21 protein-coding genes and 2 pseudogenes are annotated in these 42,444 nt (G+C 37.6%); 20 read left to right on the top strand and 3 right to left on the bottom strand.

The genetic code is table 11. The features are described 5' to 3' along the window. Positions 1-367 precede the first annotated feature (367 nt). The 14 genes and pseudogenes from NW213_RS06690 to NW213_RS06625 all read left to right on the top strand — a co-directional run bounded on the left by NW213_RS06690 (position 368) and on the right by NW213_RS06625 (position 25,048). Positions 368-3,556 carry a TonB-dependent receptor gene (locus tag NW213_RS06690; protein WP_258322237.1) on the top strand — a complete coding sequence of 1,063 codons (3,189 nt, stop codon included), beginning with the start codon at positions 368-370 and terminating at the stop codon, positions 3,554-3,556. A gap of 15 nt (positions 3,557-3,571) precedes the next feature. Next, positions 3,572-5,224, top strand: coding sequence for a RagB/SusD family nutrient uptake outer membrane protein (locus NW213_RS06685; protein ID WP_258322236.1), 1,653 nt, complete (start codon positions 3,572-3,574; stop codon positions 5,222-5,224). A gap of 145 nt (positions 5,225-5,369) precedes the next feature. Continuing rightward, a complete protein-coding gene (locus tag NW213_RS06680) occupies positions 5,370-6,503 on the top strand; it encodes an aldose epimerase family protein (protein WP_258322235.1) in 1,134 nt (377 codons plus the stop codon). Positions 6,504-6,820: 317 nt separating this feature from the next. Then, a complete protein-coding gene (locus NW213_RS06675; RefSeq protein WP_258322234.1) occupies positions 6,821-10,021 on the top strand; it encodes a TonB-dependent receptor in 3,201 nt (1,066 codons plus the stop codon). A gap of 18 nt (positions 10,022-10,039) precedes the next feature. Further along, positions 10,040-11,719: a RagB/SusD family nutrient uptake outer membrane protein gene (locus tag NW213_RS06670; RefSeq protein ID WP_258322233.1), complete on the top strand. Its 1,680-nt coding sequence runs from the start codon at positions 10,040-10,042 to the stop codon at positions 11,717-11,719. 126 nt (positions 11,720-11,845) lie between these two features. Next, positions 11,846-13,846 (top strand): heparin-sulfate lyase HepC, encoded by a 2,001-nt coding sequence (gene hepC, locus NW213_RS06665; protein WP_258322232.1) that lies wholly within the window; start codon positions 11,846-11,848, stop codon positions 13,844-13,846. An 8-nt stretch (positions 13,847-13,854) separates the two neighbouring features. Next, on the top strand, positions 13,855-15,234 hold the full coding sequence (locus NW213_RS06660) for a sulfatase (RefSeq protein ID WP_375338117.1): 1,380 nt from the start codon (positions 13,855-13,857) through the stop codon (positions 15,232-15,234). A 217-nt stretch (positions 15,235-15,451) separates the two neighbouring features. After that, complete coding sequence (locus NW213_RS06655; protein ID WP_258322231.1) at positions 15,452-16,750, top strand: DUF4995 domain-containing protein; 1,299 nt, start codon at positions 15,452-15,454, stop codon at positions 16,748-16,750. Positions 16,751-16,978: 228 nt separating this feature from the next. Then, a pseudogene (locus tag NW213_RS06650) lies at positions 16,979-18,511 on the top strand (sulfatase); the annotation flags it as partial. 66 nt (positions 18,512-18,577) lie between these two features. Beyond that, positions 18,578-20,206: a Tat pathway signal sequence gene (locus NW213_RS06645; protein WP_258322229.1), complete on the top strand. Its 1,629-nt coding sequence runs from the start codon at positions 18,578-18,580 to the stop codon at positions 20,204-20,206. An 11-nt stretch (positions 20,207-20,217) separates the two neighbouring features. Then, positions 20,218-21,177, top strand: coding sequence for an ROK family protein (locus tag NW213_RS06640; protein WP_258322228.1), 960 nt, complete (start codon positions 20,218-20,220; stop codon positions 21,175-21,177). A 157-nt stretch (positions 21,178-21,334) separates the two neighbouring features. Continuing rightward, entirely contained in the window at positions 21,335-22,606 is a 1,272-nt protein-coding gene (locus tag NW213_RS06635; RefSeq protein WP_258322227.1) for a sugar MFS transporter, read from the top strand. A gap of 66 nt (positions 22,607-22,672) precedes the next feature. Next, positions 22,673-23,887 (top strand): annotated as a pseudogene (locus tag NW213_RS06630) (DUF4962 domain-containing protein); the annotation flags it as partial. Beyond that, complete coding sequence (locus NW213_RS06625; protein ID WP_309148287.1) at positions 23,870-25,048, top strand: heparinase II/III family protein; 1,179 nt, start codon at positions 23,870-23,872, stop codon at positions 25,046-25,048. The pseudogene NW213_RS06630 and the gene NW213_RS06625, both read left to right, overlap by 18 nt. A gap of 62 nt (positions 25,049-25,110) precedes the next feature. On the opposite strand, the gene hepB is transcribed toward NW213_RS06625, so the two are convergent. Further along, the gene (gene hepB / locus NW213_RS06620; RefSeq protein WP_258322226.1) at positions 25,111-27,453 is read right to left on the bottom strand and encodes a heparin/heparin-sulfate lyase HepB; all 2,343 of its coding nucleotides are present in this window, start codon (positions 27,451-27,453) and stop codon (positions 25,111-25,113) included. 361 nt (positions 27,454-27,814) lie between these two features. Here hepB and NW213_RS06615 point away from each other — a divergent pair, with 361 nt between their 5' ends. From NW213_RS06615 to NW213_RS06605, 3 genes are read left to right on the top strand one after another with little or no spacing between them, the layout of a single operon-like run. After that, entirely contained in the window at positions 27,815-29,674 is a 1,860-nt protein-coding gene (locus NW213_RS06615) for a hypothetical protein (protein ID WP_258322225.1), read from the top strand. Between the two features lie 30 nt (positions 29,675-29,704). After that, positions 29,705-31,897, top strand: coding sequence for a hypothetical protein (locus tag NW213_RS06610; RefSeq protein WP_258322224.1), 2,193 nt, complete (start codon positions 29,705-29,707; stop codon positions 31,895-31,897). A gap of 23 nt (positions 31,898-31,920) precedes the next feature. After that, positions 31,921-34,152: a hypothetical protein gene (locus NW213_RS06605; RefSeq protein WP_258322223.1), complete on the top strand. Its 2,232-nt coding sequence runs from the start codon at positions 31,921-31,923 to the stop codon at positions 34,150-34,152. Positions 34,153-34,319: 167 nt separating this feature from the next. Here NW213_RS06605 and mnmA read toward each other — a convergent pair whose 3' ends face one another. Continuing rightward, on the bottom strand, positions 34,320-35,372 hold the full coding sequence (mnmA, locus tag NW213_RS06600) for a tRNA 2-thiouridine(34) synthase MnmA (protein WP_258322222.1): 1,053 nt from the start codon (positions 35,370-35,372) through the stop codon (positions 34,320-34,322). A 206-nt stretch (positions 35,373-35,578) separates the two neighbouring features. After that, entirely contained in the window at positions 35,579-36,412 is an 834-nt protein-coding gene (locus tag NW213_RS06595) for an AraC family transcriptional regulator (RefSeq protein WP_204390979.1), read from the bottom strand. Between the two features lie 258 nt (positions 36,413-36,670). Between NW213_RS06595 and NW213_RS06590 the strand changes: the two genes are divergently transcribed. The 3 genes from NW213_RS06590 to NW213_RS06580 are packed head-to-tail and all read left to right on the top strand — an operon-like array spanning position 36,671 to position 42,399. After that, a complete protein-coding gene (locus NW213_RS06590; RefSeq protein WP_258322221.1) occupies positions 36,671-37,777 on the top strand; it encodes an efflux RND transporter periplasmic adaptor subunit in 1,107 nt (368 codons plus the stop codon). 41 nt (positions 37,778-37,818) lie between these two features. Beyond that, positions 37,819-41,016: an efflux RND transporter permease subunit gene (locus tag NW213_RS06585; protein ID WP_258322220.1), complete on the top strand. Its 3,198-nt coding sequence runs from the start codon at positions 37,819-37,821 to the stop codon at positions 41,014-41,016. A gap of 18 nt (positions 41,017-41,034) precedes the next feature. Beyond that, positions 41,035-42,399, top strand: a complete 1,365-nt coding sequence (locus NW213_RS06580) for a TolC family protein (protein WP_258322219.1) — start codon at positions 41,035-41,037, stop codon at positions 42,397-42,399. The last annotated feature ends 45 nt before the right edge of the window (positions 42,400-42,444 follow it).

The raw sequence follows: 42,444 nt of genomic DNA, 5'->3' as shown, positions 1-42,444 counted from the left end.
TATTGATTGAAACAGACATCGCTGAATTGTTTTTTCTATTTATCGATTAATACTTAAACTGTCTTGGCGTTGCATTAAAAGAGAAGTCTTTTGATGAAAGCGGCGAGGCAGTTTTTATTTTACAAGTTGCTCAAATTTTATCCTTTCCCAAGAAAAAAGAATTTTTCGTACTATATATGTAAACACTTTGTGTTGTATGGCATATAATAAACAACGATGATGTTTTTTTGCACAAAAGTTAAATTACGTATTGTCCTTAATGCATTTGTTAGCACAATATTGGTGTGTTTCTTGTGTTTTAATATTTAATTTTGAAAATGAGAAACCAATCAATATAATTACTAATAACCTTAAAATTATTTTTATTATGAGTAGTTTTAAAAGAAAATGTTTGTTTTTTATTATGGTAGCTTTGAGTGTATCTGCATATGCACAAGTTACTGTTACAGGAAAAGTTACTGATGCTGACGGATATGAAGTAATAGGAGGTAGTATTGTACTTAAAGGCTCACCTACTATTGGTACTATTACTGATATGTCAGGTCATTATTCCATTACAATTAATGATGCCTCTAAGGCTATATTGATTTTCTCGTATGTAGGAATGGAAACCCAAGAAGTTAAGGTAAATGGTAGGGAAAGAGTTGATGTTCAATTAAAATCTGATGCTGTAATGCTTGATGAAGTTGTAACTATAGGTTATGCAACAGTAAAGAAAAAGGATTTAACAGGTGCTGTGTCTTCTGTTAATTCGAAAGAGTTGGCTGCGGTACCTATTTCTGATGTCACACAAGCATTAAGTGGAAAGGTTGCAGGTGTGCAAATAATACGTTCACAAGGCTCGCCTGATGCTGATATTTCAATAAAAGTACGTGGAGGAACATCTATAACACAAAGTAATGAGCCTCTTTATATTATTGATGGTTTCCCTAGTGAAGATGGTTTGAAAAGTATAGAAGCAAGTGATATTGCATCAATAGATATTCTTAAAGATGCTTCTTCTACTGCTATATATGGATCTAGGGGAGCTAATGGAGTGGTTTTGGTAACAACTAAGGGTGGAACTTCTGACAAATTTAATATTAGTTACGATATGTTCTTTGGATTTAAAAAGGTTAATAAGTATTACGATGTTCTTAATGTAGAGGATTTTGTAAAACTAGAATTTGAACGCAGTATAAATGAACCGGATAAAATGGAAGATTTTGTTATCCCTATATATGGTAATTATAATGAATATGATGATTTATATGGCAATAGAGTGGGTATTGATTGGCAAAAAGAAGTTTTTGACCGAAGGACTGCTATAACTCAACAACATAAAGTTTCAATCAGTGGAGGTAATAAATCTACTAAATATTTGTTGACATATACTAGAAATAATGATGAAGGTGTTTGGTACGGAAGTGGATTAAAGAGGGATAACTTTCGTGTTAAATTAAATCAAGATGCTACATCTTGGCTCAAATTCTCAACAAATCTTAGTTATATTGATGAAAAGACAGAAGGATTGGGTACGCTTCAAGAAGGTGGGGCTTCCAGCAGAATGCAGCATGTAATTCAGTATAGACCAACAATTGGAAAAGAAGGTAATGATGAACAGTTGCTGATTGATGATGATGATCCTGCGTTATTATTAGAAGGAGCAAGTCAAATGCAAAGTCCAATAGCTTCTATAGAAAGTGAGTTACGAAATAAAAGGAATCAAATATTATCGATGAATGGAGATTTGGAAATAAAGTTATGGAAGGGATTATCTTATAGAGGTACTATCGGAATTCGTAAAAGGACAATTAAAACTGATATTTTTTATTCTGAAAAATCTAAACAAGCGAAAAATGCGGGAGCTCCTTATGGTTGGAAAGAGATAGAAGAACAGCAAAGTTTTATGTATAATAATGTATTGACTTGGGATAAAACATTTACGCCTGAACATCATCTGACAATTGTGGGAGGACAAGAGTATATACGATATAATACAGATTATTTAAGAGCTGGAGCAAGGCAATTTGAGAAGATTAATTTTGGCTTGGCGGATATGTCTTTAGGAGCTAGTCCTGATAAAGTTATAACAAAATTGGAGAGTGAAAATATGCTTTCGTATTTTATGAGAGGAAATTATAATTTTAAAGATAAGTATTTATTTGCCTTTTCTTTGCGTACAGATGGTTCAAGTAAATTTGGTGATAACCATAAATGGGGAGTATTCCCAGCTGCTTCATTTGCTTGGAGAATGTCTGAAGAAGATTTTATAAAAAAACTTGATTTATTCTCTAATTTAAAGGTTAGGTTAAGTTATGGAACTGCAGGTAATAATAAGATCGATAATTATCTTAGCTTGTCTAAAATGGGATCAGTATGGATTCCATATAATGGCAATAGTACAGCCTCTGGTTTTGTCAGTAAGCAATTATATAATCCGAATCTTCAATGGGAAACAAATGTTACCTCAAATTTAGGTTTAGATTTTGGATTTTTAAATCAAAAACTACAATTAACGGTTGATTTGTATAATGTAGATACTAAAAATTTATTATTGGATGCACCAGTTCCTTTACTTTCTGGATACAGGTCTATGATGATAAATGCTGGAAAAACCAATAATAAAGGTGTAGAAGTCGCTATAACAAGTTATAATATTAATACTAAAGATTTTTCTTGGAGTACAAGCTTAAATTTATCTCATAACAAAAATGTTGTTAAGGAACTTTATAATTCGAATTATATGGAAATAGTGTCAGGTTGGGCGCAAACATCAGAATTTAATAAAAGTGATTATATCATTCGAGTAGGGGAACCTCTAGGACAGATGTATGGATATAAATTAAAAGGAATATATAGTGTTGATGATTTTAATTATGATCCAACTACGCAAAAATATATTATAAAAGATAATATACCATACGATAAGAATTTTTATCCTAAACCTGGGTTTTGGAAGTTTGAGGATATAGATGGAGATAATGAAATTACAGAGTCGGATAAAACTGTTATAGGTAATGCAAATCCAAAACTCTATGGCGGTTTTACTAATAATTTTACTTGGAAAGGGTTTGATTTAAGTATTTTCCTTAATTTTTCAATTGGAAATAAAATTTATGGCGCAAATAAGATGTATTATACAAAATTTAACAATCGTTGGAGAAATACATTGAAAAATGAAGCATTGAATCGTTTTACTATTATTAATGATAAAGGAGAAAATGTATTTAACGATCCTGCTCAATTAGCTGATATAAATAAAAATCATAACTATGTTTCAGTTGAAGGAAGTTCAAATTTATTTTTTCATTCAGGTTATGTTGAAGATGGTTCATTCTTAAAAATAAATAATATTTCTTTAGGATATACTTTCCCTAAAGGACTTATAAACAAAGTAAAACTATCTAATGTCCGTTTGTATGCTACAGGATATAATATATATACTTTGACTAAGTATTCAGGATATGATCCAGAAGTAAATACATTCTCTAATGGTGGATTAACACCAGGAATTGATTGGGGCGCTTACCCCTCATCTATTTCTATGGTATTTGGTGCGAATATAACATTTTGATAAATTATGAATATTATGAAGACATTATATTTAAATTTTATTGCAATAATTATTGTATTGTTCGGGAATATTCTATTGTTAAATTCTTGTGATGATTTGTTGAAAGAAAAAACTTATGATTTCTATGATGAGGAAGATTTTTATAACAATGTTTCTGAACTTGAATTAGCTGTAAATGGAGCTTTTGAAGTTTTAAGTCAAAAAATGACATATGGACATTTTATGTTGGTGACAGATTGTGATACGGATTTGAGTCATGTTAAGGGATCAGGCACAGGACATACAGCAAGAGATTTGGGACATTATAACATATATACAGCTCATACTTGGATAGAAGAGGCTTGGGGATATTATTATTCAGGAATTGATAGGGTAAATAGGATAATGAAAAATGCTGATAAAGTTGAATTGCCTGATGATGATGCTAAAAAAACATTTAATAGATTGATTGCAGAGGCCAAGTTTTTAAGAGGAATTTGTTATTTTGATTTGGTTCGTATGTGGGGGGATGTTCCATTTAAACTATCTGCGTCTGACAATACAGAAGATTTTGCTATAGAAAAGAGTAATAGAGAGCTTGTATATGATCAGATTGTTAAAGATTTCAATGAGGCGGCAAATGATTTACCATGGCATGATGAAGTTACTACATACGAAGGAAGACCTACAAAAGGTGCAGCTTTAGGTCTTTTGGCTAGAACATATCTTTACAGAGGTGGATATTCATTACAACAAAATGGGAAAATGGAACGTCCAAATAATTATTTGGATTATTATAATAAGGTAAAGGAAGTTTGTTTGGAAATAATCAGTTCAAATCATCATAAATTGAATGTAAGTTATGAACGTGTGTTTAAGAATGTCTGTGAGAATATCCTAGAACCCAATGAAGTCATGTATGAAGTGCAATTCTTTAATCCATCTGGTGAAGATGAGCATAGTAGTAAAATCGGTTCATATAATTCGCCTGAAATAGATCGTAATTCATCTTATGGTTTAGGAAATTCTTTTATTAAAACTACCCATTTCTTTTATGATTTTTATGACTCTGAAGATATACGTAGAGAAACGGCTGTAGCAACCTTTAAAATTGACGCTCAAGATAAAGTAATAGAAATACCAAGAAATCAAAGTTATACTTGGGCTCCGGGAAAATGGAGACGTAATTGGATTCCAGGTCCTCCAAAAGATTTAGAGAATATGGATATAAATTTTATACTTTTGCGTTATTCGGATATTTTATTGATGTATGCTGAGGCCGTTGGGGTAGTTGATGGTAAATTGGATAATATTGCTCTTGAGTGTCTTAATCAAGTAAGAAGAAGAGCTTATGGATATGCTCCGACTGTTGCTAATAGTGTTATAGATTTAAGATTAAATGATTTTAATTCCTCTGAAGATATTCTTGATTATATAATGTTGGAAAGGGCAAGAGAATTATGTTTTGAAGGATTTCGTAGATTTGACCTTATAAGATGGAATAAATTGGGAGTTGTATTGGATGACTTTGCTGAAAAATTCAATACTGCTGTACAAACAGGTGAATTAAAAAATTATGTATGGGCAGCAGGAAATTATTTTCAATCTGGGAAACATGAATTGTATCCAATACCAGAGTATGAGATACGAGAGACAAAAGGAAAATTAAAACAAAATCCTAATTATTAGTTTTAAATCTTATTATATTTTATAAGAGCAGATTATTATATAATAGTTGTAAAATTTATAAGTTTCTAGGTTCTGCTTGTGAATAATATTATTATAGGATAAAGGCTACTATTATGAATAGCAGAACCTAGATATATTATAAGAAATGAAAATAAAAAATAATGTTCTTACCTTATTAATATTATTCTTTTTCTTTTTAGTAAGTATAGAATGTATAAATACTAGTAAGATGAATAATGTTACTGTTTCCTGTATAGATACAGTTTTAATTGATAATGATACATTATTCCAGTATGAAATGATAAATTCATCTGGAATGGTTATCAGGCTTACAAATTATGCAGCGGCTCTTACAGATATTTCTGTACCAGACAGGAATGGTAAAATAGAATCTGTGGTTTTGGGCTTTGATTCTATTTCAGAATATACCAAGCCTAATCCTAAGTATGGAAGTACAGTGGGACGTTATGCTAACAGAATAAAAAATGCTGAGTTTAAGTTAGATGGAAAGCATTATATATTGGAGAGGAATAATAAAGGAATACATTCTATACATGGCGGAAGCAAAGGCTTCAATCTAAGAGTATTTGATGTTAGTGAGATTTCTTGTGATTCAAATAAAGCTACGATTGTTTTTACTTATAGAAGCCCTCATTTGGATGGAGGATTTCCAGGTAATTTGGATTTTTCAATATCATATACTTTGACTGAAAAAAATGAAATAATCCTGAACTATGAAGCACATACAGATGCGCCTACTGTAGTAAATTTTACGAACCATAGTTATTTTAATTTATCTGGATGTAATGAAAATGTATTAAGTCATAATTTTTATATAAAGGCAGATTCGATGTTAGTCACTGACAGTGATGGTATTCCAACAGGTGAGATTGTCACTGTAAAAAAAACAGATTATGATTTTATGCATTATCGTAAAATATCTTTTCCGTTGTCAGATGGTGAATATAAATACGACACTTCGTATAAGTTAAGCAAGATAGATGGAGAATTATCGCTTGCGGCTATAATAGAGCATAAGAAAAGTGGACGACGTTTAAAGGCTTATACTACTGAACCTGGAATGCAGTTCTATATTTCAAATTCTGATATGAAACGTTGGGTAGGTCATGGGAACAAAAGATATATGCAATATGCAGGAGTCTGTTTGGAAATGCAGCATTTCCCTGATTCTCCGAATCATTTAAATTTTCCTTCAACAGCTCTTTATCCTAATGATGTATATAGGCAGACTACAATCTATAAATTTGAAACATTTTAGATGTCAATCTTTAAGCATGGGCATCTAAAATGTTTTTATTTATCTTAAAACAATATGTAATATCAAGCCTGAAAGCATCTTTTTGTCATGATAAAATGTTTAGTCATTTGAAATAAAATACTTCGTTGTTTTATCGGAACAAGATTATATAATTGCAATCTGGATAATTTTAATATTTTATTCAACAAAAATAATATTATAAATTGTTCTTGCTATGTCAATTAGAACAATATTAGAGAATTTTTAGTATGGCTGTATGTAATTTTGCATGTGACAAAATCAAGATAATTAATCAAAACCTTAAAATTGTTATTATTATGAGTTGTTTTAAAAGATTCATTTTATTATTTTTTATGGTAACATTGGGCATTTCTTTATATGCACAAGTTACGGTCACTGGAAAGGTAACGGATTCTGAGGGCTACGAAGTGATTGGTGGTAGTGTAGTTCTTCAAGGGGTACCGACCGTAGGAACTGTCACAGATATGGCAGGTAACTATTCTTTGACTATTGATAATCCATCAAAAGCAGTGTTAGTATTTTCTTATGTAGGTATGCAGACTCAGGAAGTTAAGGTTAATGGCAGAACAGTCATTGATGTTCAACTTAAAGCTGATGCTGTTCTTCTTGATGAAGTTGTTGCTATTGGTTATGCTACTGTAAAGAGAAAAGATTTGACTGGTTCTGTCGCTTCAGTTAATAGTAAGGAACTTTTAAAGGTTCCTACAAGTGATGTGACTCAAGCTCTTGCGGGACGTATGGCCGGAGTTCAAGTGATGCAAAGTGAAGGTACACCAGGTGCCTCTATTTCAATTCGTGTACGTGGTGGTATATCAATAACACAAAGTAATGAACCGCTTTATATTATTGATGGTTTTCCTAGTGAGGATGGTATGTCAACTCTTGATCCGGCTGAGATTGAATCAATTGATATCTTGAAGGATGCTTCTGCAACTGCTATTTATGGAGCTCGTGGTGCAAATGGTGTTGTTGTCATAACTACTAAATCAGGTGCTAAAGCAGGAGGTAAAGTTACTGTTACATTTGACACCTATGTAGGTTTTAAGAAAATTGCTAAGAAACTAGATGTCCTTTCTCCTTATGAATTCGTTAAGCTGGATTATGAACGTAAAGTTTACGATCAAAGGGGAACGGAGGAATCTTGGCAAAGTGCGGTTGAGAGTTTTGAAAAAATATATGGAAAATATAGCGATATAGAAACTAACTATTTAAATCGTAAGGGTATTGACTGGCAAGATCAGACGTTGGGACGAACTGCTTTAACTCAAAACTATCGCGTTGGCGTTTCTGGTGGTAGTGATAAATTGAACTATAGTATGGCTTATTCTTATTATGATGAAGAAGGTGCTATGGTATATAGTGGTAGCACTAAGCATAATATTTCTTTCAATCTGAATAGTAAAGTTAACGACCGTTTGTCTGTAAATGCTCGTATGAGTTTTGACCAAATGCGTATTGAGGGAATGGGCACATCTGAAGGAGGTGATCGCTTTAATAAAATGCAGCACATACTACAATACCGTCCTACTATTGGCATAAATGGGAATGATATAGATTTGTTAGGAGATGAGGATCCGATTTTTGTGGATGATACTGGTAATGTAATGCAGAATCCTTTATTGTCTGCTGCAGAAGAAACAAAAGATCGTGAGTATAGAACATTCCAAGCAAACGGAGGATTTACATATAAAATTATAAAAGGACTGTCGTTCCGTAATACTACAGGTATGCGTTATCAGAATCGTAGGAATGATATTTTCTATGGAGATAAGTCTGTTACCGGAAAACGTTCAAGTATAAACGGAAGTATTGAGAATATTGAAAATGGAAGTTTCCAAACTTCAAATGTTCTTACATACAATTGGAAAGGTAAAGGTCATGATCTCACAGTTATGGCAGGACAAGAATATGTTAATAAATGGACACGTAGTTTTAAAGCAGTTGCTACAAACTTCCCAAATGATGAAATTGGACTTGCAGATTTATCATTAGGTTTGCCGAGTACGGCTCAGTCTTCTGTTAATTATGATGACAAATTACTGTCTTTCTTTGGTCGTGTGAATTATGGCTATAAAGACAAGTATTTGTTTACGGCGTCAGTACGTGCCGACGGTTCTTCCAAATTCGGTAAAAATAATAAATGGGGATATTTCCCTGCTTTTTCAGCAGCTTGGCGTATGGCAGAAGAAGAATTTATTAAAGATTTGAATGTATTTTCAGATTTGAAATTGAGAGTTGGTTATGGTTTGGCGGGTAATAATAGGATCAGTAGCTATCAGAGTCTAGCTATAATGGGCTCAGTTACTTATCCTAATGGTGATTCTACTCAATCGGGATATGTCTCTAATCAGGTTCCAAATCCTGATTTGAAATGGGAAGCAAATAAAACCTTGAATATAGGTTTAGATTTAGGTTTCTTGAATCAGCGTATCACTATTTCACCAGAATTTTATCTTAATAGAAGTAGCAATCTACTCTTGAGTGCCAAATTACCAGAATCAGCCGGTTATTCTTCAATGGTCATTAATGCGGGAGAAACAGAGAATATGGGTATTGATTTAACAATTAATACTACAAACATTATGACTAAGAATTTTACATGGGACACTTCTATTACATTCTCACATAACAAGAATTCTGTAAAAAAATTGACAGGAGAAGATGTTCAGCTATGGGAAGCATCTTTTGGGTATGATCAGAACACTCATATTATTGGTGTAGGTCGACCGTTAGGGCAAATGTATGGATATGTTACAGATGGTATATATCAGGTAGAAGATTTTACTTATGATGCGGCTACACAAACATATACTTTAAAAGATGGTATTCCATATATGGGTGAAAAAAACAATGTACAGCCAGGTATGTGGAAATTTAAGAATCTTGATGGAAGTGAAGATAATAAAATTACAGAAGAAGATAAAACTGTAATAGGCAATGCATATCCTACATTCTATGGTGGTATTAATAATAACTTTACATATAAGAATTTTGATTTGAGTATTTTCTTGACTTACAGTTTTGGTAATGATGTTTTCAATGCAACAAAATTGACTAATACAAAGACTGCTCTCGATAATAAGAATGTATTGGCGGTTTCTGATAGTAAAAATCGTTGGACTTGGATAAATGATAAAGGTGAATGGATTAATGATCCGAAAGAACTTGCAGCAATAAACAATGGTAAAACTATCGCTTCTATTGCTGATAATGAGGTTGGTGATACTTACATTCATTCATGGGCTGTAGAGGATGGTTCATATTTGAAATTAAGTAATATAACTTTAGGATATAGATTCCCTAGAACAATGTTGAAGAAAATAGGTGTTTCCAAGCTGCGTCTGTATGCTACAGGTAGTAATCTTTTGACATGGACTAAATATTCTGGCTTTGATCCTGAGGTATCAACAATGGGTAACGGATTAACTCCAGGTGTTGACTTTGGTGCTTATCCAAGAAGCCGTTCATTTGTGTTTGGTATTAATCTTGCTTTCTAATATTAAAAATAGGTAACAATGAAAAACTATAGAAAAATATATATTGCAATAAGTGCATTTGTAAGTATGGGATTTGTTTCTTGTAGCTTAACAGAAGAACCGGATTCCTATTATGAAAAAGATACTTTTTTTGATTCAGAATCAAAAGCAAAATTGGCTGTAATAGGTATTTATGATTGTCTATCGACAGGTAATCATTATGGACAGTTTGAAATGGCTATGTCTGCATCAGATGATACATATTATATAAATGGGACAGGAACTGATAATACCCGCCGTGATATAGCTCATTATATGGTTAAATCAACCAATACATGGGTAGCAGATTTGTGGAAATACAAATATCAAGGTATAGACAGAGCAAATTTTGCAATAGCAAACATTGAAGCGATGTCTGGATATGAGGATAATAAAAATCTAAAGACATTTGTAGCAGAGGCAAAATTTTTGAGAGCTTTTTTAAGTTTTGATTTAATTAAATATTGGGGTGATGTTCCATATAAAACTACTTATACCGGAGGATATGATGAAGCTTTTCAACCTAGGGTAGATAGACAAATTATATATGATGAGATTATCAAAGATTTAAATTTTGCAAAGGAAAATTTATATGAGGTAGGAACAGTTACGTCGCCTGAAGTTCCAGATCAGATTGCAGCTCATGCATTATTGATGCGCGTGTATCTGCAACGTGCAGGATATAGCTTACAAATGGATGGTAAGTTGTCTTGTCCTTCGGATGAGTTGAGGAAATCCTATTTTGATGCTGTAATTACTGAGTGGACTACTATCCAGAATAAAGGTGGACATGGGTTCTATGATGGAGGTTATACCGAACTGTTTAAAAGTTATTCAGCAGGTATCTTAAACAATAAGGAAAGTTTATGGGAGATTGCCTTTAATCCAACTGGAGAGGGATTTAAAGATAATAATGGTTTTTGGGCTACGTATAATGGGCCTTTGGTTGAAGCACCAGGATGTCAGCCTACTGAGAATTCTAAATTTATGGGGCGTGCAAATGCATTCTTTCGCGTAATGCCTTGTTGGAAATCTTTTTTTGAAGCAACAGACGAAAGACGTGATGTTATGGTTGTAGATTATCAATTGAAATGGGATAAAAACGTTTATAATCATGTGAAAAAAAGTACAGCAAGTAAGCCCACAGATTGGTATCCTGGAAAATGGCGTAGAGAATGGATGCCTTTAGGTTTTATAGATCCTAACCATACTGGTGTAAATTATTGTCCTTTGAGATATGCAGATGTAGTGCTTATGGCTGCAGAGGCTTATAATGAAATTGGAAATTCACCAGAGGCGTGGAATTTGCTTAATATGGTTCGTACGCGTTCACATGCCACTCCTGTTACATCTCTTCAAGAGTATAGGACAGTACAACCAAACTTATATGACTTGCCTTTCTTTAACGGTGGTGGTGCTGATGATTTCCGTACTGCTTTATATTGGGAAAGAGGATTTGAATTGGCTTTTGAAGGGCAAAGAAAATACGACCTTCTACGCTGGGGTGTCTTGGGTGATGTATTGAAACTTTTCCAAGATAATATGGATACGAAATTGAAGGGAAAATATGTTGCCGGTGAGAAATTTGTAAAAGGTAAACATGAGTTATTCCCTATCCCATTGGGTGAAATCCAGGCAAATCCTGCTTTGGAAGGTAAAAATAATCCTGGTTATGAATAATTAATATTATAGTTAGGTATTTAATAATGATTAGGGTGAAGCTCTGTTTTTTAGGTGATTGTTATTCTTGATGAATAGAATTTATACCTTAAAAGCAGAGCTTCTAAACTTCTTAATATGTAAAAAATGAAAACCTTAAAATATATAATTGCAATATTGTTTCTAACTGTACCTTTTGGGGCAAATTCTCAAGAATTAAGAAAAGAAGTTTTTGAAATGTTGGATTTGAATTATCCGGGGTTGGAACAAGTAAAAGCCGCATGTGATAAACAGGAATGGGAAAAAGCATCTTCAGCATTACTGGATTATTATCGTAATCGTACGTCTATAAAGCATCCTGATATAGATTTGAATAACATCAAAATAACAGCAGAAGAGCAAAAGTGGGCAGACGATGCTCTGGAACATACTTTTTTTGTTCATAAAGGATATCAGCCTTCGTATAACTATGGAAAGGATATAAATTGGGAATATTGGCCTGTTCAAGACAACGAATTACGTTGGCAGTTGCATCGTCATAAATGGTTTACTCCTATGGGTAAAGCATATAGATTATCCGGTGATGAAAAATATGCCAAGGAATGGATATATCAATATATGGACTGGATAAAAAAGAATCCTTTGGTGGAAGTTGAAAAGGAAGTATTTGATAAAGGAAGTGCCGGTGAAATCAGAGCTGTGGAAGATAATGTAAGGTTTGCGTGGAGACCATTGGAAGTAAGTAACCGTTTGCAGGATCAAACGATTCAGTTTTTACTTTATCAAATATCTCCTTCATTTACTCCAGAATTCTTGACTGAGTTTTTGGTAAATTACCATCGTCATGCTCAGTATATAATGGGGAATTATTCAGAGCAAGGTAATCATTTGCTTTTCGAAGCTCAACGTATGGTTTATGCGGGGACATTCTTTCCTGAGTTCAAGGACGCTTCTGTATGGAGACAAAGCGGTATAGATATTCTTAACCGAGAAGTAAAGAAACAGGTGTATTCAGATGGTGGACAATATGAATTGGACCCTCACTATCATCTAGCTTCAATTAACATTTTTCTGAAAGCTTTACGCATGGCTGGAATGAACGGTTTCCGTAATGAATTTCCTCAAGAGTACGTTGACATAATGGAGCGCATGATTGAATTCTATGCTAATATTTGTTTCCCTGATTATTCTAATCCTTGTTTTAGTGATGCTAAATTAGGTGATCCTGAAGAGGAAAGACGTAATTATGAGGAATGGGCAAAAGTTTTTCCGGATAACGAATGGATAAAATATTATGCAACAAAAGGTGCAGAAAGTAAACCTCTTCCATATTTGTCACATGGCTCTTTGGCTTCAGGTTTCTTCACATTTAGAACTGGATGGGAAAATGATGCCTTAGTAATGGTTGTAAAGGCCGGACCGAAGGGAGAATGGCATTGTCAACCAGATAATGGTACATTTGAATTGTGGTTTAACGGAAAAAATCTTTTTCCCGATAGTGGAGCATATGTTTATGCCGGTGACGATGAAGTTATGAAATTACGTAATTGGTTCCGTCAGACTCAAGTACATAATACTTTGACTTTGGATGGAAGAACTATTGATACGACAGAATCTGTAACAAAACTATGGAAGCCGGAAGGTAATGTACAGATCTTGGTAACTGAAAATCCTCATTATGAAGGCCTGAAACATCGTAGAACAGTATTCTTTGTTGATGGTTGTTATTTTGTTATAGTAGATGAAGCTGTGGGAGAGGCAAAAGGTACAGTTAATTTAAATTATCAGTTGTGTGAGGGCAATGTAAAGATTGATTCAAAGAATAATATTTTGACAACAGATTTTAATAGTGATAGTAACGTGAAGTTACAGTGCTTTTCTGATCATAAAATTTCTTTGAGAGAAAAGGAAGGATGGCGTTCTGTCGCTTATCGTAAAAGAGTTCCACGTACTGCTATAGCATTTGATGTTGAAAAGAATGATGCTAACCCAATTCGTTATATTACTGTAATAACTCCATCAAAATCGAATACTGCTTATCCTGATATTAAGGCCAAGTTTATAAATAAAGAATTTAATGAAAATGGAGTAAAAGTAAAGGTTACTGTAGATGGAAAGACTAAGGACTTGGAAAGTAAAATAAAATAAGAATCACTATGAATATTAATAATAATGTATTGTTGTTGCCATTGTTCTTGTCTGGAGTAAGCTCCATGACTGCAATGACGCAACAAAGGCCTAACATAATTTATATTTTTACGGATCAACAGACAGCCTCTGCTATGAGTTGTACCGGAAATCCAGATTTGAAAACTCCTAATATGGACAGACTGGCTGCTAATGGTGTACGTTTTGAGAATGCTTATTGTTCTGCTCCGTTAAGTGGTCCTTCCAGAAGTGCCATGTTTACAGGACATTATCCTGGAACCACCGGTATGCTTCGTAATGGTGCCAATATACCTGATTCAATTAAAACTGTAACATTAGGAACATTGATGTCTGCAGGAGGATATGAATGTGTATATGGAGGAAAATGGCATATACCTGTTTTAGATATACCCGACGGTGAGTTTGGATTCTCCCAACTTCATCCTCATACTGATTATGGGTTAGCGGAAGCTTGTGTGGAATATATTTCTCAAAAACATGACAAACCTTTCTTTTTAGTCGCTTCTTTTGATAATCCACATAATATATGCGAGTATGCAAGAAAACAGAATTTGCCTTATGGTAATATTCAGGAGCCTGATGTTAGAGATTGTCCAGGCTTACCAGTTAATTTCGCTAAAAATCCTTATGACGCAGGAGTTATAGAATACGAAAAGAGGAGCAATTTTAATGTTTATCCATCAGTTGATTATACTTTAGAAGATTGGCGAAAGTATCGTTATGTTTACTATAGGTTGGTTGAAAAAATAGATAAGGAAATAGGTAAGATTATTGATGCCATAGATGATAAGAATCTATGGAAAAATACAGTTGTAATTTTTTCCAGCGATCATGGTGATGGGGTAGGAGCACACAATTGGAATCAGAAATCTGCATTATATGAGGAAGTTGTAAATATACCATTAATAGTTTCTTTGCCAGGGAAAAAACATGCGGGAACGGTTCTTCCACAGATTGTTAATAATGGGGTAGATTTTTTTGCCACAATATGTGATCTTGCAGGTATAGAGTGTCCAAAATCATCAGATGGAATATCATTCAAAGAGGTTTTGGAAAACGGTACATCATCCTTTAAACACAAAGAATATAACGTAACAGAGACTTTATTTGATGGCGGAATTACCAGAGGATGGGCTTTGCGTACGGCACGTTATAAATATGTAATATATGATAAGGGTAATAATCGTGAACAGATGTTTGATATGATTAATGATAAGGGTGAGATGCGTAACCTTGTAGTCGAAGAAGCTTATCATGAAGAATTGGAACATTTGCGTGATTTGATGGATCAATGGATGAGAATGAATAAAATTAAACCTTCAAGAAGACAATTGAATGACGTTCCAGGAAGAGCTGACAGATTATAGTAAATGGCTTTTTGTTTTTCAATTTTTGTATTGAAATATCTTCCTTTTTTGTAGTATGAAATTTTTGTAAGACATTATTGATATAAAATTATACATATTTATTATCGATAATCGTTTTGAAAGTGTTTTCCAATACATTATTGAAACGTACTCCTTTACAAAATAATTAGATTTGTAAAAGTTAGAATGATTACTTGAATAATAATTTATTATATATATGATGCGGATGAAAGGAAACTTATTTATGGCTGCAATGACAGCATTGGTTATTGCTTCTTGTGGTAATACACAGAAGACAGATGATAATGAATGGATAGATAATGCTCTTGATAGAGCTACATCACAATTGTTACTTACTGCTAAAGAAGTTAGTGGTACTGGTATGCAGCCACGTTCTATCCATGTTGGCTATGATATGGATTTTCTAGTAAGCCAATTAGAGAGAGACACCGCTACTTTTGTTGATTCTTTACGTAAGAAACCGTCTCCGGAGATAGAAGGCAAACGTAGGTTGTGTCGTATATATGATTGGACTAGTGGCTTCTTTCCTGGAACATTATGGTATGCATATGAGCTTACGGGAAATAAAGAACTGAAAAATGAAGCAGTTCAATATACCAATATTTTGAATCCTGTGAGGTATTATAATGGAACTCACGATCTTGGATTTATGATAAACTGTAGTTATGGTAATGCGCGACGCCTGACAAAGAATGATACAATTGATGCTGTAATGATAGAAACTGCCGATAATCTTATTGGACGTTTTGACAATGATATATCTTGTATTCGTTCTTGGGACTTTGGAACATGGAATTTTCCTGTAATCATAGATAATATGATGAATCTTGATTTACTGTTTACAGTAAGTAAGATGACAGGAGATCCTAAATATAAGGAGGTCGCAATAAAACATGCAGATAAGACCATGGCTAACCATTTCAGGCCTGATTATACTTGCTGGCATGTGGTTAGTTATAATGATGATGGAAGTGTAGAACGTAAACAAACAAATCAGGGTAAAAATGATGATTCTTCTTGGGCGCGTGGTCAAGCATGGGCTGTGTATGGATATACTGCATGTTATCGTGAAACAGGTGATAAGAAATATTTTGATTTCGCAAAGAATATTGCAGATATGATAATGAACCGTGTAAAAACTGAAGATGCAATACCATATTGGGATTATGATGCTCCTGTTACAAAGGAAACACCACGTGATGCTTCGGCTGCTGCTGTTACAGCTTCAGCGCTGCTTGAGATGAGTGCAATGCTAGATGATGGAAAGGTGTATTTTGACTATGCGGAAAAAATATTGAAAAGTCTTTCGTCAGACAATTATCTTGCAAAAAAAGGCGAGAATTGTGGCTTTATCCTTATGCATTCTACAGGTTCGTTGCCTAATGGTTCTGAAATAGATGTACCATTGAATTATGCAGATTATTATTATCTGGAAGCTTTGCAGAGGTACATGAACCTGAAAGGTATAAAGTTTGCTAACTGTAATAAATGTTGATATGTTAATTTATGGCAAGGTCAATAATTTGATTTGACCTTGCCGAGAACATATTTTTTGTTACTTAAAATCTTTTTGATTAAATAATTCACCATTACGAATAAAAGCAGGCAAGGAGTAGGCTTGCATATTAATCATTTAAATATGGGAAATATAATATTTAAAGCTTTTTGCTTATCGGTAGCGGGTGTCACAGTGACGGGTTGTAATAAAAAAGAGCATAAAGATAACAGACCTAATATAGTTTTTATAATGACTGATGACCATACTACCCAGGCAATGTCTTGTTATGGAGGAAATCTTATACAAACTCCTAATCTTGACCGTATAGCCAATGAAGGGATACGGATGGACAGATGTTATGCGACAAATGCTTTGTCCGGTCCAAGTCGTGCCTGTATTCTGACTGGAAAAATGAGTCATATAAATGGATTTACGGATAATGCAAGTCGTTTCAATTCTGATCAACCTACTTTTATAAGTCTTTTACACGATAATGGCTATCAGACTGGTATTGTGGGTAAGTGGCATTTGATATCTGAACCAAAAGGTTTTGATTATTGGAGTATCTTGACAGGACAGGAAGAACAGGGTGATTATTATGATCCTGATTTTAATGAAAATGGTGTAAATATTGTAGAGAAAGGTTATGTGACAGACATTATAACAGATAAAGCTATAAAATATATTGACAGAGTGGATAAGAACAAACCATTTTGTCTTATGTTCCATCATAAGGCTCCACATCGTAATTGGATGCCTGCTCCACGACATTTGGGTATATTCAATAATACCGTTTTCCCGGAACCACAGACCTTGTTTGATGATTATAAAGGAAGAGGAAAGGCATCAAAAGAACAGGATATGTCTTTAGAAAAGACATTTACTGAAGATTGGGATCTTAAACTTCTTACAAGAGATGAGATGCTAAGTGATACCACTAACCGTTTATGTAAGGTTTATAAACGTATGCCTGAAGATGTTCAAAAAAAATGGGATGAAGTATATGCCAAAAGAATAGAAGAATATCGTAAAGGTAATATGAATGAACGTGAACTTGTGAGTTGGAAGTATCAACAGTATATGCGTGATTATCTTGCTACTGCTATGTCTGTAGATGAGAGTGTAGGGCGACTGATGAAGCATCTTGAAGATATAGGAGAACTAGACAATACTATTATTGTTTATACTTCAGACCAAGGTTTCTTCCTAGGTGAACATGGATGGTTTGATAAGCGATTTATGTATGAGGAAACACGTATGCCGCTGATAATCCGATATCCGCGTTCTATAGAGGCAGGAAGTGAGAGCAAGGCTTTGTGTATGAATATTGATTTTGCACCTACTTTTTTGGATTACGCAGGCGTGGAAATACCTAATGATATGCAGGGACGCTCACTTCGTCCTATACTTGATAATGCGGGAAAAGTTCCGGCAGATTGGCGTAAAAATACATATTATCATTATTATGAATACCCGGCAGAACATTCTGTAAAACGTCAGTATGGAATACGTACAGATTGTTATAAACTTATTCATTTTTATAATGATATAGATGAATGGGAATTGTATGATCTTAATGAAGATCCGGATGAAATGAATAATGTATATGAAAATTTGTCTTATGGTGAAGTAAGAAAGATGATGCATGATTTACTTGAGAAATCTCAAGAAGAATATGCTGACAATGATCCTGAAGAAAAGGAAAAAGTTCTTTTTAAAGGAGACAGAAGAGTTATGGATAGGATAAAAAATCATTGATGGGTATTATTTTAATACAATACCGGTATATATTTTTTTCAAATAAAAAATCTAAAATCAGATATTATGGATAGAAGAAAATTCTTAGAAGTTTCCGGATGGTCATTGTTGGGTATTGCTGCGTCCGGTAGCTTGCTTGGTTCTTGTACTCCTGGTTCTAAGGAAGCAAAAAGAATAATGCCAAGCAAATCTCCTTATAAAATGTTTTGGGGAGACCTTCATAATCATTGTAATTTGACTTATGGACATGGTGATATGCGCGATGCTTTCGAGGCAGCCAAGACACAGTTGGATTTTGTAAGCGTTACACCGCATGCTATGTGGCCTGATATACCTGGTGCAAATGATCCTCGTTTAAAATGGGTAATAGATTATCATACAGGTGCATTTAAACGTCTGCGACAGGGTGGTTATGAAAAATATGTGGCTATGACTAATGAATATAATAAGGAAGGCGAATTTCTTGCATTTATCGGTTATGAAGCTCACAGTATGGAGCACGGTGATCATGTAGCGCTAAATTATGATCTTGACGCTCCTTTGGTGGAATGTACTTCCATTGAAGATTGGAAACAGAAAGCTCGTGGACATAAAGTCTTTATTACTCCGCATCATATGGGTTACCAGACTGGATACAGAGGATATAATTGGGATTTCTTTACTGAAGGTAAACAAACACCTTTCGTAGAAATGTATTCTCGCCATGGTCTTGCAGAATCAGATCAGGGAGACTATCCATATCTTCACGATATGGGTCCACGTCAGTGTGAAGGAACAATACTATGTGGTCTGGAGCGTGGTTACAAATTTGGTCTTATGGGTTCTACAGACCAACATTCCGGATATCCGGGAAGTTATGGCGATGGACGTATGGGAGTGTTGGCACCATCTCTTACACGTGATGCATTGTGGGATGCAATGGCTAATCGTCATGTATGCTGTTCTACCGGTGATAAAATATTGATTGATTTCCGACTTAATGATGCTTTTATGGGCGACGTTGTAAGAGGAAACCAACGTCGTATATATCTGAATGTTGAGGGACAGAGTTGTATTGATTATATTGATGTCATTAAGAACGGCAAACTGCTTGCAAGGATGAATGGTCCTATGAACCCTATTGCTCCTGTAACAGATACAGTACGTTGTAAAGTAAAAGTTGAATTCGGATGGAACCGAGAAGAAAAGTATGTTACATGGAATGGTGCATTAAGTATCAATAAAGGGCGCATTCTCAGTGTAACACCGTGTTTCAGAGGAGCAGCATTTACATCTCCGCAGGAAGGTGAAACAGAATTCCACACTCATGTGAATCGTATTCTTTCGACTTCGGAGACTACTGTAGAATTAAAGCTTTACACCACTAAGAACCCTAATACATTAACTCCTGCAACTCAGGCTGTAATTCTGGAATTGGAGATGCCTAAAGATGGAGTTTTATCTGCTGATTTTAATGGAAAGCATTTTGAACATTCGTTGGGAGAATTGCTTGCCGGTTCACGTAGCCATTTTATGATAGGATGGTTAAGTGAGGCTATACTTTTCAATAGAGCAATGCCTGAGGATTGTTATACCATTGAACATTACATGGAAGATAACGAACCTGAGAGAGATACAGATTATTATTATGTGAGGGTACGTCAGAAAGATCAACAATGGGCTTTCGGTACACCAATATGGGTTGAACGGGTATAAATCTATTAAATATGAAAAGATACGCTATAGGAATAGACCTAGGCGGTACATCTGTGAAATACGCCTTAATTGATAATGAAGGCGTATTTCATTTTCAGGGGCGTGTACCGTCAAAGGCTGATATTTCGGCTGAAGCCGTGGTCGGACAAATCTTGTATTCTGTAAATGAAGTAAATGCTTATGCTGTTTCAAATGGTCTAAAAGTAGATGGTATAGGAATTGGTACTCCTGGTATAGTTGATGCTACATCACGTATAGTAATGGGTGGTGCTGAGAATATTAAAGGATGGGAAAATGTTTATCTTGCAGACCTGATAGAAAAAGAGACAAAACTTCCTGTTATGGTTGGAAATGATGCCAATATGATGGGACTTGGAGAAACACGTTTTGGAGCAGGTAAGGGTATGACTGATGTCGTATTTATTACTGTTGGTACTGGAATAGGTGGTGCAGTAGTTATAGATGGGAAACTCTTTGGAGGTTATGCCAATCGTGGAACAGAATTAGGTCATGTACCATTGATTGCCAATGGAGAGAAATGTGCTTGTGGAGCAACGGGATGCCTAGAACATTATGCTTCTGCATCGGCTTTAGTTAGAATGTTCATATCTGAAGCTCCTGCATATGGATACTCTATTCCTGAAGAAGGGGTTGACGGAGAGCTTATAGTTCGTCTTTATAAAGAGAGACACCCGCTTGCGGTAGATTGTCTGAATAGACATTGTCGATATCTGGGACAGGGTATAGCAGGTTTTATTAATATTTTCAGTCCGCAGTTGGTGGTGATAGGTGGAGGACTGTCGGATGCTGGACAGTTCTATATAGATATGGTGAAATCTGAAGCTCTAAGGAATGCTATGTCCGATTGTGCTGTCAATACAGATATTGTGTCTGCAGGATTGGGTAACAAAGCAGGAAGCCTCGGAGCAGCTTCTATGGTGTTTCAGACTGTAAATCTTTTCAATTCGTAATTTATATATCTTGGATGAATTGATGGTAGAATAATAAACGTCTCATTTATCCCTATGAAAAGTTGTTCATTTACGGTATGTCATAGGGAAAAAATTATTTGAAATATTATCGTTACACATGTTTGGAACGATGAAAACGCTATAATGAATCATAAAAATGAGTAAAAGAACATTACATTTGATATTGATTATGTCGTTTTGGTTTACTATATCGTTCATAACGAATATACTTGGACCGTTGATTCCTGACATTATCAATAATTTCAATTTGAGCAACCTGGCAATGGCAGGTTTTATTCCGACATCGTTTTTCCTTGCGTATGCTATAATGTCTGTACCTGCCGGAATACTTATTGACAAATATGGAGAAAAGCCGGTCTTGTTTTGCGGGTTTATGATGCCGTTCATCGGTACTGTAACTTTCGGAATAGTACATACATATTCTGCACTATTAGTATCTTCCTTTATAATTGGACTTGGTATGGCTATGTTGCAGACCGTGATAAACCCTTTGCAAAGAACGGTCGGTGGTGAAGAAAACTATGCTTTCATTGCAGAATTGGCACAGTTCGTGTTTGGAATCGCTTCATTCCTTAGCCCTTTGGTTTATTCATGGCTTATAACACGTCTTGCTCCCGTATCGTACGAGTCGGGCAAGAACTTTATTGTTGACCTCCTTGCCATATTTACACCGGTAGAACTGCCATGGGTTTCACTTTACTGGGTATTTTCAGCTTTGCTTCTTGTGATGATAATTTCTGTATTGCTATCACATTTCCCTAAAATAGAGTTTAAGGAAGACGAGAAAAGCGGAAGTAAGTCCTCATATATTGACTTGATGAAGAAAAGGTTCGTATGGATGTTTTTCCTTGGAATCTTCTGTTATGTAAGTACAGAGCAGGGTACATCCATATTTATGACTACATTCCTGGAGCAATATCATGGAGTTGACCCTCAGACGGAAGGAGCTTCGGTGGTAAGTCTGTTCTGGGGACTGATGACTGTAGGTTGTCTTGTGGGAATGATACTGCTTAAACTTATTGACAGCAGGACATTGCTGAAGGCTTCGGGTGTCGTTACTGTGATACTGTTGGCATGTGCCATATTCGGAAGCAAGGATATGTCTGTATTCGCGTTTCCGGCAATAGGCTTCAGTATATCAGTGATGTATTCCATCGTATTCTCGCTTGCACTTAATTCCGTATCATCCAATCATGGCTCTTTTGCCGGAATACTATGCTCTGCAATAGTAGGTGGAGCGGCGGGTCCGCTTATAATAAGCAGTGTAGCCGACTTTACATCGCTCAAGGTAGGAATGTGCGTAATATTCCTCTTTGTGGTTTATATCATTTTTGTGGCATTTGCGGCACGTCCTTTGGTCAATAACAGGACTGTTAGTCTGAAAGAGATGTTTAAGAGGAAGAGTTAGACTTTAGTTTTTAGAAATCATATATGTTTTTATGAAATCCATATTATCTTTGTTTTTTCGGTTCTGTTGGCTATAGTTGCCAGTGCCGTCGAACCTAAGTGTCCTTACCAGGAATGGCGCGTTTCCCCATTCCCTGCCGGAGATACCACTCTCCACGTAAATCCGGTGGCTCTGTTGTGGCCTTCGGAGAAGTATCTTCACAATGAAGATGTTCTTTATAATGTATATCTCAGCTGCGACAAGAATTTCAGCGATGCCTCTACTATGGCGAGTAAGGCTCAGCGCGCATGTTTCTATAATCCCCACCGTGCCTTACAGCCCGGCAAATGGTACTGGAAATATGAGATTCTCCGTAAAAATCCGTCGTCAGCAACAGGATATGATGTGACTGACACAGGAATAAATACATTCACTGTAGCTTCTGACTCGAAAGGTCTGGAAACTCCAACGGCAAATGAGTTTATCGCCGGAATATCACACGCTTATCCTCGCGTAATCAATTATGGCCGCCCGATGGCAGACATCCGTCGTGATGCTCCTTCGCATCCTCTTTATAAATCAATGATAAGCCGTGCCGAGAAATGTCTCGCCTCTGAGCCTTACGACGGTCCTGTGGGAGATTCCAATCCAGCCCTTGAGAGAAAGTATCTCCAAAAAGCCGGCAAGGAAGTTGAAATGTTTCATTCTCTTCTCGAAGCCTATATTCTTACGGGCAGAGACGACATCTATGATGCTCTTATGGAGCGTACACGCATTCTCCTTACATGGCCTACCGACGATCTTCTTGGTTCCAAAGTGCTGAGCGCGTTGTCGTATTGTTATGATGCCCTTAACGACAAACTTTCTGCGGAGACAAAACAGAAAATAGAGTAGATAGCCGACCGTCAGTTTCGTCACGGTCTTTCCAAGTGGCCCGGATATACCGAAGCCCGTCACGTGGAGAACCATTTCTGGCAGATGGAACTTGCCGGCAATTTCAAGGCTTCCATCATTATGCTTGACCGTATTGAATCGGCACGCGAAATGCTTGCCTACACTTACGGTCTTTTCATAGCCCGTTTCCCTAACCTGGCTGAACAGGACGGCGGATGGGCAGAAGGCGAAGGGTATTACAGTGTGAACAAGACGGCTATAGTTGATATGGCACTGTTGATGAAGAAAGTGGGCGGCATAGATGTTTTCCGCATGGAATGGTACCGTCAGCTCACCGATTATCTGACATACTTCTCTCCCGTTGCCTCTCCGGTGTCCGGATTCGGCGATATGCATGACCGTGTGGCGAGCGGCAGTCTGAAAGGACATTCCGAGATGCTTGTGCTTGGCTGTGAAGAGGACAATCCTTATTCTCTTTACCGCCTGTTTGCGTCGTTCCGTCCGGACAACACATATTACGGTGCGGAACTTAAGAAAAACTATTGGAAGAAACCGCTTGCCGAAGTAGAGCCTTGGTATCAGATAGTGAACAATATCATCATATCTCCTTCCGACGGGGCTGCTCCACACAAAATGAGTCACGACAAAGTATTTCTTGGTACAGGTGCTGCCGCATTGCATACAGACGTTCTTTCTCCCGACCGTGACGCGACTGTCTTTTTCCGTTCGTCGCCGTTCGGAGCCAAGGGACACATGCACGCCAATCAGAATGCATTCAATATTTCGCGTCGTGGAGAACGTATATTCTACTCAACCGGTTTCTATACATCGTTCTCCGATCCTCATTCTCTGACATCGTATCGTCATACACGTGCTCATAACACCATTCTTATAGACGGCATGGGTCAGGCTTTCGGGCATGAAGGATACGGACATATCATAGCCCATAATGAAGGACGCCATATCTCATATATTTGTGGCGATGCATCTCACGCCTACCGTCCCGTTACCGACAAACAGTTCCTTGGTTTCCTTGAAGAACATAAGATTACGGAAGGATTCGGCGAAACGGGTCTGAAGAAATTCATCCGTCACCTTTTCTTTGTACGTCCCGGTATAGTGGTGGTATATGACGAGCTTGAGGCCGACCGCCCTGTGACATGGAGCAGTCTGCTGCATACAGTTTTGCCTTCATCGCCGCTTACGGATACTTCCATGCGTGTGGAAACTGACCGCACAGTAGCTTCTGCCCATGTTTATGGCAGTACTAAGCTCAAAGGGGAGTTCACCGACAGTTATTACAGTCCGGCTATCGACTTCAAAAAGAAATATCCTAAAGGAACACCGCTTTCATATCATTACACTTATTCCAATGCGGAGAAAACCCGTTCAATGCGTTTCCTTACTATAATACAGCTTGAAGATAAAGGAACCAAACTCCCGAAAATAAAAGCTGACGGCAAAGGAAAATGGACAATAGGGGATACGAAAATAGAAGCGGAGATGGATGCTTCGCGTCCGGCTGCTATTAAAGTAAGCAGTAAAGGCGAGATACAGCAAGGAAGATAGTATTAGATATCTGTATGATTAAAAAAGATGGTATGTCATTATGACACACCATCTTTTTTAATTTATCTGTTAAACTCATATTTTCCGGCGGTTCCTTCAAAACATAGTGTTCCTTCATCTGATTTGGCTTCAAGAGTTGGGATAATTATTTTCCCGTTTTTCTTTATTTGCCAGTTGCCGGCTTTAAGATCTGTGATTACAAATTTGTATTTTCCCTCTCCGTTAATAGTGAAACCAAACTTACCTGTTATTTCATCACCTCCTTTACTGAATGTTACAACTCTGTCTTTTATCCGGACACCTACAATGCGTTCGGAATCTATACGTTTAACTTCGTAAGTCTTATCAATGTTGTCTGTCATTTGCATGACATTCAGGAATAAATCTTCTTCTGATGGTTGTATTGGTGATAATTCAACTCTCCATGCTCCACGTTCGTTTGCGGGATCAGGATAAGATTCTAAAGCATCATTTTTATAATTCTGGCCGAATACATAGAATTCCTTACCCGGACCACCAATTTTCTCTATTGAAGCGTTCTGTAAAACAGGTAGTAGAACATGATTTTTTAATATGCCGGAATCACCGTTTTTAGTCCGTTTTATTGTAATTGAGTTATTGTCTATTTCAGGCTCCTCTATACTGTGTAGAAGCCAGTATTTCTTGAAATCAGGATTTGAAGAAACTACTTTATCGAATACTATTAATGCGGCAGGAACTACTTCCGATTTGAAGTTAAGAAAAACAAAAGAACGCTTAGCTTCCTTTACTTTGTTTGAATATGCCTTTGTAATGTCACCTTTTAAATAAGAATACTCAGGCATGTTATTGTCAGGTCCATATCCATGGGCGATTGTTTTTCCCACAGTATATTCATCGGATAACAGGTCATTCATACTGTTGCATGTTTTCCAACCATCACCGGGCATTCTTTGTCCTCCATCATTAGCGGCAAAACTTGATTTGTTTGCTCCTCCATAATTGTGGCAGGCAAATTTCTCATTAGGGTCATAAACTAATAAAGAGTTATGCGCGATAGTGCGTTTGAAATAATTTTTGTTGTGTGGACTGTTGTAACCCCCTGAACTACCGCTATATGCTCCTGCATCAATCACGAGAGGACCTTTATAATATATTTGAAAACTTCCACCATCCAAATGTTGATGATTACCCACAAAATGTTCGTTTATTTTCATTTCGGCTATAACGCTGTTTTTCCCCCATCCTGTTCTGGCTATCATCCATCCAAAAGGAGAATCGTAAAAACGTGTTAATGGTAGATCGTCTGGAGACTTACCTTTTAGAGTATAGTCTCTCCATAACAGGTCAAAAATAAGACAATGATTCATAACTTCATTTCCGGAATTTTCCAAATGTGGATTCCTTTCAAATTCATATGCCAGATATTCGTCTTTATAGTAACTTGAAGCAAGGAACATCGGTAGTGGAAAGGTGAGTGTAGTAGGGCGGTTCTGAGGGTAATCATCACCAGAAGGCAAGACAACTCCGTCAGGTCTCCTTCTGTATATTATATCATACAGTACAAATTGTTGAGACGAATTATATACACATCCTGCACCCATTTTGTCAAGAATCCATAAAGGGAATAAATCGCATGCAAAACGAACATGAATATAATTCGTTCCTTGGTGGTAGTTCTGTCCTTCGTAGAAAAAATTTCTTACTGGTATGTAGTCACGGAATAGCATTTTTATTACATGGTTATACATATCTGGATATTCATCATATATTGCTATTCCGGCGGATAATAAGTCACGCATAATCATCCATTCCGATGGATGACCGGAAATTGGTTGATTGTCGCGGGGAGGATAACCACATTCCATTGTTTGGGCTATTCGTATAAATGAATTTATATATTCTTCTTTCTCAGTTTTTTTCATTTGATCGAAACACCAGTCATAAACCATAGCCCCAACCATAAGCATGACTCCGCTTGCTCTTGAATTGTCTTTTTCTATTCCAAAATTAGTATTCTTTAATGTGTCTAACATTGCCGTAATGGCTTTTCTGGCTTGCTCTTTCTTCCCATTAACAAGATAATCTAGTGCTTGTAATTGAACTTCACTGGTTATACCTCTCATTTTATAATAATATCTGAAACCGTGATTGTTTCCTTCTGCTTTTTCTTCAATGGCAGTTCTAGGTTTGGAAAGCCCTTTTAGCACAGCTATTGTTTGTTGTGCTTCAGGTGTTTGTAGCCTTTCTTTTAGTTCTGAAATTTCATTTGGACGGATATAAAGTCTTGGGTGAGTCTTAGGAGGTATTGGTACAGACACTCCGTCCATATTACACCAGGTTACTTCTTTGCTCAACTCTTGAGAGTAGATGTTGTTGAAAAACGAGCAGATACATAGTGTCAATAATATAAATGTGTGTTTCATGTGAATTGTAATTAAAATTGTTAATATTAGACAAAGGTATTTTTTCGGCTTTTATAATTGTGATAATATTGTGGAAAATAGTTGTGATTTTGTTTAAAGATTTATAGTGATGTCATTTTATTACACCTCTTTCTATTTCAATGTTTTCTCGGAGTTCTGGAAAACTACTTCGTTTTTCTTTTATACTCTATTTTAACATGTAACAAAATGCTTTTATAATTTATGTGATGTGAAGTTTTTACCGCCGTTTTATATTGATTTAAATCAAAAAAGCTCGAAAAAGTAAAATATTTGTCGTTGACATTGAACAAACCTGCTGTTCTTTTTGTCTTGATAGGCGTATAACATTTAATAATTTGAGATGAAAAGGATAACACTATTTGCACTTATAGGCCTTCTTTTTATGGTGTCGTGTACTAACGACGAGATGATGAATAATAGTAATACAGGTTCTGGACGCAGTGGCATACGTTTTCGTTTGAAAAAGTCTGCATACATAGGTGACATTAACTCGCGTACAGAATCTGCGAGTACAGGCGATTATGACAAAGTCTTTTTCTACATAGCCGACTCTGAAGGCGATGTAATGACTACAGTACATGGCAAATATAATGCGCTAACTTCGGAAATATATGCCGAAGGTCTTCATGAGGGAGACTATAACCTGCTAGTTTTGGCTATAAAGGGTGATGAAACGGCCGATCGTGCCGAGATAAATGAAATATCAAGTATGGATGATGAATGGCTGGTGTTTCCTTCGGATCTGCACAAACCTTTGGAAGCAGAGTATTTTTATTCGTGTACACCGTTTACAGTCCGTTTAGTTCCTGCTGAAGGAGGTAGCACTGAAGTTATCAGCATTGATAGCGAAGTAACACAGGACAGGATAGTAGGTCGTTTGGATTTCAATTTTGTATATAACAACCGATATGTGCGTAATGCAACAGTCGAGAAAAGAGTGAGACTTGCTGAATCAAAGTTCTATACATCAATAACAGGTGGAGGTGCTTTTACGGGAGAAAGTGACGGTATTATAGACGATATGGTTTTAAGAGAGGATATTCCTTATCTGTTTATGCCTACAGTTTCCGGTACTGTTTTAAAAGGAGATATTTTCCATACTTCAGTAAACTATCTTGATGAGAAGACTGTTCTTGATTTCAATTTTGACCAGCAGGAAGTATTGCCGAACCATGCACATACGGTAAGTACTGCGGTAAAGCATCCTGATGACATTTCGCCGGTGATGTATATAACTGCCGATGCCTACAGAGCTGGAAATCATGCACGAATTCTGGATGATGATGAACCGGTGTCTGTTTATACGAACAGGTCTCAGCGCACTTTTAACACGGCAAAGCCATTACAGCTTTCCATTACTGATGATGGGCGTCTGCATATGCGTTTTTATTCTCCACGTGTACTTTATGGAGTTACATTGAGAGCACGTATAGCAGCTGTGGATGATGAATATTTCGATTTTGCATATTTCGATTCTATTCCTGCTTTCTGCGATTTCTATGAGTCATCTCCACTGGTAGAGAAAGGCACTATGTGTCGTACTGAGAGCGGTCGCATAATCAATGTTCCAGCACTTGACGCTGCCGCCATAGCCGGAGCGGAGTTAAAGGTACTGTCATCAGATCCTTATTGGGCAAAACTACAGGAAATAAAGCACGGATGGACACTTTACTGGGGACTCTTTGGTGGAGACCCTTCACGCGAAGATGGAGGTCCTGTAGGTAACTGGATGGGTATCCGTCCGGTACATTGTAGAGAATCTGTAGCTTTCTTCCTTAATTTTACCTATATGATAGATATGGATGAGCACGAAGCTATTCTTCATGAGAATGCAGGTAAATTATACGATGATAATAAACAACCTGTAAAGGTGGAGGAAGTATTGGCCAAGATGCGACGTGGACAGACACTTCAGGTAGGACTGGTTTATCCGGGTAATGGTGTTATCGGTTTGGGTAGTCCGAGTGTGTTTGGAGCATATCAGCGAGGATGGTTCGAACATTATTCAAACCGTTATGCATGTAGCGTGATGTTCCATGAATTGGGACACGTTATGGGATACGGACACAGTAGTTCGTTCACATATGGTCCTTGGGCAGAGCAGCTGATGAATAATTTTTATGTTGACAATATTGGCAAAATGCCTATAGACTCGCCTGTTTATCTAAAGAGTGCCTCAAATCCTCATAAATACAATTAATATCTGAATTATCATAAATAATATTTCAATATGAGAGTAAGACTTGTAAATATATTATCTGCATTATTATTGATTTCTCTTTACTCATGTAGTGATGACAGCATATCCTCTGGAAATTCATCTGGTGATGTAGTTGCTGCCAGACTATCATTGCTTAGCACTTCTGCCGCAGAAACTGATGCAGTAGAGAATGTGTCAGCATATCGTTTCTATGGTGGCATATTAACAGAGGTGTTTGAAACGCTTGAGCCGGGAACAGATGGAGTAGTGTCTCTTAAGCCTTCTGCCATGAGTGGTAATGTATATTTTATGATTAACGCAGGAAATCTCGTTTCCGGTCGTGGTTTTGAAGTAGGCGTGACCTCTGAATCAGATTTCCAGGCAATGACTGCCGGAGCCGATGAAATGGTATCAGGTGGAATGTTTTTGTCCGGTATGTCAACTATAAGCCGACAGACATCGTCTGTAGCAGTAGCTATGAAACGTTCTGTAGCGCGAATAGATATAAGTTCTCCAATCAATAACCTTTCGGTGAATAGTGTAAAGGTGAAGAATGTTTGCCCTAAAGGTTATGTACTTGAGGGAGGTAATGGTGGAGAGATTCCTCAGCCGGTTGATATGGTGAAAGATTATGCTGATAGTCCACTAACAGCTGCTGAAGAAACATTGTTTTATCTTCCGCACCAGGAAGGTAATAACTTTGAAGTAGAAATAATGGTTACATCCTCAGGCTCATGGCACAGACTGAAAACTGTTCTGCCGGACATATCACGCAATAAGGTTTATACTCTTAAAGTTTATGCTGATGGTGAAGACTTTAGAGTAAAAGTAGTTGAAGCTTCTTGGCAGGAAGGCGACGGAACAACCTCAGACGGACTTAGAAATGCTTTTGTAGATGTTGATAACTCAGTACTGAGTGATGGCATTAGAGTTAATGAAACACGCGATTCTGTTTTTATACCATCATGGGAAACAAACTTCAGTCTTGCCATAAGCGGTGAGTTAGGTTCGACTGTGAATGTGGATGGCTTGGTGAAAGGTGTTGATGTCACTGTTTCTCGTTCCGGAAATCTTGATAATGTGTGCAGCTTGAATGTGAACAGCAGTAATAAGATGATTGGTAGTGTGGACGGATATATGTATGTTAATGTACATAACGGTGATGCATTACGTGGTAGAGTCGTACTTGTATTTTTGGCAAATCCGGTTAAGATGCAGGGACAGTTGAGTTTTGACGGCAACTATGTTTGCGATTTCGGACGATATATAGACGGTGAACTGGCTGTATTGAGTGTTCCGGATGATAAAACGATAAGACTGGAATTCGACGAAAACTCACCGGAATGGATGAAACTGGAAGAAACAGCGGATGGCACATACCGTATTCTGGGAGGATGGCGCCCGAATGACGCTGATGCTGATGGAAGAATACAAGAAGGAAGAATTTTGATTTCCGACGTGTCAGGTGTGCACAATGAAACCTATACGGTAAAGAGACAGAATTGGGGACTTCCAGTAGTAAACATAAACGGTACATGGTGGTGTAAATACAATCTTCGTGGAAACGTTAAAGATTTTACCGACCAGATTCTTGTTTCAAACGATCCTGCCCGTGGTGGAAGTATCGCAGACTATCTGGCTGAGTGTACGGACGATGAGTACCTTAATGTTCTTGGCGACCAGTATCAGGCTGGTAATCGCGATGGTCTGAAATTGAAGAATGACGGTACGGGATTCCTGTTTGATGGATATTCTACGAAAACAGATAATTTCGGCACATTAGCCCCTGGTTATATGGCTCCTGACGGTTATGAAATACCTGATTATGACGATTATAGATTCTTCACCTGGGGAACTGACTGTAATTTAGGTTATTTTAATCCTGGCGCGTTCAATAATGGTTTGGGGCAGAGATTAAACTTCTCTGTGGTAGAGAGAGAAGCCATGTTCCTGGGCTATGAGTACGGAAATGTAACCTTCTACGATTTTGAGTATGAAGGAGAGCACCTTGTATTATGCGGTCTCGGTCATCAGTGGAGTGAAACAGGAATATCTAAGAAAATGATTCAGTTTGCCACATACGGTAATTCCGGCAGTACATGGCTGATCGAAGGTTATTCCAAGACTGATGGCAGAGGAAACTGGTTCAAGTTCGCTGCAAGCAATGCACAGAAAACCAGAACCATAAGATGTGTGAAATCTCCTGTTGAATATATTTATTAATTAATCTGTAAATAAAAAAATAAATGTCTATAAAGAACATACTTGCTATAATTGTTTCGCTTGCTGTAATATCATGTACAGATAAAGAAGCGATGAACGAGCATAGTGGAACAGATTCTGTTATATTACCACGCGTGTCATCATATAATTATAGTTCCGGAAATGATGAAACAGCAGAAACAAAGGAGATAGGAATACTTCATGCCTGTCTCTTTGAGAATGGTGTTATGACACGCGTTTATGCTGATATAGATCCTTTGGCCGGCATCAAGATAGATGACAGTAAGGGGCGTCTTTATATGGTTGCCAATATAGAAGGAAATAATTCCTCTTCTTTTTATAATATAGGTATGACTGAGGAGGAGTGGCTGTCAACCACAATACTACATAAGGGAGGTGTAAACCTGAGATATATGAGTGGAGTTATTGACTTGTCAGACATGTCCCATGGAGTTTTGCAACTTTATAGGGGAGTAGCACGTATAGATGTCAACGTTTCAGGAGAACACGATTTGTCTGTACCGGCTATTATGTTCAGGAATGTGGCACAGAAGTCGTATCTGAACCGCCGTCATACTGTAGAATCACCCGAAAGTACAGGTTACAACGATGTTACTCCTGTCATAGAAACTCCTCTTACCGGTAACACATATGGAGTGGCTTATCTGTGCGAACAGGCCTCGGAGAATATCTCTGCAGTGTTGACCATAAATGTAGATGGCGAAACTGTGGAAAAAGAAGTTGCTATGCCTTCCATACTAAAGAGAAACTGTGTTTATACTATAAATGTGTTTAAAGCATCTGTACAGGCTGAGGTAACCTTAAGTGTAACAGATTGGGAAAACGGAGGTGACTTTAATCTTGCACCAAACGAAAGAGGTCTGACAGTGGACGTGGAAGGAACATCATTTCCTGCAAATACAGAGGTGGATTCTGACCGCAGGGGAATAGTATTGTCACACTATGCTTCGGATTTCGTTCTCTCCATAGATTGCGACGATGAACTGGAGCTGATAGCCGATCCTGAACTTCCAATGACCGTTGAACGTATAGGAGGAGCGGAGAATGTAGGAAAGAATCTGTTTCGCCTAATAAAGAAAATATGGTATCCTGGTATGGAACGTGTAGAGAGAAAACTGATGTTTCATCGTAAAGGACTGAATGAGAATTATGCTGATGATTATATAAATGTTGTAATGTCTGAACATCCGGTTAAACTGGAAGGACTGATACATTTTGAAGACAATGCATCATTCGATTTCGGAAAATATATAGATAATGAGCTTGGTGTCTTTACAGTTCCGGCATCGAAGTCGATAACTGTTGAGTACGACGAGGGAGAAGACGAATGGGTTAAACTTGATACGTCAGGTCAGAGGGTACGTATTATTGGAGGATGGCGTCCTAATGATAAGACTGCAAACGGCAGAGTACAGAAGGCACGCATAGTAATAAATAATTCGGCTGATGGCTCTGAAAAAGAGGAATACGTTATTTCACGCCGTAACTGGGGATTGCCTGTTACAAAGCTTAATGGAGTATGGTGGTGTAAGTATAATGCCATAGGTGATGCAAAAAACTTTTCAGACCAGATTCTTTCATCGGCAGATCCTGCGGTAATGGCCGGTAAGACAGTATTCGATTATTTGAGGGACTGTACGGCTGATGAGTTCTTCAATCTCTGGAAATGGAATTATCAAGGTAAGAGTTCACAAGGATTTCAGGTAATAGACGATGGAGGAGTGGCGAAACTGGAAGGTTATTCTTCAAGTACCGAGCATATAAATAAGATAGACGCTAAGGCTCTGGCTCCTGACGGCTATGAATTGCCATCCATGGAGAACTTTGAAAGAGTATTCAATTCTACAAGCGGAACTATTTGGCTGATGTGGGATGGTTCGCATACTACAGCTTGGAATGGAAGTACCACTATACAGCGCAGGCAACGCAGAAGAAATGATGTTACCGTAGGAACAGTGTCACTGACAGATCTTATTTATATATCTATGTATAATCAGTCGGAGACAGAGTATGAGCCGCTTGTGTGGTATGGCTCAAGTCCGCAGTGGAATGATAACGGTATAAATCATGGCCATTACAACAATCTGTTGATTGCCGTTCATAATCCATCAAATGGTCAGGGATGGTTTTTCGTGGGTGGAATGAATGGCCTTTATCCGTCAAAGAACTCAGCAGGTCCGAATGATACCCGTATCCTGAGATTTAAGAAGTCTGATGTGGAATACATATATTGATACTGTCAGTAAACACTAAACGGACTGACATTATCTATAAATACAACTTGTGTTTTTACAAATATAATCTATGTTTATAAGAATGCAAGTTGTATTTGTATAAACATAGATTATATTTATAGAAGATAAAAGCACGCGATGAAGTTTTCTTTCCGTTAGAAATCTTTTTACTTGTTTATGATTCCTCCGCCGAGGACAATATTACCCCTGTAGAATGCAGCTGCTTGTCCCGGGGCAATTGCCGCCAACGGTTCATGAAGTTTCACGTGTAACAGTCCGTCACCGGTCATTGTAACGGTACATCTGTTCGCCTGCTTTCGATATCTTATTTTTACTATTACATCATCCTTACCCAACAGGGATTCCGGATTTATTATATTCCAGTCCGTGAGCCACATTTCGCTGTGTTCAAGCGAAGACAGTTTGTCACTTATTACAACTTTGTTTTCTTCAGGAATTATTTCTTTTACGAACAATGCCTTGTTCATATATATCCCCAATCCTCTGCGTTGTCCTATTGTATAAAAGGGATATCCTTCATGTTTCCCAATGTTATTGCCTTCTTCATCACAGAATATGCCGGGTCTGATTAAGTCAGGATTCACATTTTTTCCTAAAAAACTTCTGTAATCCATAGGGCAGAAGCATACTCCAAGACTGTCTTTCTTTACGGAAGCTTTCATGAAGCCTCTTTCTGCTGCTATTTCTCTAACTCTTGTTTTGGTTATATTTCCCAATGGCAGTACCATCCGCTTCATAATATCCTGTGGAAGTCCCCATAGAAAGAAAGACTGGTCTTTGTCTGGGTCTGTACCACTCTTGATATGCCAATATCTGTCGCATAATGTTTTTTGTACGTAATGTCCTGTGGCAATATGGTATATTCCTTCCCTGTCGGCAATTTCTTTAAGTATAGGCCATTTCAGATAGTTATTGCACTGCGTGCATGGAACAGGGGTTCTCCCTGTCATATATTCCTTTATAAAATAGTCTATGATGTATTTTTTGAATCTGTCTCTGAGGTCGTAAGTAATGTGCGGAATGCCAAGTCTGGAGCAAAGCTCTCGTGCGTCGTCCAGATATTCTGTATTGTTATCTTTTTCAAAGAAGCGGAATGTTGCTCCTGTAACTTCGTATCCTGCATCCAAAAGCAACATAGCGGCTACAGAACTGTCTGTACCTCCACTCATCCCTAATAATACTTTATTGTTTTCTTCCATAATTCTGTCTCCTTGAAAGTGATAGCTTGACGTAAGGACATAAAAAAAGGAGTACCGCTGTACTCCAACCTTTGTTAACCTTAAAATCTAATACTATGAAAAACACAGTACAAAGGTACGGACTTTTCCGTTATCTGCAAGTTTTGTGCGCGAAAACTTATGTTTTATAACACTATTTAGTATTATTGCCGTATGTTATACACTTATTAAGGTTTTGCTCTATACTCTAATGGGCTCATGCCTGTATGCTTTTTAAAATATCTTGAGAAGAATGATTGATCAGGGAAGTTTAATTCATACGAGATATCCTGTATGGACATATTCGAGTATTTAAGCATTATCTTTATTCTCTGTATTGCATGTTTGTCGATAATGTATTTGGCTGATTTATCTGCAACATTTTGTGTTATTGACGATAAGTAGCGTGATGTTATGTATAGTTTCTCTGCGTAAAACCCTACTTCTCTTTGTTGTGGACAATACTTGTGTATCAGATGAATGAACTTTATAAACAGCTCTTCTCTTCTTCCCACTTCCTCCGATTTGTCTATTTTAAATAGGGTTCTTGTCTTGTCATATACATCAAGTAGGAAACTTTGGATATTGTTTTTGAAGATTTTTACTCTGAAACAGTTGGTCTTTTCATTATAGAAATCTTTCATAGCTTCTACCAGATAGTTCATTTTGTTTATTCTTTTTTCTCCTAATTGTACGCAGGGATATTCTTTCAGGAAAAAAGTGAACGAAGGTTCCAGTTGTGCTGTCGCTTCGTCGTAAACTTCGTGTTTGAATGTTATATATGAGATTTTGAAATCGTCACTATTGCTGATATTGTGTACTATGCTCCCGGCTATTATTATTAGCTGTGTATTGGCTACCAGTTCGTATGGGATAAGGTCTATTTCTATGTGGGCAGTACCTTTTCTGCAAAAGATAATTGTATCTACATCTACTTTCATGGTTTTACCCTGAGGTAGCCATTCATTCTTGTCTGCTCCTGCTTTGAAAATTTCATCATCTGGCAGTTGAAATATATGCATATAGTTTCAATTTTGTTAATAACAATTTATATCAATAAAAATACATAGTAAAAATAGTATCTAAAATTGCAATTCTGTAATATATTGCGTTGTTTTTTTATTATTTATTCTTCGTTAAATAAAAAATATTTAAGGTCTTAATAATTTATAAAGCGGACAGTGAGTTCCGTTTTTGAACAATTGTGCTGTAAAAAAGAAAATTAACGTTCTTCGCAATTAACTTAATTTTGCCACGAATTTTAAAGTAAAAAGATTTATATGGTAACAGTAAACAAAAAATGGTTGCAACTGATGGGAATAGTTGGTTGCGCAATTGGGTTCGCTTCGTGTGGACAAACTCAAAAAGGAGAAATGCAAACCGGTGGTTATGAAACAATGGTTGTGGCAAAAGCTGACAAAGTTGTAGAAACAAATTATTCGGCTACAATCCGCGGACGCCAGGATATCAATATCATGCCTCAGGTATCAGGTACAATACAGAAATTATGTGTAACAGAAGGTGAGAAGGTAAGAAAAGACCAGGTGCTTTTCATTATCGATCAGGTTCCTTACAAGGCTGCGCTTAATACTGCAGTAGCAAATGTGAAGTCGGCACAGGCTGCATTGGCTACTTCGGAATTGACTTATAACAGTAATAAGGAACTGTATGCTAAAAAGGTAGTATCGGAATTTACATTGCAAACTTCGGAAAATCAGTATTTGACAGCGAAAGCCCAATTGGCACAGGCAGAGGCGCAGGAAGTCAATGCCCGTAACGATTTGTCATACACTGAAGTGAAAAGTCCTAGCAATGGTGTGGTAGGTATGTTGCCATATCGTGTAGGTACATTGGTAAGTCCGTCTATGACACAGCCGTTGACTACCGTCTCTGATAACTCTGAAATGTATGTTTATTTTTCTATGACAGAAAATCAGGTACTCGGTATGGTTCGTGACTATGGTTCTATGGATGAGGCTATAGCTAAAATGCCGGAAATATCGCTTGAACTGAACGATGGTACTACATATTCAGAAAAAGGAAAGATTGAATCTATCAGTGGAGTAATAGATACACAGACTGGTACAGTTGGCGTACGTGCCGTATTCCCTAACGAGAAAGGTTTGTTGTTGAGCGGTTCATCCGGCAAGGTGTTGATACCAAGTACATACAATGATTATATAATAATACCTCAGGAAGCTACAGTAAAACAACAAGATAAGATTTCAGTGTTTAGGGTTGTTGACGGCAAGGCTGTGACAACATTAATTAAGGTTGCCGCCTATAATGACGGACGCGAGTATATCGTACTCGAAGGTCTTAATCCGGGCGATGAAATAGTAGCTAAGGGAGCAGGTCTTCTTCGCGAAGGAACTCAGGTGAAATAAACAAACAGAGTTGATGTGACTTTAATTAATAAAGAATAACAATGAAAGGAAATATATTTATAAAACGACCGGTGATGGCTATTTCCATCTCCATCGTGATTTTGTTGGTGGGATTTATCTCACTAATATCGTTGCCGGTAGAACAGTATCCTGATATAGCTCCTCCTACAGTTGTGGTTGATGCTACATATACAGGAGCCAGTGCCGATGCGGTAATGAACAGTGTTATAATGCCGTTGGAAGAGAGTATAAACGGTGTGGAAAACATGATGTATATCACTTCTACCGCAACAAACTCCGGTTCGGCTACAATACAGGTCTATTTCAAGCAGGGTACAGATCCTGATATGGCTGCTGTCAACGTGCAGAACCGTGTATCAAAGGCGCAGGGATTGTTGCCGTCTGAAGTAACAAAAATCGGTGTCTCAACAGCAAAAAGACAGACAAGCTTCCTTCAGATTAACTCGTTGGTTAGCACCGACGGTAAATATGACGAGACATTCCTTGCCAATTATCTGGATATTAATGTCATACCGGAAATTAAACGTATCGAAGGTGTGGGTGATGCAACAATGCTTGGTGATACTTACAGTATGCGTATATGGCTTAATCCGGAACGTATGGCTCAGTATGGTCTGATTCCAGATGATGTTACTGCAGTGCTTGGTGAACAGAACATTGAAGCTCCTGCCGGTAATCTTGGCGAAAACTCTCCAAATGTATTTCAATATGCTTTGAAATATAAAGGACGTCTTAAATCGGTAGAACAGTTTGAGGATATTGTGATACGTTCAAATGATGACGGTTCTGTCCTTAGACTTAAAGATATTGCTAAGGTTGAACTAGGTCGTTTATCGTATAGTTTCCATGGTGAGGTAAATGACCGTCCTGGTGTGACTTTCCTTACTTTCCAGGTTGCAGGTGCCAATGCGACAGAAGTTAATGAAGCCATTACAAAACGACTGGAAGAAATGTCAGAGGCTCTTCCTCCTGGCGTAGAGTTCGTTCAGATGATGAGTTCGAATGACTTCCTTTATGCATCTATTCACAACGTTGTGGAAACACTTGTAATAGCAATCATACTTGTTATTCTTGTGGTTTACTTCTTCTTGCAGGATTTCAAGAGTACATTGATTCCTTCTATTTCAATCATTGTATCTCTTATCGGTACGTTTGCCTGTCTTGTTGCAGCAGGTTTCAGTATAAACATTCTTACTTTGTTTGCGCTTGTGCTTGCTATCGGTACCGTGGTGGATGATGCCATTGTGGTGGTGGAAGCTGTACAAGAGAAATTCGATTCAGGCTACACTTCTCCATATTTGGCAACAAAAGATGCATTGAGTGATGTAACTATGGCCGTTATCTCATGTACATGTGTGTTTATGGCTGTGTTTATCCCTGTAACATTCATGGGAGGTACATCTGGTATATTCTATACTCAGTTTGGTATCACAATGGCTACTTCAGTAGGTTTGTCCATGATTTGTGCCTTGGTTCTTTGTCCTGCCCTTTGTGCTATAATGATGAGACCGTCTGACGGACAGAAGAGTGCCAAAAGCTTTAACGGTCGTGTAAAGGCTGCATATAATGCTTCTTTCAATGCTACAATGAATAAATATAAGAAAGGAGTAATGTTTGCAATTCATCACAGATGGATAGTTTGGGCAGCACTCATCGTATCTGTAGTTTTGCTGGTATTCTTCATGAAGACTACCAAGACAGGTCTGGTTCCACAGGAAGACCAGGGAACAGTTATGGTAAATATCAGTACTTCTCCTGGTAGTACTCTTACTGAAACAGTCAAGGTATTGGAAAAGGTAAAAGATATTCTGGAGAATACTCCTGAGGTTGATAACTACAGTGCCACATCAGGTTATGGTCTTATCTCTGGTCAGGGAACTTCTTATGCATCATGTATCGTCGATCTTAAACCATGGGATGAACGTAAGGGAGCGGAACATTCTGCCGATGCCGTTCTTGCACGACTGAATGCACAGTTTGCTCAAATAAAGGAAGCCCAGATCTTCTGCTTCCAGACTGGTATGATTCCTGGTTACGGTATGGGTAACTCTGTAGAACTGTATATGCAGGATAAGACTGGAGGTGATATGTCTGTCTTCTTCGGACATGTCATGAATTTCCTTGGAGCTTTGAACCAGCGTCCTGAGGTAGCTATGGCATATACTTCTTACGCCATGAACTTCCCACAGATAGCTGTTGATATAGATGCTGCTAAATGTAAGCGTGCAGGAATATCTCCATCGGATGTTCTTTCTGCATTGGGTAGCTATTGCGGTGGATCCTATGTATCAAACTTCAATGAATTCGGTAAGGTATATCGTGTAATGCTTCAGGCATCACCTGAATATCGTCTTGACGAACAGTCCCTTAATAATATGTATGTACGTAACGGATCGGAAATGGCTCCGTTAGGTCAGTTTGTTACATTGAGGAATGTAATGGGAGCTGAGGTTGCAAAACGATTCAACCTTTACAGTTCTATAAATGTAAATGTTAACGCACAGGCAGGATATTCAACAGGTGAAGTACAGAACGCAATCAAAGAGGTTGCCGCTCAGACTCTTCCTACCGGATATGGATATGAATATGGTGGTATTGCCCGTGAGGAATCACAGAGTGGAGGTTCACAGACAGTGTTCATATATATAATATGTGTAGTCCTTATATATCTTATCCTTTCATGTCTGTATGAAAGTTTCCTTGTACCGTTGGCAGTTATCTTCTCAGTACCATTCGGTTTGATGGGTAGTTTCTTGTTTGCCAAGTTGTTCGGTTTGGAAAACAATATCTATCTTCAGACAGGTGTTATCATGTTGATTGGTTTGCTGTCAAAGACAGCCATTCTGATTACGGAATATGCGTTGGAGCGCCGTCGTAGAGGAATGGGTATTATAGAATCTGCTTATTCTGCAGCTCAAGCCCGTTTGCGTCCTATCCTGATGACTGTATTGACAATGATTTTCGGTATGATCCCGCTTATGTTTGCAACCGGTGCCGGAGCTAACGGTAACAGTTCATTGGGTACAGGTGTTGTCGGTGGTATGCTTATCGGTACTTTGGCTCTTCTTTTTGTGGTTCCTGTGTTCTATATAACATTCGAGTATCTTCAGGAGAAAATCCGTAAACCTATGCAGGTAGAAGGAGATGCACAGTTTAAATTAGAGCATGAACGTAGCCTTGAAGAGAGAAGTGCTTTCAAGAATGGTGAACAGGTATAATCATTAAAAGAATAACACATGAAGAAATTTATAATACTTACTACTACAGCTGCAATGTTAAGCAGCTGTGGTATATATACAAAATATAAACCTGCAGAAACAGTTCCTGACAGCCTGTACGGAGAAAAGGTAGAGGTTGCGGATACGCTGAATTTCGGCAACTCCGACTGGAAAGAGGTTTTCACAGATCCTCATCTGCAGACCTTGATAGAGCAGGCATTGCAGAATAATACCGATTATCAGTCTGCGCAATTGAGAATAGAAGAATCGAAAGCTACTCTCCTTGCTTCTAAGCTTGCTTTCCTGCCGTCATTCGCTTTGGCTCCGCAGGGAACAATCAGCAGCTTTGATGGTCAGAAAGCTACAAAATCATATCAGCTTCCTGTCACAGCAAGTTGGGAACTTGATATCTTCGGACGTATGCGTAATTCCAAGAAGCAGGCTCAGGCATTATATGCCCAAAGTATTGATTATAAGCAGGCTGTACGTTCGCAGCTGATTGCAAGTGTAGCCAATACATATTATACACTTCTTATGCTTGACGAACAGTTGGCGTTGTCGCAGGAGACAGAAACTGCATGGAAAGAAACTGTGGATGCTGCACGTGCGCTTATGGATGCCGGACAGTATAATGAAGCTGGCGTTTCACAGATGGAAGCTACATATTACAGTGTGCAGACGTCTGTAATTGATCTGAAAGAACAGATAAATCAGACATTGAACAGTATGGCACTGCTTCTGGCGGAAACTCCACGCGATTATGAACGTGGAAAATTAGCGGATCAGAAGATGCCTGAGGATTTGTCTGTTGGTGTGCCATTGCAAATGTTGTCAAACCGTCCTGACGTTCGTTCTGCAGAACGTTCTCTTGAGGCTGCATTCTATGTTACCAATCAGGCACGTTCGGCTTTCTATCCTTCAATAGTGCTTAGCGGAACTGCCGGATGGACAAATCTTGCAGGATCGATTATTGTTAATCCTGCCAAATTTATTGCCAATGCTGTGGGACAGCTCACTTTGCCTCTGTTCAACCGAGGACAGAACATAGCACAACTCCGAATAGCAAAGGCTCAGCAGGAAGAGGCCAGTCTGAATTTCCAGCAGACATTGTTGAATGCCGGAACCGAGGTGAACGATGCACTTACAGCATATCAGTCATGCAAGTCGAAAACCGAGCTTTATCAGAAACAGGTAAAGGCTTTGGAAAAGACTGTAATGAGCACCTCGCTGCTTATGGAATACGGAACAACAAACTATCTTGAGATATTGACTGCACGTCAGTCATTGCTCAATGCACAACTCACACAAGTATCTAACCGCTTTATGGAGATACAGAGTGTGATAAGTCTCTACCAGGCTCTAGGAGGAGGAAGGGGAGAATGAAATTCCGGAAACACACACAATCATTTCATATAAAATTAACTGTTA

The organism is Bacteroides sp. ET336 (assembly GCF_024733815.1).
GTDB lineage: Bacteria > Bacteroidota > Bacteroidia > Bacteroidales > Bacteroidaceae > Phocaeicola > Phocaeicola cellulolyticus.
Note: the sequence above shows the minus strand (reverse complement) of the source record. Positions and strands in the feature narration are given on the sequence as shown.

What these genes read in the sequence shown, in the direction of transcription:
- NW213_RS06585 (WP_258322220.1), top strand. Translation starts at nt 37,819, where the DNA reads ATGAAAGGAAATATATTTATAAAACGACCGGTGATGGCTATTTCCATC.
- NW213_RS06580 (WP_258322219.1), top strand. Translation starts at nt 41,035, where the DNA reads ATGAAGAAATTTATAATACTTACTACTACAGCTGCAATGTTAAGCAGC.
- NW213_RS06645 (WP_258322229.1), top strand. Translation starts at nt 18,578, where the DNA reads ATGGATAGAAGAAAATTCTTAGAAGTTTCCGGATGGTCATTGTTGGGT.
- NW213_RS06675 (WP_258322234.1), top strand. Translation starts at nt 6,821, where the DNA reads ATGAGTTGTTTTAAAAGATTCATTTTATTATTTTTTATGGTAACATTG.
- NW213_RS06635 (WP_258322227.1), top strand. Translation starts at nt 21,335, where the DNA reads ATGAGTAAAAGAACATTACATTTGATATTGATTATGTCGTTTTGGTTT.
- NW213_RS06605 (WP_258322223.1), top strand. Translation starts at nt 31,921, where the DNA reads ATGTCTATAAAGAACATACTTGCTATAATTGTTTCGCTTGCTGTAATA.
- NW213_RS06595 (WP_204390979.1), bottom strand. Translation starts at nt 36,412, where the DNA reads ATGCATATATTTCAACTGCCAGATGATGAAATTTTCAAAGCAGGAGCA.
- NW213_RS06680 (WP_258322235.1), top strand. Translation starts at nt 5,370, where the DNA reads ATGAAAATAAAAAATAATGTTCTTACCTTATTAATATTATTCTTTTTC.
- NW213_RS06670 (WP_258322233.1), top strand. Translation starts at nt 10,040, where the DNA reads ATGAAAAACTATAGAAAAATATATATTGCAATAAGTGCATTTGTAAGT.
- hepB (WP_258322226.1), bottom strand. Translation starts at nt 27,453, where the DNA reads ATGAAACACACATTTATATTATTGACACTATGTATCTGCTCGTTTTTC.
- mnmA (WP_258322222.1), bottom strand. Translation starts at nt 35,372, where the DNA reads ATGGAAGAAAACAATAAAGTATTATTAGGGATGAGTGGAGGTACAGAC.
- NW213_RS06660 (WP_375338117.1), top strand. Translation starts at nt 13,855, where the DNA reads ATGAATATTAATAATAATGTATTGTTGTTGCCATTGTTCTTGTCTGGA.
- NW213_RS06625 (WP_309148287.1), top strand. Translation starts at nt 23,870, where the DNA reads ATGCATGACCGTGTGGCGAGCGGCAGTCTGAAAGGACATTCCGAGATG.
- NW213_RS06610 (WP_258322224.1), top strand. Translation starts at nt 29,705, where the DNA reads ATGAGAGTAAGACTTGTAAATATATTATCTGCATTATTATTGATTTCT.
- NW213_RS06685 (WP_258322236.1), top strand. Translation starts at nt 3,572, where the DNA reads ATGAAGACATTATATTTAAATTTTATTGCAATAATTATTGTATTGTTC.
- NW213_RS06690 (WP_258322237.1), top strand. Translation starts at nt 368, where the DNA reads ATGAGTAGTTTTAAAAGAAAATGTTTGTTTTTTATTATGGTAGCTTTG.
- hepC (WP_258322232.1), top strand. Translation starts at nt 11,846, where the DNA reads ATGAAAACCTTAAAATATATAATTGCAATATTGTTTCTAACTGTACCT.
- NW213_RS06640 (WP_258322228.1), top strand. Translation starts at nt 20,218, where the DNA reads ATGAAAAGATACGCTATAGGAATAGACCTAGGCGGTACATCTGTGAAA.
- NW213_RS06615 (WP_258322225.1), top strand. Translation starts at nt 27,815, where the DNA reads ATGAAAAGGATAACACTATTTGCACTTATAGGCCTTCTTTTTATGGTG.
- NW213_RS06655 (WP_258322231.1), top strand. Translation starts at nt 15,452, where the DNA reads ATGATGCGGATGAAAGGAAACTTATTTATGGCTGCAATGACAGCATTG.
- NW213_RS06590 (WP_258322221.1), top strand. Translation starts at nt 36,671, where the DNA reads ATGGTAACAGTAAACAAAAAATGGTTGCAACTGATGGGAATAGTTGGT.